This is a genomic window from Marinomonas spartinae (assembly GCF_900089775.1).
GTDB classification, from domain to species: Bacteria; Pseudomonadota; Gammaproteobacteria; order Pseudomonadales; family Marinomonadaceae; genus Marinomonas; species Marinomonas spartinae.
The window spans coordinates 1-57671 of record NZ_FLOB01000001.1; the positions used below are offsets into that span (position 1 = coordinate 1).

General features: G+C 45.0%; 46 protein-coding genes, 1 tRNA gene, 1 rRNA gene and 2 riboswitches (1 of these 50 running past the window's edge). Of the genes, 19 read left to right on the plus strand and 29 right to left on the minus strand.

Features of this window, described 5'->3' with window-relative positions; all coding sequences use genetic code 11:
- The 15 genes from MSP8886_RS00005 to tkt form a co-directional block, all read right to left on the minus strand.
- A 16S ribosomal RNA gene (locus tag MSP8886_RS00005) occupies positions 1-509 on the minus strand; the annotation flags it as partial.
- A 460-nt stretch (positions 510-969) separates the two neighbouring features.
- Complete coding sequence (locus tag MSP8886_RS00010) at positions 970-1767, minus strand: ABC transporter permease (protein WP_067011457.1); 798 nt, start codon at positions 1765-1767, stop codon at positions 970-972.
- Positions 1764-2651 carry an ABC transporter permease gene (locus MSP8886_RS00015; RefSeq protein ID WP_067011460.1) on the minus strand — a complete coding sequence of 296 codons (888 nt, stop codon included), beginning with the start codon at positions 2649-2651 and terminating at the stop codon, positions 1764-1766. Before MSP8886_RS00015 ends, MSP8886_RS00010 begins: the two co-directional genes overlap by 4 nt.
- Positions 2644-3723, minus strand: a complete 1080-nt coding sequence (locus MSP8886_RS00020) for an ABC transporter ATP-binding protein (RefSeq protein ID WP_067011462.1) — start codon at positions 3721-3723, stop codon at positions 2644-2646. Before MSP8886_RS00020 ends, MSP8886_RS00015 begins: the two co-directional genes overlap by 8 nt.
- An 86-nt stretch (positions 3724-3809) precedes the next feature.
- Positions 3810-4919, minus strand: coding sequence for an extracellular solute-binding protein (locus tag MSP8886_RS00025; protein WP_067011464.1), 1110 nt, complete (start codon positions 4917-4919; stop codon positions 3810-3812).
- A 265-nt stretch (positions 4920-5184) separates the two neighbouring features.
- Positions 5185-6414 carry a phosphoglycerate dehydrogenase gene (gene serA, locus MSP8886_RS00030; RefSeq protein WP_067011466.1) on the minus strand — a complete coding sequence of 410 codons (1230 nt, stop codon included), beginning with the start codon at positions 6412-6414 and terminating at the stop codon, positions 5185-5187.
- Positions 6415-6636: 222 nt separating this feature from the next.
- Positions 6637-7734, minus strand: a complete 1098-nt coding sequence (gene trmA / locus MSP8886_RS00035) for a tRNA (uridine(54)-C5)-methyltransferase TrmA (RefSeq protein WP_067011467.1) — start codon at positions 7732-7734, stop codon at positions 6637-6639.
- 125 nt (positions 7735-7859) lie between these two features.
- Positions 7860-8555, minus strand: coding sequence for a 5'-methylthioadenosine/S-adenosylhomocysteine nucleosidase (mtnN, locus tag MSP8886_RS00040; RefSeq protein WP_067011469.1), 696 nt, complete (start codon positions 8553-8555; stop codon positions 7860-7862).
- Positions 8548-11136 carry a LuxQ periplasmic sensor domain-containing protein gene (locus tag MSP8886_RS00045; RefSeq protein WP_067011471.1) on the minus strand — a complete coding sequence of 863 codons (2589 nt, stop codon included), beginning with the start codon at positions 11134-11136 and terminating at the stop codon, positions 8548-8550. The genes mtnN and MSP8886_RS00045 overlap by 8 nt, the downstream gene beginning before the upstream one ends.
- Positions 11130-12281: a type 1 periplasmic-binding domain-containing protein gene (locus MSP8886_RS00050; protein ID WP_067011473.1), complete on the minus strand. Its 1152-nt coding sequence runs from the start codon at positions 12279-12281 to the stop codon at positions 11130-11132. Before MSP8886_RS00050 ends, MSP8886_RS00045 begins: the two co-directional genes overlap by 7 nt.
- Before the next feature lie 224 nt (positions 12282-12505).
- Positions 12506-12590, minus strand: a tRNA-Leu gene (locus tag MSP8886_RS00055).
- Between the two features lie 160 nt (positions 12591-12750).
- Positions 12751-13818, minus strand: coding sequence for a class II fructose-bisphosphate aldolase (fba, locus tag MSP8886_RS00060; protein WP_067011475.1), 1068 nt, complete (start codon positions 13816-13818; stop codon positions 12751-12753).
- A gap of 304 nt (positions 13819-14122) precedes the next feature.
- The gene (locus MSP8886_RS00065) at positions 14123-15286 is read right to left on the minus strand and encodes a phosphoglycerate kinase (RefSeq protein ID WP_067011477.1); all 1164 of its coding nucleotides are present in this window, start codon (positions 15284-15286) and stop codon (positions 14123-14125) included.
- Positions 15287-15337: 51 nt separating this feature from the next.
- Positions 15338-16357, minus strand: coding sequence for a type I glyceraldehyde-3-phosphate dehydrogenase (locus MSP8886_RS00070; protein ID WP_067011479.1), 1020 nt, complete (start codon positions 16355-16357; stop codon positions 15338-15340).
- A gap of 115 nt (positions 16358-16472) precedes the next feature.
- Positions 16473-18464, minus strand: a complete 1992-nt coding sequence (tkt, locus tag MSP8886_RS00075) for a transketolase (protein WP_067011481.1) — start codon at positions 18462-18464, stop codon at positions 16473-16475.
- 218 nt (positions 18465-18682) lie between these two features.
- Positions 18683-18758, plus strand: a riboswitch (SAM riboswitch).
- 78 nt (positions 18759-18836) lie between these two features.
- Here tkt and metK point away from each other — a divergent pair.
- From metK to MSP8886_RS00105, 6 genes are all read left to right on the plus strand, one after another.
- Positions 18837-20000: a methionine adenosyltransferase gene (metK, locus tag MSP8886_RS00080; RefSeq protein ID WP_067011483.1), complete on the plus strand. Its 1164-nt coding sequence runs from the start codon at positions 18837-18839 to the stop codon at positions 19998-20000.
- A gap of 101 nt (positions 20001-20101) precedes the next feature.
- A complete protein-coding gene (locus tag MSP8886_RS00085) occupies positions 20102-20833 on the plus strand; it encodes a 16S rRNA (uracil(1498)-N(3))-methyltransferase (RefSeq protein WP_067011485.1) in 732 nt (243 codons plus the stop codon).
- Between the two features lie 128 nt (positions 20834-20961).
- Entirely contained in the window at positions 20962-22503 is a 1542-nt protein-coding gene (locus tag MSP8886_RS00090; protein WP_067011488.1) for a TolC family outer membrane protein, read from the plus strand.
- Positions 22494-23102, plus strand: a complete 609-nt coding sequence (locus MSP8886_RS00095) for an OmpA family protein (RefSeq protein ID WP_139063057.1) — start codon at positions 22494-22496, stop codon at positions 23100-23102. Before MSP8886_RS00090 ends, MSP8886_RS00095 begins: the two co-directional genes overlap by 10 nt.
- A gap of 305 nt (positions 23103-23407) precedes the next feature.
- The gene (gene gshB / locus MSP8886_RS00100; protein ID WP_067011491.1) at positions 23408-24361 is read left to right on the plus strand and encodes a glutathione synthase; all 954 of its coding nucleotides are present in this window, start codon (positions 23408-23410) and stop codon (positions 24359-24361) included.
- Between the two features lie 6 nt (positions 24362-24367).
- Positions 24368-25228 carry an energy transducer TonB gene (locus MSP8886_RS00105; protein ID WP_067011493.1) on the plus strand — a complete coding sequence of 287 codons (861 nt, stop codon included), beginning with the start codon at positions 24368-24370 and terminating at the stop codon, positions 25226-25228.
- Between the two features lie 83 nt (positions 25229-25311).
- On the opposite strand, the gene rpoH is transcribed toward MSP8886_RS00105, so the two are convergent.
- The 4 genes from rpoH to ftsY all read right to left on the minus strand — a co-directional run bounded on the left by rpoH (position 25312) and on the right by ftsY (position 29402).
- Positions 25312-26178 (minus strand): RNA polymerase sigma factor RpoH, encoded by an 867-nt coding sequence (gene rpoH / locus MSP8886_RS00110; protein ID WP_067011495.1) that lies wholly within the window; start codon positions 26176-26178, stop codon positions 25312-25314.
- A 131-nt stretch (positions 26179-26309) separates the two neighbouring features.
- A complete protein-coding gene (ftsX, locus tag MSP8886_RS00115; protein WP_067011498.1) occupies positions 26310-27314 on the minus strand; it encodes a permease-like cell division protein FtsX in 1005 nt (334 codons plus the stop codon).
- Entirely contained in the window at positions 27315-27986 is a 672-nt protein-coding gene (gene ftsE / locus MSP8886_RS00120; RefSeq protein ID WP_067011499.1) for a cell division ATP-binding protein FtsE, read from the minus strand.
- A 120-nt stretch (positions 27987-28106) separates the two neighbouring features.
- Positions 28107-29402, minus strand: coding sequence for a signal recognition particle-docking protein FtsY (gene ftsY / locus MSP8886_RS00125; RefSeq protein WP_067011501.1), 1296 nt, complete (start codon positions 29400-29402; stop codon positions 28107-28109).
- A gap of 172 nt (positions 29403-29574) precedes the next feature.
- On the opposite strand from ftsY, the gene MSP8886_RS00130 reads away from it, so the two are divergent.
- The 11 genes from MSP8886_RS00130 to MSP8886_RS00180 all read left to right on the plus strand — a co-directional run bounded on the left by MSP8886_RS00130 (position 29575) and on the right by MSP8886_RS00180 (position 42869).
- A complete protein-coding gene (locus MSP8886_RS00130) occupies positions 29575-30891 on the plus strand; it encodes a peptidase M16 family protein (protein WP_067011503.1) in 1317 nt (438 codons plus the stop codon).
- Positions 30888-31493, plus strand: coding sequence for a 16S rRNA (guanine(966)-N(2))-methyltransferase RsmD (gene rsmD / locus MSP8886_RS00135; protein WP_067011505.1), 606 nt, complete (start codon positions 30888-30890; stop codon positions 31491-31493). Before MSP8886_RS00130 ends, rsmD begins: the two co-directional genes overlap by 4 nt.
- A gap of 239 nt (positions 31494-31732) precedes the next feature.
- A complete protein-coding gene (locus MSP8886_RS00140) occupies positions 31733-33619 on the plus strand; it encodes a methyl-accepting chemotaxis protein (protein ID WP_067011507.1) in 1887 nt (628 codons plus the stop codon).
- A 208-nt stretch (positions 33620-33827) separates the two neighbouring features.
- Entirely contained in the window at positions 33828-34985 is a 1158-nt protein-coding gene (gene metX / locus MSP8886_RS00145; RefSeq protein ID WP_067011509.1) for a homoserine O-succinyltransferase MetX, read from the plus strand.
- A complete protein-coding gene (gene metW, locus MSP8886_RS00150) occupies positions 34986-35576 on the plus strand; it encodes a methionine biosynthesis protein MetW (RefSeq protein ID WP_067011511.1) in 591 nt (196 codons plus the stop codon). It abuts the gene before it with no gap.
- Between the two features lie 114 nt (positions 35577-35690).
- Positions 35691-36299: an RdgB/HAM1 family non-canonical purine NTP pyrophosphatase gene (rdgB, locus tag MSP8886_RS00155; protein ID WP_067011513.1), complete on the plus strand. Its 609-nt coding sequence runs from the start codon at positions 35691-35693 to the stop codon at positions 36297-36299.
- Complete coding sequence (gene hemW, locus MSP8886_RS00160) at positions 36296-37474, plus strand: radical SAM family heme chaperone HemW (protein ID WP_067011515.1); 1179 nt, start codon at positions 36296-36298, stop codon at positions 37472-37474. Before rdgB ends, hemW begins: the two co-directional genes overlap by 4 nt.
- Positions 37475-37803: 329 nt before the next feature.
- A complete protein-coding gene (locus MSP8886_RS00165; RefSeq protein WP_067011517.1) occupies positions 37804-39393 on the plus strand; it encodes a BCCT family transporter in 1590 nt (529 codons plus the stop codon).
- A 101-nt stretch (positions 39394-39494) separates the two neighbouring features.
- Positions 39495-39672: riboswitch (yybP-ykoY riboswitch) on the plus strand.
- Positions 39673-39683: 11 nt separating this feature from the next.
- The gene (locus MSP8886_RS00170) at positions 39684-40247 is read left to right on the plus strand and encodes a TMEM165/GDT1 family protein (RefSeq protein ID WP_067011518.1); all 564 of its coding nucleotides are present in this window, start codon (positions 39684-39686) and stop codon (positions 40245-40247) included.
- A gap of 27 nt (positions 40248-40274) precedes the next feature.
- Positions 40275-42131, plus strand: coding sequence for a DUF294 nucleotidyltransferase-like domain-containing protein (locus tag MSP8886_RS00175; RefSeq protein WP_067011520.1), 1857 nt, complete (start codon positions 40275-40277; stop codon positions 42129-42131).
- A gap of 24 nt (positions 42132-42155) precedes the next feature.
- The gene (locus MSP8886_RS00180) at positions 42156-42869 is read left to right on the plus strand and encodes a 3'-5' exonuclease (protein ID WP_067012908.1); all 714 of its coding nucleotides are present in this window, start codon (positions 42156-42158) and stop codon (positions 42867-42869) included.
- Between the two features lie 57 nt (positions 42870-42926).
- On the opposite strand, the gene MSP8886_RS00185 is transcribed toward MSP8886_RS00180, so the two are convergent.
- The 7 genes from MSP8886_RS00185 to MSP8886_RS00215 all read right to left on the minus strand — a co-directional run bounded on the left by MSP8886_RS00185 (position 42927) and on the right by MSP8886_RS00215 (position 52089).
- On the minus strand, positions 42927-44009 hold the full coding sequence (locus tag MSP8886_RS00185; RefSeq protein ID WP_067011521.1) for a LacI family DNA-binding transcriptional regulator: 1083 nt from the start codon (positions 44007-44009) through the stop codon (positions 42927-42929).
- A gap of 163 nt (positions 44010-44172) precedes the next feature.
- Positions 44173-45798, minus strand: a complete 1626-nt coding sequence (locus MSP8886_RS00190) for an alpha-glucosidase family protein (protein WP_067011523.1) — start codon at positions 45796-45798, stop codon at positions 44173-44175.
- 90 nt (positions 45799-45888) lie between these two features.
- Positions 45889-46989 carry an ABC transporter ATP-binding protein gene (locus MSP8886_RS00195; RefSeq protein WP_067011525.1) on the minus strand — a complete coding sequence of 367 codons (1101 nt, stop codon included), beginning with the start codon at positions 46987-46989 and terminating at the stop codon, positions 45889-45891.
- 90 nt (positions 46990-47079) lie between these two features.
- Complete coding sequence (locus tag MSP8886_RS00200; protein WP_067011527.1) at positions 47080-48222, minus strand: carbohydrate ABC transporter permease; 1143 nt, start codon at positions 48220-48222, stop codon at positions 47080-47082.
- Between the two features lies 1 nt (position 48223).
- Positions 48224-49234 (minus strand): carbohydrate ABC transporter permease, encoded by a 1011-nt coding sequence (locus tag MSP8886_RS00205; RefSeq protein WP_067011529.1) that lies wholly within the window; start codon positions 49232-49234, stop codon positions 48224-48226.
- A gap of 106 nt (positions 49235-49340) precedes the next feature.
- On the minus strand, positions 49341-50702 hold the full coding sequence (locus MSP8886_RS00210; protein ID WP_067011531.1) for an ABC transporter substrate-binding protein: 1362 nt from the start codon (positions 50700-50702) through the stop codon (positions 49341-49343).
- A 412-nt stretch (positions 50703-51114) separates the two neighbouring features.
- The gene (locus MSP8886_RS00215; RefSeq protein WP_067011533.1) at positions 51115-52089 is read right to left on the minus strand and encodes a carbohydrate kinase family protein; all 975 of its coding nucleotides are present in this window, start codon (positions 52087-52089) and stop codon (positions 51115-51117) included.
- A gap of 284 nt (positions 52090-52373) precedes the next feature.
- Between MSP8886_RS00215 and MSP8886_RS00220 the strand changes: the two genes are divergently transcribed.
- Both MSP8886_RS00220 and MSP8886_RS00225 read left to right on the plus strand, forming a co-directional pair.
- Positions 52374-53147, plus strand: a complete 774-nt coding sequence (locus MSP8886_RS00220; RefSeq protein WP_067011535.1) for a response regulator — start codon at positions 52374-52376, stop codon at positions 53145-53147.
- Positions 53140-54588 (plus strand): ATP-binding protein, encoded by a 1449-nt coding sequence (locus tag MSP8886_RS00225; protein WP_067011537.1) that lies wholly within the window; start codon positions 53140-53142, stop codon positions 54586-54588. Before MSP8886_RS00220 ends, MSP8886_RS00225 begins: the two co-directional genes overlap by 8 nt.
- On the opposite strand, the gene MSP8886_RS00230 is transcribed toward MSP8886_RS00225, so the two are convergent.
- The 3 genes in view from MSP8886_RS00230 to MSP8886_RS00240 are tightly spaced (at most 10 nt apart) and all read right to left on the minus strand, a layout consistent with a single transcriptional unit that may run on beyond the window.
- Positions 54585-56270 (minus strand): GGDEF domain-containing response regulator, encoded by a 1686-nt coding sequence (locus MSP8886_RS00230; RefSeq protein ID WP_067011539.1) that lies wholly within the window; start codon positions 56268-56270, stop codon positions 54585-54587. The two genes, MSP8886_RS00225 and MSP8886_RS00230, sit on opposite strands and share 4 nt — an antisense overlap.
- A gap of 10 nt (positions 56271-56280) precedes the next feature.
- Positions 56281-56724 carry a response regulator gene (locus MSP8886_RS00235; protein ID WP_067011541.1) on the minus strand — a complete coding sequence of 148 codons (444 nt, stop codon included), beginning with the start codon at positions 56722-56724 and terminating at the stop codon, positions 56281-56283.
- A protein-coding gene (locus MSP8886_RS00240; RefSeq protein ID WP_175365234.1) for a sensor histidine kinase crosses the window boundary here: on the minus strand, positions 56717-57671 show its 3' portion. Its footprint extends 581 nt past the window's final position; 955 of the gene's 1536 nt are visible here — the last part of the coding sequence; the start codon falls outside the window, past its right edge; its stop codon occupies positions 56717-56719. Before MSP8886_RS00240 ends, MSP8886_RS00235 begins: the two co-directional genes overlap by 8 nt.

Below are 57671 nucleotides of genomic sequence, written 5' to 3' on the forward strand. Positions count from 1 at the left end.
GTTAGCCGGTGCTTCTTCTGGAGCTAACGTCAAAATACTTGGGTATTAACCAAGCACCCTTCCTCACTCCTGAAAGTGCTTTACAACCCTAAGGCCTTCTTCACACACGCGGCATGGCTGGATCAGGGTTCCCCCCATTGTCCAATATTCCCCACTGCTGCCTCCCGTAGGAGTCTGGGCCGTGTCTCAGTCCCAGTGTGGCTGGTCATCCTCTCAGACCAGCTAAAGATCGTCGCCTTGGTAGGCCTTTACCCCACCAACTAGCTAATCTTACGCAGGCTCATCTAATAGCGGAAGGTCACAAGTGATCCCCTCCTTTCCCCCTAAAGGCGTATGCGGTATTAGCATGCGTTTCCACATGTTGTCCCCCTCTACTAGGCAGATTCCTACGCGTTACTCACCCGTCCGCCGCTCGTCAGCAGGAGCAAGCTCCCCTGTTACCGCTCGACTTGCATGTGTTAAGCCTGCCGCCAGCGTTCAATCTGAGCCATGATCAAACTCTTCAGTTTAAAAGTTTGCTCACTCAAATTCTTACACTAACAATAACTTAATCGATTCATCATCTAAAACAACAAATCAACATAAAGCGAATTGACGTGTTTGACTCTCGTAAGACTTCAATTTTTTTGATCGCTCAGTGCCCTACTCAGTAAACTAAGCAAAGCCCTGTCGATCTTCTGAAGGTCTCAGCGAGCGCCCACACAAATTATCTGATTATCTATTTTAAAGAGCGTTGCTAACGTTTTTTTCGAACCTCGTCCTCACTCAGTGTGAAGCGCTGTCCGTGTCAGCGAGGGCGTATATTAAGGATTCACAGATTTTCTGCAACCCTTTTTTGATGTTTTTTATAATTTAATTATATTCATATGTTTTAAACGCAAAAATAGATCAATTTTTAATCAAAGCAAGAAAAAAGCCTGTCTTTCGTACAAAAAATAGGCTTTTACGCATAAGTTTCTCAAGCAATGACTAAGAGCGTGTTGATTGCTCTCGGCGGCGCTTAATTTCATACACGATGGCTAAGATCACGGTAATCGAAATCATTACCAATCCCAACGCATTCACCGCAGGCGTGAGCCCTGTACGTACTTTTGAAGCGATGTACACAGTTAAAGTCGTATCGTACCCCTTAACAAACAAGGTGGTATTGTAGTTCTCAAAGGACTGCAAGAAAGCGATACCCGCTGCCGAAATAATGGCTGGCTTCAAATAAGGTAACAATATGCGACGAAACGCTTGCCACTGTGTCGCCCCTAGACTCAATGCCGCATTTTCCAAGGTTCGGTCAAATCGCTGCAATCGAGCTAGCACCATTAACATGACATAAGCCGCAATAAAGGTCGTCTGCGCGATAACGGTCAATACAATCCCACCCGTTACATGAAAACGCTGCCAGAAAATCAAAGTAGAAATACCAATAATCACCCCTGGTGTTAATAGTGGCGACATCATAATGGAATAAACGAGGGTTTTGCCTTTGCCATGCACCGTAGAAAGAAATAAGGCACAACAGATACCTATAGGCACGGCGACAAGCAACACTCCCACAGCGACAATAAGACTGATCCACAAGGCATGCCACATATTGTCGTCTTGTGCCAAGGCACTAAACCACTTCAAAGTGAACCCACTCCATGGGGAAACCGTTGGAAAGCGACTATTATTAAAGGTCGCTAAACCCATGATAATCAGTGGAGTGAATAAATATAAAAAGAAGACACCTATGTAAAAGCGCACACCCCATCGCATGATGGTTTCTGATTTCATTTTGCAATGTCCCCCAAGCCAACCTTAAAGACACGCATAACCAAAGCGATAAAACCGATGCAGATAACAAGCAACAAGAAAGCGTATGCTGCTCCCTGATTCCAATCACCTCCTTCAAAAAACCAATTATAAATAATCTGCGTGAACCAGCGACTGCCTGGAGAGCCCAATATTGAAGGCACTGCGTAACTGCCTGCGGCCAACATAAAGGTCATAATACAGCCAGTGGCAATACCGGGTTTAGCATGAGGGATGACCACTCGCCAATGGGTACGAATCCAGCCAGCCCCCAAATTACGCGCGGCTTTAATCTGATTGGTGTCCAAACTCTCAATGGCGTTATAAATTGGAAAAATCATAAACAAAATATAAGCGTACACCATACCAATCAGCACCCCACCATCACCGGATAAAAAGCGAATGGGGCGGTGGATAAAACCAAGCCAAAGAAGCAAGGCATTCAATGGTCCTTTGTAAGCTAAGATAATGTACCAAGCAAAAGTCCGTAGAATTTCATTGATCCAGAATGGAATGATCAACAAAACCAAGCATAATGCGGCTTTTTGGGGGGTAGCGACTTTTGCCAAATAAAACGCAATGGGATAACTGACGATTAATGTCAGTCCAGTCACCAACACACTCGACCAAATGGTCTTAAAGAAAATTTCCAAGTGGATCTTATTGGTGAACAAGGTCTGATAGTTGACCAAAGAGTACACATCTTTCGGCCCCCCAATGTCTGCAGGAAGCAAATTAGGACGAAAGGAATAGTCCACCATTAACAGTTGAGGTAGCACCACCATAGCAATGATCCAAATGGCGATCATGCCAATGACACCGACCGCCAACCCACTACCAAATCGGGCTTTAAGTTGGTTAAACATACTCTGCGGCTCCTAAAATGATGGCATCCTCAACTTTATAGGACAAGGATATATCCGCTCCAGCCACCAGAGACTCCGAAAACTGATGGGCACCCAGCTGAATGGCCAATTTAGTAGCGGCTGTATTCGCGTTTAGCGTTAAATAAGCGCCCTCGAAGTTCACCTCTTCAATCTTACTTGGAATAGTCAGCATATTGTCTTCCGCTTGCAGACGAAAATGCTCTGGGCGAATAAAAAGCGTTGCTTGATCTCCCGCCTTGACTGTGTTGTGTACTCGTCCTTGTAAACGCCCTAACTGACCACAGTCCATTTCCGCCATGCCGTTATTTAAACTCAGCACCTTACCTTCTATGCCATTATTCTCGCCGACAAAGGAAGCGACAAAGGAGGTGTGGGGGTCGCGGTATAAGGTAATAGGATCGGCCACTTGTTGCAGTCGCCCTGCTGACATAACACCAACACGATCCGACATGGTTAACGCTTCACCTTGATCATGGGTAATGTATATAAAGGTGATGCCTGTCTTACGCTGAATGTCTTTCAGCTCTGCACGCATATGCTGACGTAACTTTAAATCTAATGCTGATAGGGGCTCATCAAGCAGTAACACCCTAGGCTCAACGGCCAAGGCTCGCGCAATCGCAATACGTTGACGTTGTCCGCCAGACAGTTCCGTCACCTTTTTAGAACCGCTGCCATCCAAAGCCACCAGTTCCAGCAATCGGTCTGATGCTTTTTTGCGCTCTGCTTTAGAAACGCCACGCACTTCTAAGCCAAACTCAATATTTTCCGCAACCGTCATCAATGGGAACAGAGCTAGGTTCTGGAAAATCATCGAGGTAGGACGTTTATTAGCTGGCACACCACGCATACTTTGGCCGCCAATCTTCACATCACCGTGGGTTGGCTCTAAAAAGCCACTAATCATGTTTAAGATGGTGGTTTTGCCACAACCAGACGGTCCAAGAAAACTGAAAAACTCCCCTGACTCAATCTGTAAATCCGTTTTTTGAATTGCAGTAAACTCACCAAACTGCATCACGACGTTATCTAGATGAACACTGCTGTCCATACTACCTCTCTCAATTTTTAATAATAATTCGTTTCATTAAAAAATCCCTCGAAGCTGAACGCCACGAGGGATTTTTTCAATAAGGATTAGGCAGATAAGTAACGGTCTTGATACTCGTTACGCAACGCCACGTACCAAGGCTCTTGAATTGGCCACCACCAAAGGTTTGCCAAATCTTCTTTGGTATAAGAGGTATTGAAGAAATCTTTCGTTGCTTGAGGCAGCAGCGCTTCGGCTCCCTTCGCAGTGGAGTTATAGCCTGTCGCTTTGACAAACATGGCACCCGCTTCTGGTGTGTAATACCAGTTAATGAACTCATACACTGAGTCCACATTATTGGCATTTTTAGGAACAACAAAGCCTTCCATCCATGCCAGTGCTCCTTCTTTTGGTGCACGATAGACAATGGGCTCACCTTCCGATTGTAATTTGAAGGCCGTGCTGTCCCAAGTTTGCCCAATGATGGCACCATTGGTTCGAAAGGCACCTTGTGCCTCATTTTCAGTTGACCAGAACTGAGCAATGGAGCCTTTGTATTTCACTGCGGTTTTCAAAATCACATCGAAGTTAGCACGCATGGCTTTTTCTGTTTTATAAGAATCTAACAGAGGGAAAGGTAGCTTACCTTGCTTTTCCAACCACAAGCCAATGCCCACCAAAGCTGAATGGGCACGAACAGTGACACCACCCGCATTCTCAGGTAACCATAAGTCACCATAGCTCAACTCTTTACTGACCGTTGCTTCCTTCTTATTGTAAGCAATGGCTTCTGTTCCCCAGTCTGACGGAGCAAAATAGCGTTCACCTTTGACAACCCCACCGACTTTGGAGCCAGAAATGGCGCTGTCTAAACAGCCATCCCACTTTATGCGCGTTTTGTCTAGGGGCTGAACGAGATCGTAAGCAACATAGCCAGGCACACGGTCTACCGTCGGCATGATGATATCGAAGCCTGTACCATCGGTCGCTCGCAATGAATTCATCAATTCATCGTTGGTACCATAAGGAGTGAAAGTCGCATTGATTCCTGTTTTTTCTTTAAAATCTTTTAGCATTTCATCTGTGATATAACCTGCCCAAGCATAGATCCGTAATTCTTTACTGGCAGCCACAGCACGATTGATCATAAAAGGGGAGGTTGCCACAGCTCCAACAACGGAGGCACCTTTTATAAACTGACGACGAGAGAGAGTCATTCTAGAACTCCTTTAAGATGATTTATGTGGTCTCGTGGAACAGAGACACTTCAAACGCCTTTTTGACCAAGAGACGCTAATAAAACACTTTTTTTATTAAACGAGTGTTCAATAAACATACCATACTACAGAAAAATGACAAATTTATGTCAGTTTAAATTCACATTTCACCACCGCCCCACTTGAACCAGAGCATAACAACAGACAAAGGACGAAAAAAAACCAGCACGAGGCTGGTTTTTTTTCGATCGTTCTAACGCTCTGTTTAGAATAAAACACGCGCTTTAATGGTCCCTTCAACATCTTTCAGCTTCTCAAGGGCTAGCTCACCTGCATCGGAAGACACATCCATAACCATGTAACCCAATGTCTCAGTGGTACGCAAATACTGGCCTGTGATATTAATATTGTTATCAGAGAAGATCGCATTAATCTTAGACAACACACCAGGACGGTTATGGTGAACATGCAAAATGCGATGATTATCCGCTTGTGATGGCAACGCCACTTCAGGGAAGTTAACAGACGCAATCGTTGTCCCAACATCAGAGTACTGGATCAACTTCTCAGCCACTTCAACCCCAATATTCTCTTGCGCCTCCATGGTACTACCACCAATATGAGGGGTTAGAATAACGTTATCCAAACCACGTAGTGGTGACACAAACTCTTCGTTATTACTTTTTGGCTCGACTGGGAAAACATCCACCGCCGCGCCACTCAAATCACCCGCCTTAAGTGCGCCAGCAACGGCATCCAAATCCGCTACCGTACCACGAGAGGCATTGATAAATATCGCCCCTTTTTTCATCTGCGATACTTCTTTAGCACCGATCATCATCTTCGTGGAAGCAGTCTCAGGCACATGCAAGCTAATGATGTCACAACTAGACAATAACTCTTTCAAGCTCTTAACTTGTTGGGCATTACCTAAAGGCAACTTGGTCACGATGTCATAAAAACACACGTCCATACCTAAGGATTCTGCCAAGACACTTAGCTGGGTACCAATGCTACCATACCCAATAATCCCTAATCGTTTGCCACGAGTTTCGAAAGAACCTACAGCAGATTTCATCCAGCCACCACGATGACAAGCTGCATTCTTCGCAGGAATACCACGCAACAACAAAATCAACTGACCAATCACTAGTTCAGCCACACTGCGCGTATTGGAAAATGGGGCGTTAAATACAACGATACCTTTTTCACTTGCTGCGTCTAAGTTCACTTGGTTTGTACCAATACAGAAACAGCCGATTGCCACCAACTTATTGGCGTGGGACAGCACTTTTTCAGTCAACTGAGTACGCGAACGCAAACCAATAAAGTGTGCTTCGGAAATTTTATCGATCAAATCGTCTTCCGCCAGGGCAGTTTTATGGTACTCAATGTTGGTATAACCAGCGGCATGCAAGGCATCTAATGCAGATTGATGAACGCCTTCTAATAACAGGATTTTAATTTTGTCTTTGTCTAGTGAGGTGTTACTCATGGCTCGTTCGACTTCTCTATTAATGTGGGGGGAAAATTCACGCCGATATGTTAACACAGAACATTATCTGTCGTATTCAAGATACTGGAATGTCTTTCATTATGTTAGGAATGAAACTCATATAAAAGATCGTTTTTACTTAAACAGCGCATTGAGGCAATGCAAATCATGGCTTTTATTAGCAAGAGAGATCAAAAAAGGGAGCAAGTGCTCCCTTTTTTGTTACCCAATGCGCTCTAAAAACACACCTGTTTCCACATGGTGAGTATAAGGAAACTGGTCAAACATGGCATAACGCACTACCTTATGCGTTGAAGATAGCGCTTCCAAGTTGGCTTTTAGGGTTTCTGGGTTGCAAGAAATGTATAAGATACAATCCACCTTCCGTACCAGTTCCACTGTGGCATCGTCTAATCCTGCACGAGGCGGATCCACCAGCACAACAGATGGATTTAAAACCTCCATACCAGCCTGTACTAAGGCTTTTGGCAAAGCCACATCACCATTGAGGGCGGCAGAAACATCTTCACTGGCCATTTTCACGACTTGTAGGTTATTCAGTCCATTCAGCGCGATATTTAACTGAGCGGACTGAACCGAGACTTTGGAAATTTCCGTCGCCACGACACGGTCAAAATGACGCGCCAATGGAATCGAAAAGTTTCCATTACCACAGTACATTTCAAGCAGGTCACCAGAGGTATCTTTGGTGACATCCAGTGCCCAGGCAAGCATCTGCTCATTGATACCGGCATTAGGCTGAGTAAAGCTGTTTTCTACTTGCTGGTAATGGTATTTATGGCCATTCACCGTCAAGGTTTCCATGACAAAATCACGAGTTAGAATCTGCTTTTTCTTTCGGCTGCGGCCAATAAAATGACAAGATGGAAAGGCGTCACTCATTAAACGCGCCGCCGCATTCCACTCATCATCAATCGGTTTATGATACAAAAGGCTGATCAATGCTTCACCAGTGGTGGTGGTTAGAAAATCTACCTGGAATAATTTATGACGTAAAATAGGCACATCGCGCACCGCGTCAATCAGCTTGGGCATGAGCTCATTGATCAGACGCGAAGCGGCAAGAAATTGATCCGTCCGAATCGGTGTTCTGGGATCCGCCGAATCAAACATAGCATAAAATAAATCATCCCCATCATGCCAAATACGAAACTCCGCTCGCATTCGGTAATAAGCAGGTTCACTGGCAAATACTTCTAACGCTGGCAACGATAAATCAGCCATTAAACGGGTCAATTCAGCTTGCTTGTCACCTAGCTGTTGTTCATACAATTCTGGTTGGATTTGATCCGGTCTCATGACTCATACTCTTTAAACAAAGGAAACACCCCACTTTAGGGGCGGCATTATACGAGTTCCAGTGCGACAAATCTAATCCGACTCAAAGGCTAGACGCAGTATACCTCACCACGTCCACCAATCCTTTAGGCTTTTAGCATTTGCTGAATCATTAAAGAGGAGTTCTCTGCTGCCACTTTCAGGTATTCATCAAAACTTTGAGGAGACTCCTTACCTGCAATGTCCGATAAAGAGCGCACAACCACAAATGGCGTCGAAAATTTAAAGCAAACTTGTGCCACTGCAGCCGCTTCCATCTCTGCGGCGATCATCGTTGGGAACATCGCACGTACAGCTTCTACTCGAATAGGGTCGTTCATAAAGCTGTCACCCGTACCAATTAAACCAACTTTGGCTTTGACTCGGTCCACTGCTGCCACTGCTGTGCTGGCCTTTTCGATAAGAGCCGAATCAGAGGCATAGGTTGCTGGCATACTAGGCACCTGTCCCATAGCATAGCCAAATGCAGTCACATCCACATCATGATGCACAACATGATCGGAAATCACCACATCACCCACACTTAACTCAGGGTCAAAACCACCCGCTGAGCCAATATTGATCACATACTCTGGTGCGAACTGTGATAGTAATAACGTCGTAGAGACTGAGGCGTTAACCTTACCAATGCCGGACTGAAGCAACACAACACTCTGACCTTCAAACTGTCCAGTATAAAAATCACAACCCGCGATACTTTGCTTTTCCACGCCAGTCATCCACGCCTTAATAACGGAGACTTCTTCATCCATCGCACCAATTAGACCAATCACCTTACTCATTCTCTGCTCCTAAATCCGTTGTACTTTGTACATAGTCTCTCAATGCGCAAATCTGCTCCCCAGTATAAGGAAGCTGCATTTCATAAAAGTGCACATTATCCACCATATCAGGCCAATTTTGTACGGCATAAAAACGTATACTTGGAAAACGTTGCCCAACAGACGTTAATAACCCCTTGAGTTGCGGCTCCAACAACACCACAACCGCGTCAGAATGATAGGGGAAAATCGCCTCAAACTCTTCCAGTCCAGCCAACCACTGAGATGAAATAGACAAACGCTCAAGCTCGGTATACCAAATGGCCTTAGCGACACGGCTTCCTCCCACCACAATCCAGGCTCTTTTGCGCCCTCCCATATGCATGGGAATAATGCCCTCATACTGACGGGCGTTAGCAATCACCTTCTGTAAACAGTAATCGAACACACAACCAGATAACCCCAGCACACCGTATTCGAGAAGGTCATTTGACTGCGTACTTAGCCATATAATCGGCAGCTCCTCCCGATCCTGTTGCCCTTTCAAAGCTTTAATCATATGAAGAGGCGCTTGTACATCATGATCACTGCCAATGATGACCACATCAAATAAAGTCACCGAGCTTGCCTGCATAAAAAAGGCATCCGTTGAGGAATAGCTTTCTACCTGTCCACCTAACCGCTCTAAACTGTCTTTGATGCGTTCTGTCTCAAGATAATCATTCCATACCCAAGCCACCGTAAAGCTCTCTTTCTCATTCCCAGGCTCAGTGCCTTTTATCGCCAAAGGCAACTCCACTTTAAAAGCATTATTGCGTAATTGACGTTGACGACCTGCTAGTGGCTGCAATAGAGCATTGATCATCCAATGCCAAAATGGTCTTAACTCGGCCTCGCTGATAACCACCATTTCCAATTCAACATCTGATCGAAGCGATAATTGGCGCTCTGATGCATCATTTGAGGTCACCAGCACAAGCAAGACTCTCAACAAGTTTCTTAGATTTATATCGCACGAAACGACCATGGAGCCGACGCCCACTGGACAATCTATTCGCACATCATAGGGAGCCACCCCTAAGCGCGATGTCAGCCACTCACTCTCACGGGCAAGTAATTCACCAATAGGCAAGTCTTCGATTTGGGCCTCTTCTGATTTGAGATCATCAAGCAACTCCAACAAAGTGGCTAACCAGCCACGAAAATATTGGCTGGAAATATTATCAGGCCAACGAGATAATAGACTTAGCTCCTTTAACAAGACCTCAATATCTATGTGACGATGCAGTTGCAAAGTCGATGGTCTTAATTGTTCAAGTTGCCACGAAAGACGTTTTTCATTGGTCATGTCACGTCCCACAAGCAATAAACTTCTAAAGCCATTCTCATTGGTGAAGGAATAAGCACACCAATGATAAATCACATTCAAATGGGGCAATGTTAATTCAAAACTCACACCAACCTCTCCCTTCAAAGCATCTTGAATCGCCTGATGAACAGAAATTGGCGTAAAATCAAACACACTGCGAGAGTGATGGTTATTGGGGAAAAGTCGCTTTGCTTCTTTATTCATCGCATCGACGCATGCCACCTCATTACAGAAAATCACTGCATTGTTAGTCGAATCGAGCAATAATTGAAAGCGCCGCTCTTTGGCCTGCAAAAATTGACGATACTGGTCGCCTTGTGCCTGTAATGGCTGCAACTCAGAAAATGGCAAAAACTCCTCACTCGTTCGCCCTACTACAAACGCCAGAGGCGAAAACACTAAACGACGAACTAACATCGCCAATAAAGCAAAAAGAATGGTCAAGCCAATAAAGAGCCAAAAAACAAATTGCCCCCAGTGATAAAGGGAACGGAAAGATATAACGGACTTGCTCACAACCTCTAATTCGAAATGACTATCGTAAACAGAAGAAGAAAACGCGCTAGTGAATTGCACACTATTATCTGAGACGTCCAACGAATTGCGCTTTTCTTTGAGAAGAATAGCGCCAGTAGAGGCATCTTTTATCAATACCATATCGACTTTCGCCGCGTCTAGTAGCTTACTGGCTAACGTCAAATTTTCATTTAATGACACAAAACCGTACAAATAACCGACATTAACTCCCCCTTTACCCACCAATTTTTTCTTATAAAGCAAAAAGATGGCGCCATCTTTAGAGGTCACTTTTACCCAACGGTTGATTTTCCCCTGACGCAGCAAGGGGGCGATATCATCCTTGGTGTACAAGCGTGCCCTGGGATCAACCGCAGGCGGACGATTTTCCCAATCAATATAGAAAAAATCCAGCCCACCAAAAAATAATAAATCATGATGCCCAAACAACATATCAAGAGCTTTTGAAGGAACATAATTTCCAAGTAACAGATCTTGGCTGATAAAATTCATCTCATGTTCAGCACGACTTAAATACGACTCAAAGGTTTCTTCAACTATCTGTTTTTTTAGTACTAGGCTGGATTGAAGCTCATTTTTTTCTCGTGCGTCAAAAGCAATAAACGAGGCAGCAGATGCCACTGCGAAGGCGAATAAAAATAGCGCCAGTATGCGATAAAAAGCACGACGCTCAAGGCTCATTGTCGCGTTTACCATATCACCGCCGAGTACCGATAGGCCTGTTGAAGCATCAGATGCAAACTAGTGGAGTCTTGCTCTGGCGACATGATCATTGTTCTACCAACATACAACATGGGTTCTGCTTTTCCTTCCATACTCCCCTTTATCCCTTCGGCAACCGCAATAGCAAGGTCATCCCACATAAACAAACTGCTCACCATTACTGGCCCATTGATCAGATGATCCACTTCATGCACAGACAAGCCCCAGCTATTGGTCTGTGCCGAAGGCAATCCACCTTCCTCTGACACTCTCTCTGCCTTGCTCTTAACTTGATGGGGATGGCTGTTATGGTACGTCTTGATCGCTCTTACTACCCCATTAGAAATAGACTGGGTGCAACTAAAAATAAACGCATTTGGGGTCTTTCTCAATATTCGCCTGGCCGCCACATAAGCAGCCTCCTCATTATTCGCCACCGCTTGCACATCACCAATATGACGATTACGACTTGCCATCGCATCCAAAAATCCATTGCAGCGTAAATCATTCAAATAGCCGGACGGCAACACCAAAGCGGCCAGTTTCGTATTCTTCGGTAACTGTCGATCTAAATAGCTCGCCAGTGTTTGCACGGTTTTCAACTGGTTAAAACCCACATACATAAATGGTGGCTGATATTTCCAGTTTTTCAGTGGCGTCGATAAGTTAAAAAAGATCACCTTTATCTTACCTTGTTGCAACACTCTCTCAACCACATGACTTTGCATCACATTCAAATCGGTAGCGACCAAATAATTAGGTTTTTCTTTTTTAATCAATTCAAAGGGATTCGCTACCTTAAGACTCTGAAGGTGATCATAAATAGTAATTTGATAGGCGATACCCAGTTCTTTCATACGCCGTTTAAAACTGAGCAATAAGGATTTGTTTTCAATGGATGAGGCCTTTCCAGACAGCAAAAATGAGACTCGTACTGGAGAAACCTGTCTCATATTAATTGGATCTGCAGGGGAGTTAACAACAGCAGAAAGCTGCTCGCTTAAAGGACGCTGATCTGGCCAAGCACGATAAAAATCCTGGCTACTCATAACATAGGGCAGCACATTCATCGCCTGAGCGGACGAACATACGCCTAAAAGCAAAAGGGCGAAAAGCTTAATACAAAACAGTCGTCGCATGATGATATCCGCTGGCACTTCGGACAGAAGCAATCTATAGACGTCGTTGCACGATGATGAGAAATAAAGTTAACACGTACAAACGTCTTTTTATTAAACAAACCAAAAAGATAAGCTGTATCACACAGCAACACAAGTAAATGAAAGAGAAAACCGAAGGACAATACTCGATGAGTAAATTTTAGACATAAAAAAAGCTGACATAAAGTCAGCTTTTTTAAATTTGGTGCGGAAGGAGAGACTCGAACTCTCACGCCGTGAAGCACTGGAACCTAAATCCAGCGTGTCTACCAATTCCACCACTCCCGCAAGGAATGGCGAGCATTATAGGGAACTCATTTTTTTGGTCAACACTTTTTTTTCAATTTTTGCAAAAAAACGAAAAAATAAAACGTTTTCTCTTCTATTGCACCATAAAACACAAAAGCGTCCATGCTTTTAACACTTAACCACAGGATAGGGGCAAGGATTAAAAGGTACGGCCATTCAAGTATTCACCACGCTCATAACGAATCGCCATTTCCTCAAGATCAATTGTATGAATACGTGATGCTTGACCTGCACTGCCAAACGCTTCATAACGATCAATACAAACCGCCTTCATTGCTTTAATGCTTTCGGTTAAGTATTTACGCGGATCGAAATTCCCCTTGTGTTCAGCAAGGCTGCGGCGAATGGCCCCAGTCGCGGCCAAACGCAAGTCGGTATCAATGTTCACTTTGCGCACACCATAACGAATGGCTTTGACAATTTCTTCAACAGGCACACCATACGTTTCTGGAATGTCACCACCAAATTCATTAATAATCGATAGCCAATCCTGTGGCACCGATGAAGAGCCGTGCAATACAATATGAGTGTTAGGTAAACGCTCCACAATGGTAGCGATTCGCTCAATGTCTAAGATATCGCCAGTGGGTGGGCGAGTAAATTTGTATGCGCCATGGCTGGTGCCGATCGCAACAGCAAGGGCGTCAATGCCTGTTGCTTCCACAAATTCAAGCGCTTCATCTGGGTCTGTCAACATCTGAGAGTGATCTAGGGTGCCTTCCGCTCCCACACCATCCTCTTCACCTGCTTGGCCCGTCTCCAAAGAGCCTAAACAGCCCAGTTCCCCTTCCACTGACACACCACAGGCGTGAGCAAACTCCACTGTACGACGCGTGACATCCACATTGTAATCGTAATTGGCTGGTGTTTTACCATCGGCCATTAGAGAGCCATCCATCATCACAGATGAAAAGCCAAGCTGAATGGAACGCTGGCAAATCGCGGGGGACGTACCGTGGTCCTGGTGCATAACAACAGGAATGTGTGGGTAGTCTTCTATAGCAGCCGCGATTAGATGACGTAAAAAATGGGATCCTGCATACTTACGCGCCCCCGCAGAAGCTTGCATAATAACAGGAGAATTGACTTCGTCCGCTGCTTCCATGATGGCTTTCACTTGCTCCATGTTGTTCACATTAAAAGCAGGTAAGCCGTAGCTGTGCTCGGCAGCATGATCTAACAGTTGACGCATACTAATTAAAGGCATAAAAGTTTCCTCTGACAATGAAGTCTTCTATGATTTTCATAGAAGACGGAGCTATGGTATTTCACTCAAGTTTATTAATTCATAAGTGCTAAACACTCATGTGGCTTACGCCTTATCATTTATTGTCATTCCTAGTGTACGGTCTAATAGAGCTAACACCAAGAGGTCACTCTCTAGTTTTATATCCGCTGACTCATTATTGACACACTGCAATGACAAACAATTCATCAATACAAGTCAACACGGTCAGCGTGATTGGCTTAAGCCATTATAATATGGGGTAATCTTCCGTCACCCTCTTAACTCAATTTTGCGCACGAGTCTCTAACATAGCAACCGCTGGCAGTACTTTTCCTTCAACAAACTCTAGAAAAGCACCACCGCCAGTTGAAATATAAGACACATGGTCTGTGATATCATATTTATCGACCGCCGCTAGTGTGTCACCGCCGCCAGCGATAGAGAACCCCTTACTCTTAGCAATAGCCATCGCTAGCGCTTTGGTGCCGCTACCAAACTGGTCAAATTCGAAGACACCGACAGGCCCATTCCAAATAATGGTTTGTGAGTCCTCAAGTAAGGCTGCAAAAGCGGCAGAGGCTTTGGGGCCGATATCCAAAATCATATCATCAGGTCCCACATCTTTGGCATCTTTGATGGTCGCTTCCGCATTCGCAGAAAACTCAGTGGCCACCACAACATCCTCTGGCAATGGAATATTAGTCTTTGCCATTAACGCTTTCGCTTGTGGGATCAAATCTTCTTCATATAATGACTTACCTACAGGTAAGCCCGCAGCGGCTAGGAAGGTATTTGCAATACCACCACCGACGATTAATTGATCTACTTTTTCAGACAAGGATTCCAGTACCGTTAATTTCGTCGATACTTTAGAGCCACCAACAATCGCAGCCATTGGGTGAGCAGGCGTTGCCAAGGCTTTTTCTAAGGCTTCCAACTCTGCTGATAGTAAAGGTCCCGCACAGGCAATGGGAGCAAATTTCGCCACCCCATGAGTCGAGGCTTGGGCGCGGTGAGCCGTACCAAATGCGTCCATAACAAACACATCACACAAAGCCGCCATATTTTGGGCTAGCGTTTCATCATCGCTGCTTTCGCCTTTATTAAAACGCACGTTTTCAAGTAAAACCAGTTGGCCTGCTTCCACCTCGACACCACCCAACCAGTCTTTCACTAAGGGAACGTTCTTTCCTAGTAAAACCGATAAGTGACTCGCCACAGGTTGCAAAGAATAGTCCGCTTCGTATTCCCCTTCGGTTGGTCTACCCAAATGCGACATTACCATCACCTTTGCCCCAGCTTCCAGCGCTAGTTTAAGAGTTGGCAAGGCAGCACGAATACGAGCATCACTCGTTACTTTTCCACCTTTAACAGGTACATTTAGATCTTCACGAATCAGCACACGTTTATCTGCCAGATCCAGCTCTTTCATCTTAATTACGGTCATGCACACTATCCTCGTCTTATAACGGTCCGATGTATGTATCAATACAATCGTCTAGTGACTGATTAAATCAGCCCAATGCTTAGCTACATCCAACATCCGGTTGGCATAGCCCCATTCATTATCAAACCAACAAAGTAACTTCACCATCCGGCCATCAATCACCTGGGTCTGTGTTCCATCGATAATGACAGAGCGCGGATCGTGATTAAAGTCGACAGACGCATGGGGTTCTTGGGTAAAGCCCATCAAACCCAAGTATTTTAAGGTCGCAGCCTCTTGTAAAGCTTGGTTAATTTCATTTTTTGTGACATTTCTTTGCGTACGAATAACTAAATCAATCACAGATACGTTCAACGTCGGAACGCGTACTGCGTTGCAGCCAATTTTGCCTTCTAACTCAGGCATTAGGCGAGAAATACCACGCGACAACCCTGTGTCCACAGGAATTATAGAACTCAGTGCGGCGCGAGTAAGACGCAAATCTTTTGTATGATAGCTATCGATCACTGGCTGGTCATTCATGGCGGAATGGATCGTTTGTGTAACACCATGCTCCACACCGGCAAACGTCGACAGCGTATCCAAAATAGGAATCAAGCAATTCGTTGTACAAGACGCCGCGGAAACAATTGTGTGATCCGTGCGAATGTCGGCTTGATTAAATCCATAAACAATGGTCGCATCCATATCTGCTGCTGCCGGTTGCGACATCAACAATCTTGGGATACCTGCATCCAGATACGCTTGCGCCCGCTCACGCTCGGAAAAGCTGCCGGAACACTCCAACACCATATCCACATTTAACTCGGCCCAATTCAAATCATTCGGTTCTACACAGGAAAAACACTGAATGCTGTCATCGCCTATTATCAAACAATTCCCTTCAACATTAACAGGCCTAGGGAAGCGGCCATGGGTCGTATCATAACGAGTCAGATAACTCATCGTGTCGATATCAGACAATTCATTGATTGCTACGACGTGAAAATGATCACGATGACCATTTTCATACAAAGCACGTAACACAGAACGTCCAATTCTGCCGTAACCATTAATTGCGATTCGCAACATAGCCTTACTTCATCACCACGAAGAACGCAAAGCGCATTCTTTTATAAAAAAGAAGAGAAACTAAAAAGACAGGCAAATCATTTGCCTGTCTTTTTAGACGGATTACTTTAGTCAGTTACAGTTTATCCGCCGTAGCAACGACATTCTCAACCGTAAACCCAAAGTAGTTCAAGACATCCGCTCCCGGAGCAGACTCACCAAAAGTGGTCATCGCCACCATGTCGCCCTCAAAACCAACATATTTGAACCAGAAGTCTTTGTGGGCCGCTTCAATGGCAATACGTTTGGTCACAGCCCGAGGCAATACAGACTCTTTGTAAGCGGCATCTTGCTCATCAAATACCGTTGTCGATGGCATAGAGACCACTCGAACGTTTTTGCCTTTTTCGGTCAACACTTTCGCCGCATCCATCGCCAATCCCACTTCTGAACCGGTTGCGATTAGGATCAAGTCTGGTGTGCCAGTGCAATCTAGTAGTACGTAACCGCCTTTCGCCACATTAGCTAATTGCTCATCGTTACGAGCTTGTGCAGGCAAACCTTGACGAGAGAAAACAAGAGACGTTGGGCCATCACGACGTTCAATCGCCGCTTTCCAAGCAACGGCCGTTTCGGCTGCATCCGCTGGACGCCATACAGACATGTTTGGCGTGGTACGCAGATTCGCCAATTGCTCAACCGCTTGGTGAGTTGGGCCATCTTCCCCTTGTCCAATCGAATCATGGGTATAAACAAAGATATTCTGAATGCCCATCAAGGCCGACATGCGCACCGCATTACGGGCGTATTCCATAAACATCAGGAAGGTCGCACCATAGTTGATAAAACCACCGTGCAAAGACGCACCGTTCATGATGCCACTCATACCGAATTCACGAACACCGTAGTATATGTAGTTACCCGCTGGGTCATCTTGGATGCCCTTTGAGCCAGACCAAAGCGTCAAGTTAGAACCCGCCAAGTCTGCAGATCCACCAAGCAATTCAGGCAAAATTGCACCGAAGGCGCCAATCGCATTTTGTGAAGCTTTACGGCTCGCAATGTTTTCGCCTTTTTCCTGAGACGCCTTGATAAAAGCATCCGCTTTTTCGCTAAAGTCCGCCGGTAGTTCGCCTTTAATTACACGACGCTCAAATTCTGCAGCCAGTTCTGGGTAAGCCGCTTTGTATGCGTCAAACTGTTTTGCCCACGCTTCTTCACGTGCTGCACCGGCTTCTTTGGCATCCCAACCTTTGTAGACATCTGCTGGAATCTCAAACGGGGCGTATTTCCAACCAAGGAATTCACGTGCCGCCGCAATTTCATCATCACCCAATGGGGCGCCATGACAATCGTGGCTACCCGATTTGTTTGGAGAGCCAAAACCAATGATGGTTTTGCAACAAATCAATGTTGGTTTGCTTGTTTCCGCTTTGGCGGCTTCAATGGCCGCTTTGATGGCCTCAGGATTATGACCATCCACATCGGCGATAACATGCCAACCATAAGCTTCAAAGCGTTTTGGCGTATCATCAGAAAACCAGCCTTCGACTTCACCATCAATAGAAATACCATTGTTGTCCCAGAAAGCTACTAATTTACCAAGACCCAAAGTACCAGCTAGAGAGCATGCTTCGTGAGAAATACCTTCCATCATGCAGCCATCGCCCATAAAGCAATACGTATTATGATCAACAACAGTGTGCCCTTCTCGGTTAAACTGAGCCGCAAGCGTTTTTTCCGCAATAGCCATGCCGACAGCATTACTAATACCTGCACCTAATGGGCCTGTTGTTGTTTCAACACCATCTGTGTAGCCATACTCTGGGTGACCAGGGGTTTTAGAGTGCAGTTGGCGAAATTGCTTCAGCTCTTCCATTGGCAGTTTATAGCCAGACAAATGGAGGAGAGAATAAATCAACATAGAGCCATGGCCATTAGAGAGAATAAAACGGTCACGATCTACCCATTTAGAATTATTCGGATTGTGCTTTAGAAAGTCGTTCCATAGCACCTCCGCAATATCTGCCATACCCATTGGCGCTCCAGGATGACCTGATTTGGCTTTCTGTACAGCATCCATACTCAAAGCGCGTATGGCGTTAGCAAGTTCTTTACGAGACGGCATTATTATTCCACTCCTGATCACTGAACGAACGATAAAAATCTATTTTCCATGCTATGACTCAGCCTTGCAATCTTCTCACTGACATTGCGCACTAAGATTGAGCAAAGAAGATGAAACAGCACTAAGTTAAGACCATCCTAGCAAAAAAGAATGCTATTTACCCCTAAAACTGACCGCTGTGACTTGATATTTCACCAAAGATGGTCGATCATTTAACGCACTTAATAAGCGTCGATTTGTTTCGGCTTGCGGACGCTATATAAAATCAGCTAAACAGAAGCAATATCACCTGTTTAGCTACCTTACTTTGCTAAGCGGGTTTTTTTATGCCTGTTTGGCGCTTATCCATCATTATTGATAGAGGCACTGAACATGTCAGAATATTCTTTATTTACTTCCGAGTCCGTTTCGGAAGGCCATCCAGACAAAATTGCAGACCAAGTCTCCGACGCTATTCTAGATGCCATTCTAGAAAAGGACACCGAAGCACGTGTTGCTTGCGAAACCCTAGTCAAAACAGGCATGGTCTTAGTGGCGGGTGAAATTCGCACTAACGCGTGGGTCGATATCGAAGAAATCGCCCGAGGAGTTATCCGCGAAATCGGCTATAACAGCTCCGATATGGGATTCGACTGGGAATCTTGTGCTGTCATGAATGCCATTGGCAAACAATCCGTCGACATCGCTGTCGGTGTAGATGAAGCCAGCGAAAAAGAGCAAGGAGCAGGTGATCAGGGCTTGATGTTCGGCTTTGCTACCAACGAGACCGACGTACTCATGCCTGCCCCCATAACTTATGCACACCGTTTAGTACAACGCCAAGCAGACGTTCGTAAAAACGGCACATTAGACTTCTTACGTCCAGATGCCAAAAGCCAAGTCACCTTCCGTTATGATGAAAATGGCAAACCATGTGCTATTGATGCCGTAGTACTTTCCACACAACACAGCGCAGCTATTAAACAAGCCGACTTGCGTGAAGCGGTCATGGAAGAAATCATCAAACCAGTTCTTCCTGAAGAATGGCTCTCCAAAGACACCAAGTACTTCATCAACCCAACAGGTCAATTCATCATTGGCGGTCCAGTGGGTGACTGCGGCCTAACGGGTCGTAAGATCATCGTTGATACCTACGGCGGTATGGCCCGCCACGGTGGTGGTGCTTTTTCTGGTAAAGACCCATCCAAAGTGGACCGTTCTGCTGCCTACGCAGGTCGCTATGTAGCGAAAAACATCGTGGCAGCAGGTCTTGCAGATAAGTGTGAAATTCAAATCTCGTATGCCATTGGTGTCGCGGAACCGACTTCGATTAGTATCAATACTTTTGGTACAGGTAAGGTGAGCGACGAGATGATCTCTCAACTTGTTCGCGAACATTTTGAATTACGCCCAGCAGGCTTGATCAAGATGCTTGACCTAAAACGCCCTATTTATTTACCAACAGCGGCTTACGGTCACTTTGGCCGCGAAGGTGAGAACTTTACTTGGGAAAAAACCGATAAAGCTGACGCACTACGCCGTTCAGCAGGTTTATAATCTAAAGGGTTGCCTTTATAAAAGCCCTTTTCGACTTTATATAGGTTGAAAAGGGCTTTTTTGATTTCTACCACTCTCCTGTATTTTGCATAGGACAAGAGATGCGCATTCCACGAATATTTGTCGATATTGAACTAACTGAAAACACCCTCATCACTTTACCTGATGCTTCTTTTCAACATGTCTGCAAAGTACTGCGTTTGAAAAATGGCCATCCAATGCGCCTTTTTAATGGCAAAGGAGGCCAATATCATGGCACCTTATGCGATGTGGAAAAACGTTCTGCCAATGTGGCCATTGGCGAATTTGAACCACTAAACAACGAATCCCCAATAAAAGTCACACTAGGACAAACTCTCTCTCGTGGTGAACGCATGGACTATGCAATTCAAAAAGCCGTCGAGTCTGGTGTATATGAGATTCAACCTTTGTTTAGTGAGCGTTGTGAAGTGAAGCTGGATGATAGCAGAGCTGAAAAGCGCCAAAACCACTGGCAACAAGTCGCCATAAGCGCTGCAGAGCAATGCGGCCGAGGGGTCGTTCCAACCATCCATCCTCCTGTAAAACTCACAGAATGGATTGCAAATTGTAACGAAATGTTAAAATTAACATTGCATCACTACAGCGCAAAGCCCATAACAGAGTTCAAAAAGCCCGATAATAACGCCGTCGCCCTTCTCATTGGCCCTGAGGGAGGCCTCACTGAGGATGAGGTAAAAAATTCTAAAAATCAGGGCTTTAGTGCGATATCCTTGGGGCCTCGAGTCCTACGAACCGAAACCGCTCCGATTGTTGCACTCACTGCCATCAATCTACTTTGGGGCGATATCTAGGCTTAACGCTAAATAACAAAAAAAAGCCAAATGTAATCATGCATGAATTGTTCATTGCTGTACACAGTGTCAACATACTCTAGCGAAATTAATGCGTAGGATAATATAAGTCTTAAAGGAACACATTCATGTTTGTTCGTAACCTCATGCTCAAAGTCACGTACCTTAGTGCTTTTTTATTTTCAATGCAGGTATCTGCTATTACCTTGGAAGAGGCAACCTACCAAGCCATTGAAAATAGCCCCACTGTACGTCAGGCACTGGCTAAATATCGAGAAGATATACAAAACGCAGAGCAGGCTGATCGAACGGGGTTTTATCCCAGCATTGATCTAGACGCAGGCATTGGACGCCAAACATCCTATGCAGACAATACGCGTAATAGCGACATCAGTCTGACTCGTCGAGAAACTGCCCTCACACTCACTCAACCAATCTTTGATGGCTTTTCTACTACCTACGACGTAAAACGCCTAAGTAGCGAAGCGCAATCAGACCGCTGGCAGGCTCTCATCAAAGTGGAAGACACCGCACTGAAAGTGTCAAAAGCCTACACTGATGTCCTACGCTATCGCGAGCTGTTAAAGCTGGCCGACCAAAACTTAGCCACGCACAAACGCATTTACAAGCAAATCAAATTAAAAACCGACTCAGGAATTGGTCGTGAATCGGATTTAAGCCAAATTACTGCCCGCTTAGCAAAAGCCAGAGCCAATCGATCCGCAGCGTTAAATAACCTCTCTGACGCCGAAACGAATTATCTAAAGGTGGTGGGAAAACTTCCACCTAAAAACCTGATCTACCCGATTCCTGATCGCACCCTATTACCAAAGACCTTACAACAAGCCATTAGCCAATCACTAAAGCAAAATCCGGCAATCATCGGCTCTAAATGGGATGTCGATGCCACGGAAAGCTATATTAAGTCCGTTAACGGGGCCAATTACCCAAGCATCAATTTTACGCTAGAACGTAAATGGAACAACAACATAGATGGCACCCCTGGCCCTGACGCAGACCTTCAAGCTATGATACGCTTGAAGTACAATCTATATAATGGCGGCAGTAACCAGCGCAAAAAAGAAGCGGCCGTACAACAAAATGTCCAAGCGTCTGAAATTCGTCGCAATACAATTCGCGAGACAGAGCAAACCGTACGCTTAGCTTGGTCGTCGTTTCAATCCACCAAGGAACAAAAGGGCTACCTCAGAGAATATGTTATCGCAACTAAACAGTCTCAAGTGGCATATGCAAAGCAGTTTCGCTTGGGACGACGGACCTTGCTTGATGTGTTAGATAGTGAAAATGAGTTATTTCAAGCACGTCAGGACTATGTGAATACAGATTACGATGAACTGTATTCAGAGTTCCGTCTCTTTAATGCGAAAGGCGAATTACTAAAAGCCTTCAGGATTTATCGCCCCGATGTACTGGGCTTCTCGGATAATTTTAAGAAGGACCAGAAAGAGCGAACTGGCGCCACACCAATACAGCAGCTACAACAGGCTGAAAAGACAGCAACCCAGACAAAAGCAGGACTTACTTCTACAACCCAAAGTGACAATAATACACAGGTAGATGACCAAAACACGTCATCCACCCCAAAGAAAAAGAGTTCCGATGACTCACTATTCATAGACTCTGGCGGAGAAAGTGACGCTTGGCAGTAATTTTTTTAAGGTTAATATGTATTATCGCCATAGGCATAGGATCCATTGCCTATGGCGATCCTTTGTATGGAAATCGCTTTAACCCTCAGACACTCAACGATGATGATCATGATGGTGTCATCAACCAACGCGACCTGTGCCCTAATACTCCCGTTGGCGCCAAGGTCGATAATAATGGTTGCCCTATTGTCACTACCTCCCTATTAAAGCTGGATCTAAAGGTCTTATTTGCTTCTGGTAAATACGATGTTGAACCTCGTTTTTATCAACAAATTAAACGCCTTGCTGATTTTCTTAATAAACACCCCAAAAGCCACGTGTTAATCAAAGGTTACACAGATAGCAATGGGCAAGCACAAAACAATCTAACCCTCTCTGAGGAACGCGCCTCCGCCATTGCCAATGTCCTGATTAATGTCTTTAAAATTAGTAAGGACAGAGTCACTGCCAAAGGCTATGGTGAAGCCGACCCTATTGCGCCAAATGATACCCCTGAAGGAAGAGCTAAAAACCGCCGAGTCATCGCCGATGTCACTGCGGATAAAACGGAAACCGAATCCAGATGGAATATTTATAGTGTTGATAAAAGTATACAGTAAGGGACTCTACAAAACTTCGTTTTAAAGGCTCTACAGGTAACACCTTAATAATATCGATCAAAAAGCTTTTTCTGGAGCGCAAGCCAATGCGACTAGGCAACATAGAGACAAAGGCAGGCACCGGCTCCAATATATCGTTTCGAGCGATATAGTAAGCCAAGTGTTTATAAGGACGAATCATGTATTCCGATTTATCTTCTTATTTAAGGGTGTTTTTTCTTCTCAGTGCCCTTATATTCTATAGCATCATCTTTATATTGATTCACACACGCTTTACCTTCGCGAGATCGCACTAGGAAAACAATATGACCATCAAACTTGGCATTGTAATGGATCCCATCTCATCCATTAACTACAAAAAAGATACGTCCTTGGCCATGCTCTGGGCCGCAGCAGATAAAGGCTGGGACCTAATTTACATGGAGCAAAAAGACTTATTTCTAGAAAATGGCAAAGCCTTTGCCATGATCCGACCATTACAAATATATAAAGACCCTCAGCATTTTTATGAGCTAGGGGAAGAAACCAAAATGGCTCTTGGTGAGCTGGATGTCATCTTAATGCGCAAAGACCCACCATTCGATAGCGAGTTCGTTTATAGTACGATGGTTTTAGAACAAGCTGAACGTGACGGCGCAATGGTGGTCAATGACCCTAAAAGCCTCCGTGACTGCAACGAAAAGTTGTTTGCGACCCAATTTCCACAATGCTGCCCAGAAGTCCTCGTCACCCGTCGTAGCGATTTACTCAAAGCTTTCCATAAACAACATGGTGATGTCATTTTCAAACCGTTAGATGGCATGGGCGGCTCCTCTATCTTCCGCCTCAAGCCTGATGAATCTAATGTTAGTGTGATTATTGAAACGCTTACCAATATGGGCACTGAGCAGATCATGGCACAAAAATTTATCCCTGAGATCAAACAAGGTGATAAGCGCATTCTTGTGGTCAACGGTGAGCCTATTCCCTTTGCTCTTGCTCGTATTCCCGCCGCAGGCGAAACCCGTGGTAATTTAGCGGCAGGCGGTCGTGGTGAAGGACGTCCCTTGACCGATCGTGATCGTTGGATATGTGACCAAGTCATTCCCTCCTTGAAAGAAAAAAATCTCCTATTTGTCGGTTTGGATGTTATCGGGGATTACCTCACTGAAATCAACGTCACCAGCCCAACCTGCGTCCGTGAATTAGACACGCAGTTTGACCTTAATATCGCCATGGTATTAATGGATGCAATCGAAGCACGACTAGCCAATAACTGATTCATTGTGCGGGTTACTGATCGATTTCTAATCGCCTTATTCATCGCCATTAGCATTCATGTGCTTTTGGTGGTGGCTATTGGCTTTAATTTTTCATTACCCAGTATTAAACCTAAAACGTTAGAAGTGACCTTAGTTCGCCATTCCTCAAAAGCCCCCAAAGAGGCTGACTTTATAGCCCAAGCGAACCAACAAGCCAGCGGCACCGAACTGCGCAAGCATAAGTTAACCACCACGGAAACCGCTCAGTTTTTATCGGATAACATTCAAGATGTGACGCCCCCTGTACAACCTCGGATTGCCTCCCACAAACCATCCAACAAGCAGCAACTGATCGCAACACAAGACAAAAACTCTGTTTTTAAAATCAAACCTCGGCCCGAAAAAAGACAAAAAACACTTGAAGAACGCTTCCGAGGAGAAACACAAATCCCTGATCATCTATCAAGCGATATTTCGACCCTAGAAGCCTTGTTAGATAGGCAACGCCAAGCCTATGCCAAGCGACCTCACATTCGCCGCCTGACATCTGTCTCAGCGAAATCTGCCGTCGATGCCAAATATCTAGATGATTGGCGTCGAAAAATTGAACGGGTGGGGAACACTCATTACCCAGTGGAAGCCAAACGCAATCACCTCTATGGGCAATTACGTTTGGCCGTGATGATCAAGCCCAATGGCTATGTAGATAGTATAGAAGTGCTGCATTCCTCAGGCATTCGCATCTTAGATGATGCCGCCATGCGCATTGTACGCCTCGCCGAGCCATTTGAACCTTTTCCAAAAGCCCTGAAAAAAGAGGTCGATAAACTAGAAATCATTCGTACTTGGCAGTTCTTACCAGGCGGTGAACTACAAAGTCGCTAGTTTACGCAGTCATATTATTCTTCAGGCACAAAAAAACCTCCGAAGAGGTTTTAAGATGCGAATGAAGGATTAAAAGTTAACAATCAGTCAAACTGACCATCACCCATCGCCTGACGGATCTTTTTCATCGCATTTTTTTCCAACTGACGAATACGTTCTGCCGATACACCATATTCGTCGGCTAATTCGTGTAATGTCGACTTACCATCAGATAGCCAACGTTGTACTAAAATATTACGGCTGCGCTCATCCAAGTCAGACATAGCCAATTCCAGACGGTGATTAGAATCCGCCTCCCAATTACCATTTTCAAGCATGGTAGCTGGATCATAACGATGATCTTCTAAGTACTGGGATGGTGCTTGGTAAGCCGCTTCATCATCGTCATCTGCTGACGCATCAAAGGCCATATCAGATGAGCTCAGGCGACCTTCCATTTGACGAACTACATCTGGAGTTACCCCCAAATCGCTAGCAACAGACTCCACCTCCGAGTTACTAAACCAAGATAAACTCTTCTTAGCACTACGAAGATTAAAGAACATCTTACGCTGAGCCTTGGTCGTCGCCACTTTGACGATACGCCAGTTTTTCAAAATAAATTCATGGATCTCAGCTTTGATCCAATGTACGGCAAAAGAAACCAAACGCACACCGACTTCTGGATTAAAGCGTTTTACCGCTTTCATCAAGCCAACGTTGCCTTCTTGGATTAAATCACCTTGCGCTAATCCGTAGCCTGAATAACTTTTTGCGATATGAACAACAAATCGTAAATGAGACATGACCAGCGTACGGGCTGCTTCTAAATCCTCTTTATAATAAAGACGTTCCGCCAGCGCCTTTTCTTCATCGGCTGACAAAATTGGAATTGTGCTAACTGCCTGTATGTACGACTCAAGGTTCTGACCTGGAATCATCATATCTATAGGCTGCAGAGCTTTACCCATCTCTATTTCCACCTCTGTAGATTCATGCTTAATGTAGATTGATACTAGCAAGTTAATCTTGCTTATGTGTGACAAAAATGTGGATAAATATACTTTTATGTATAAATTTAAGCCGACATTTCCGCAACTTTCTACAGCTCGATGTTGGCGATATGACGGTTAACGGCTATCCATGCACCGCTTATGCCAACGAATGCACTAATAGTTAAACACAAAACGATCTCATCTGCATTAAATGTCTGCAGTTTAAAATGCGAGCCATACAGTTCGATCAAACGCTCAGCGGGAGCACTTACCCACCAGCTTAATATGAGAATACACAAACTGGCAAAAAAGCCGCCTAATATTCCAAACCACAACCCCATGTATAAAAAGGGTCGGCGGATATAGCTGTCTGTGGCCCCAACCAACTTCATCACCAGCACTTCATCGCGCCGGCTTTCTACCGCCATACGAATAGTATTACCAACAATCAACAATACCGCCACAATCAACAGTATTGATAACGCATAAGCCAAACGTTGCCCAAAACTCAAGATATTGGCAAGACGCTCCAGCCATTGGGCGTCTAACACGGCATTTTGCACCTCTCCCTGCGCGGCTAATTGCTTACGTAATGTTTCTAATACCGGTAGCGTTTGCTCAGACACCACCATTTTCGGAATGACTTTCAGCACAATCGGCAAAGGGTTACCCTGTAAGGAGGACAGCAACTGTGTATAACCACTCCAACGCTCAAAATCCCTCAAGCCTTCTTCTTTCGAAATATAATCTACCGACGCCACATCCGGTCGTGCCGACAGTCGATGTGACAAAGCCAGTGCTTGGGTATCGTCTACCTGCGGAAATAAATACAGAGTAATAGCCGATTGCTTATCCCAATTACTGGTAATCGATTGCACGTTCTTGAGGAGTACATACAAACTACCAGGTAATGTCAGAGCGATAGCAATCACCATCACCGTCATCACGCTTGCTAACGGGTAGTTCAACAAGCGCATAAAGCTTTCAGTCAAAGTGCTTTGATGCTGACGCAAATACAGTTTTAAACTAAACGAAGACCGTTTAGACCAGCGGTGTTTAGTGGCCTTAACCGACTGACGAGTGGCGCCACGACGAGAGTTCTTTTGTGGCATTTAAGCAAACCCTCCATCATTCACCATGCGCCCTTGGTTTAAGGTCAGCACTCGATGACGCATTCGTGCCACCAGCGCCAAATCATGGCTAGCCACTAATACCGTCACACCAACGTTATTAAACTCTTGGAAAAGATTCATGATTTCCGCCGATAATTTAGGGTCAAGGTTCCCCGTTGGCTCATCTGCAAGCAGTAATTGAGGTTTATTGACGACCGCACGGGCAATGCCAATTCGTTGCTGTTCACCACCAGATAAAGCCATCGGATTGTATTTTTCTTTTCCTAACAACCCTACCTTATCCAATGCCGCACGTACCCGTTTGGCGGTTTGCTCAGGATCCACGCCACTCACCTGTAAAGGCAGCGCCACATTGTGAAACACGCTACGATCAAACAACAACTGGTGATTTTGAAAGACGACACCGACACGGCGACGATGGTAAGGAATGGCTCGACGACTCAAGATACGAAGATCCACCCCATCCACAAGAATCTGGCCCGATGTTTGACGCTCAATCATCATCATGAGTTTCATTAAGGTACTTTTCCCTGCACCAGAATGGCCAGTAAGAAACGCCATTTCACCCTGTCTTAAATGAAAACTCACTTGCGACAATGCTTCTTGACCGCTGTCATACTTTTTACCAACTCGCTGAAATTCGATTTCCACGCTGTCAATGTTTCCTTTTTCGCCGTTACACTATGGACGCATACGCTACACGATGATCACATAAAAGAGCCGCTGCGACATAGTAAAGAAGTTATTCATTCTTGCTATCGGTTTCTTCTATTACTCACTATCAAACAAAGCGTCAACAAACTCTTGAGCAACAAAGGGGCGCAAATCATCCACTTGCTCCCCAACACCGATATAGCGAATCGGTAGACCAAACTGTTTGGCAATAGCAAAGATAATCCCTCCCTTCGCCGTACCATCAAGCTTAGTCAAAGTAATACCCGAGACACCGACCGCTTCAGTAAAGAGCTTAGCTTGACTAAGCGCATTTTGCCCTGTGCCCGCATCCAATACCAACATCACTTCATGGGGCGCATCAACATCCAATTTTTTCATCACACGAACCACTTTTGATAATTCATTCATCAAATTGGCTTTGTTCTGCAAACGGCCCGCAGTATCGGCAATAACAACATCTACCCCTTTGGCTTTTGCCGATTCAATGGCATCGTAAATAACCGACGCCGAGTCCGCGCCAGTATGTTGAGCCACGACAGGCACATTATTGCGTTCTCCCCAAACTTGCAACTGTTCTACCGCCGCAGCGCGGAACGTATCACCAGCAGCCAGCATCACGCTTTTACCCTCTGCTTGATATTTTTTCGTCAACTTACCGATGGTGGTGGTTTTACCAACCCCGTTCACACCCACCATTAGAATAACAAAGGGGCCATCCTTTTTGGTTGGATCAAGTGCCTTTTGTGAACCACTGAGGATGTCGGTCATTTCGCCTTTTAAACTGTTTAATAGAGCATTCGAATCTTTTAACTCTTTACGACTGTGTTTTTCTGTTAGGCCATCAATCAGAGACCTCGTCGCATCAATCCCCACATCCGCTACTAATAGCTGTGTTTCTAGCTCTTCTAACAGATCATCATCAACTTTTTTACTGCCCACCAAAATGGAAGATAAACCACCGCCTAACCCTTGTCGGGTACGAGATAACCCAGACTTGATTCGTTGTGACCAAGAAAGCGTGGAGACTTTTTCCTCTTTTTCTGCTTGAAGGGGGGGCTGCTCTATTGCTTGCTCTGCTTCAACCGAAGCCACCACACTCGTCTGTTCATTTGAAGAGGACAAGGCAGACTCTATACGGGCTTCGCTTATCTGCTCGTCACTAGCTGTTGTAGGTGTCTGTGTTTCTGAGCTTGGTTCGGATACGGCTTCTGATTGTGTATCTGTACCCTTTTTTTGCTCAGATCGTTTTCTTGCTCTCATTTGTTTTAGAACACGGCGACGAATGACCACCGCAATAATCGCCAATATGGCACCAATTGCCATCGGAGCATAGCGAGCATACTCCCCAAAATACGGCGTTAAAAAAGCAATGAACTGATTAACAAATTCCATCAAATTAATCTCTTATATGTAGACTGGTGCGGTTTGCACCAGTGAAGTGCTATTATTCATATAGAAGCCAGATAAGTTGGCCCTAGAAGCGGTGATTTTATCATCATTCCGATTAGCAAGCAGTTCTAGTTTATGGAAAATTATCCAATGTCTGTCTTTACTATGGATCCTTATGTTTAACAGTCAAAAGCCTCTTTTCAGTAAGCCTGTACTGGCCGGTATTATGATTTTTTCCACCTTGGCTATTTGGGCTCTCAATTCTACTGCTCCTAAGCCCATATCTTATCCCAAAATGGCCATCGAAACGTGGCAGACGGATTCAGGCATTCCTGTTGTGTGGCTCACTCAAGACGATTGGAAAGGCAGCAATAAACTCAACATAGCCTTGTCCTTCAATGCACCAGATCATAACCCAGCGTTAACCGATGCCACCTTATCCATGATGCTTGATGACCCCTTGCCCCTAATAAGCTCAACCATCAACCAACGTTTATCCCCTCTGACCGCCAGTGTCAGCAGTGGTTATAACCATGAAGGGCAGACGCTGTATATCACGGCCAATAGCACCACCTCTTTTCTCAAACCGACCTTAAATATACTGACTCAATGGCTAACACACCCCATGTTTAAGGCCCTTTCTTTTTATCGCTGGCAACGTATTAATGACCCAGATCTGTCCGCTTTGTTCACAATGCAACAAGCGCTGTTTCTTCCGGTCAGCCGCTCAACTGAAACACCCGCAGAGAAAAGCTATGCTCAATTAAAAAAGCAGGTAACCAGAGAGCAAGTCACTGATTATTATCACCAACTCACCCAGCATGTTAGCCGTATTACCCTTGTTGGTAATATGGACAAAGCAACAAAGCAAGCCGTTATCGCAAGTTTGAATCGAATTACCCAACATTTTCGGCGTACGCCTTCTCTGCCTCCTCTGTCATTCAAGGTCAACCCCCATAGCCATGTCTTAGGCAAAGAAGAAGCGCAGCAAGGGCTGACTCAACAAGGCATCGCCCTCAGGCCGCTTCGCTCAGTCCAAGATTGGATTAGCTTACAATTATGGGGAGCGAATATAATCGATACTCTTAACAAACAAAACACCACACAATACGCCCAACTCAATTTCATCCTATCACCACGACTCCCTTGGGCTTGGTGGCGAGTACAACATAGTCAAGAGACTAAGACACTTCCTCTTGCCCATATGAAGGATGCCATTAACACGGAAACACTCCCCTCTGTTACCGAGAACAAACATTTTAACCCCCTGTTCACGTCTTTTCAGCAACAGCTTAACAAACGGTCTCACTCACCTGACTGGTGGATCAAAATGGCAACCGAAGTGACGCCACCTAACAGTGCATTGACACCATCAGACTTTGCGAAACACTACCAAAATGCCATTGATACCTTCACGCAAAAAAACTATCAAGCAGCACTGAAATACCTATTTATTACCTCCTCTTATCAAGAAAATCAGGTTACACCATGAACAAAAAGCCCGGTAAAACAACCACTAAGACCAGCCAAAAATCCACGGCAAAATTGCGCATTATTGCCGGTGAGTGGCGCTCTCGACAGCTGCCTATTCCTGATATCGAAGGCTTGCGCCCTACGCCAGATCGCGTGCGTGAAACCTTATTTAATTGGATCAGTCATTTCGTCCCTGGCGCGCAATGCGCGGACCTATTTTGTGGATCTGGTGCCCTAGGTCTAGAAGCCCTGTCACGGGGCGCTAAAAGCACGCTGTTTGTGGACAATTCAAAGGTGGTGACACGGCAAATGCAAGTCAACCTAGACACCTTGAAAGCTCAGAACGCAAAGGTTATTCAGCAGAACACTAAAGACTTTTTAATGGAAGCGACTCCCATACCGATGGACCTGATCTTTTTAGACCCTCCTTTCCGGAAAGACTGGATGTCGCAGATTGTGCCTCTATTGGACAAGGGCTGGCTGGCAGATCACGCGATGGTGTACATTGAAATGGAAAAAGAAGCCACACTTCCACCCTTACCCGATCACTGGACGCTATTGAAAGAAAAAGCCGCTGGGCAATTAGTTTACCGTTTATTCGACATCAATAAGCACCATTAACCAGTACAATGGATCAACGATAACACACCGCATTCTTAATGATTTTATCGAGCCTCAGGACATCATGCAGCAGATCATGAAGAACTGAGGCCATAACCAAGGCAAAAGGGAGTATTCGCCCTTCCATCGACACAGCGTGCACAAAACTTGCATAAACAAAGCATCGTTTCTTAACTAAACCGACGGCACTGCTCAATCAAAGAGCGATCCGTCGATTCATTGCTATATGGAAGGACACTATGCTTAGCAACCTCACGTTTCGCACCAAATTACTTTTGTTGCTCATCACTGTTATTTTCGGTTTTGCCATTGTGACCTTTGTGGCTATGCAGGGCTCAGCGTCCCAAAAAGCTGCTAACAACCATTTAAGGATCTTGTCAAAAATCCAAAACTCAAACGATGCTCTGAGCATCAATATGTTGGAAATCGCTGACCAACTTCGTGACTTAGACGATAAACGCTACCCAGATTACCTCGCGACGCTGAATCAACAGATCGACAAAAATAATAAGGCCATCCAAACCAATATTGAACGCAGTCAATCTTCTGAGCTGAAAACCATTTTAAAAAGTACGCAGAAAGACATCAATCACTACAGCAACGCCCTGCTCAACCTTGTTAAAAAACGTCATATCATTGGCTTTGATGCGAACTCAGGCCTACGCGGTAAAATTGATCAAATGGGTAGCAAAATCGCGCAAGACATTCAATCTTTGAGCTTATTACGCCGCGAGTTCACCAATGTGCGTAGAGCCGAAGCCAGCTACTTATTCGGCCCCTCCCAAGAATATCTCGACCAGTTCAACACAAGTTATGAGCGACTCAATACCCGTTTTAACAACTTTGGTTTTGAAGACACTTATGGCAAAGAGGCTCAGGTCTATCATGATGCCGTTATTCAATACGGTAAAGAATACGTTGCTCTAGATGCCGCCGATAGCGCCTTTTCTAAACAAAAAGCCCAATTTAATAAGAGCCAACTGGCAACCGCCAAGCTCATTAAGAACATTGTTCTTAATGCAGAAGAAAATGCCAAGCGACATTCGCAGCAAGCCAACATCAGCTTATGGGTAGTCAGCATAGTGGTTCCACTCATCGTGGCATTATTGATCATGAGCATAGGCCGCAACGTTCGTAACACATTAAAACGCATTATGAACGATTTAGTTAAAGTAAAAGCGGGTGACATGACGGCCAAGTCAGTTGTCAACGAGCGTCGTAATGATGAGTTTGATTCACTCAGCCTCTCTTTAAATGAAATGACGCAGGGCCTTGATCATGTATTGAAAGAAGTGGTCAACACCACTGATACCGTCAACGACATGGCAACAGACATCAGTGGCACAATCGGGGAAATAGCCAACAGCAATCGTACCATTAATGGCAGAACCCAATCTCTCGCCAGCGCCACAGACGATATTTCCAAGCGCATTACCCAACTTTCTACCACCACAGATACACTACGCACTCATTCCAGTGAAACTTATGAATCAGCAAAAATGGGCTCGCAAACCATACGAATGGTACTCGACAACCTGAAGAGCACCATCAACGTGGTCAATTCCACAGGCGACCAACTAAACGAATTAGGACGTTTATCGAACAATATCGATCATGTTATCAGCATGATTAACGATCTTGCGAGCCAAACCAACTTATTAGCCTTAAATGCGGCGATAGAAGCGGCTCGTGCTGGTGAAGCAGGAAGAGGTTTTGCAGTGGTGTCGGATGAAGTTCGTTCCCTAGCGGAAAAAACCGTGGATGCAACCGCCAAGATCACCGATATTGTTAATATTATCCAGACCTCTACCCAAGGAGCCATTGCCACCATGGCAAGCGGTCAAGACAGCTTAAAAGTCATTGAGGAAAACGGTAGCAAAGCGGAAACGGCCATTCATACCATCGAATCCAAAGCCCTAACCAGCTCCCAATCTGCCGACTCAATGGCCTCAGACATTCAAGATGTCGCCAGCACAGCGATTCAAATGAGCACCGAGATGGATACCATTGCTCAGCAACTCAGCCATGATACAGGCTCCATTGAGACCCTCGCAGACAAAACGCAAAGCGTTAAAACGTCTGCAGTGGAATTATCCAACAAAACCAAGGTCTTTACTTTGAGTTAAACACGTACTTTAAGCAAAGCCAGCAGGCACCTAAAAACTCCGCTTCGATGACAAATGTCCAGCACCACTTATCATAGAAACGGTTTTTCATCACACTCTCTTGATGGGGCTGGCGTCAAACGCTAGACTGTTGCTCCATTATTCATAAGATGAATCCCCCTATTTTCACGGGACGTCGATTTATTTCACTAGGACAAATATAAAGCCTATGCCGGACACTCTTCCAGCCAACTCCGTTGGCGTAGTTGTGCCACAAATCGCGCAATTTGATACTCCGCTGACGCTTTCTTGCGGCCAAACCTTATCCAGCTATCAATTAGTTTATGAAACGTATGGCGAACTAAACCAACAGGCATCTAATGCCATTTTGATCTGTCATGCATTAAGTGGCGATCACCATGCTGCTGGCTACCATACTATGTCAGACAAAAAACCTGGTTGGTGGGATTCTGCCATTGGCCCAGGCAAAGCCATCGATACTAACCAATTTTTTGTTGTGAGCTTAAACAACCTTGGAGGCTGTTGTGGCAGTACAGGCCCCACCTCAATTAACCCTGAGACCAATCAGATATGGGGTGCGCATTTCCCCATTGTCACGGTGGAAGATTGGGTGGAAAGCCAAGCCCGCTTAGCTGATCGGTTGGGAATACGCACCTTCGCTGCTATCGTGGGTGGCAGTTTAGGTGGAATGCAGGTATTAGAATGGAGCATCCGTTTTCCAGATCGGTTAAAAGCCGCCGCCATCATCGCGTCCGCCCCTAAACTCTCTACACAAAACATTGCGTTTAACGAAGTCGCGCGTCAATCCATTCGCCGAGATCCCGAATTCCATGACGGCAACTACCTTGATCAAGAGACGGTTCCGACCAATGGGCTTGGGCTGGCTCGCATGCTGGGACACATTACCTATTTGTCCGATGATGCCATGGGAGCTAAGTTTGGTCGACAAATGCGCCATGATGCTTACCAGTATAACTACGGCATTGAATTTGAAGTAGAAAGCTATCTGCGCTACCAAGGTGAAGCCTTTACCAAGCGTTTCGATGCCAATACCTACATGTTAATGACAAAAGCGCTCGACTATTTTGACCCAGCCGCCCAAGCCAATGGCGATTTAGCCGCTGTATTGAGTCGAGCTCAGTGCGAATTTTTACTCGTATCCTTCACCACGGATTGGCGTTTTGCTCCAGAACGTAGCGAAGAAATTGTCAATGCCTTAGTCAAAGCAGGTAAACATGTTTCCTATACTAAGATCGAAGCCGCTGAGGGGCACGACGCATTTTTATTCCCCATTCCTCGATACATGAATGCACTCAGTAGTTTTTTGACGCGAGTCGCCAAGCGCTTAACCACGGAGGTCAAATAGATGCGTTCTGATTTAGAAATGATCGATGAATGGATTCAGCCTAATACACGAGTACTGGACTTAGGCTGTGGCCCTGGTGAATTATTACAACACCTGATCGGCAATAAACAGGTACACGGCTATGGCCTAGAAATTGACCCAGAAAACCTGAATATCTGTATTGAAAAAGGGATTCCCGTATTGGAGCAAAATATCGACGAAGGCCTACACAACTTTGAGGATCAAAGTTTTGATCTCGTCGTTATGACCCATGCCTTGCAACAATTTCGTCGCCCTGATTTACTCCTTGACGAAATGCTACGCATTGGCAAAGAATGTATTATTACCTTTCCAAATTTTGGTCACTGGCGCAACCGTATCCATCTTGGCCTTAAGGGACGAATGCCAGTGTCTGATTTCTTACCCTATAATTGGTACGATACACCCAACATCCACTTTTGTACGTTTCATGATTTTGAACGTCTTTGCCTAGAGAAAAGCATCAAAATTCTTCGTTGGGCAGCAGTGGACGGGCAACTAAAAGATCATTGGTGGATTCGCACCATGCCCAATATCTTTAGCGAAACCGCCGTTTTTCATGTAAGCCGCTAACGACCCAATACATTAGGTGGAAGGCGGCCTTAGGTCGCCTTTTTTATCCAAGACACATCGACAAACATACTAGTCAAGAAACGTAAACTGTCACTCTACCTGAGGAGCACCATGATGAGTCAAGTCATCGTATTAGCCAGCAACAACACAGGCAAGATAAAAGAGTTCAATGCCCTGCTTAGCCCTGTCGGTTTCGACATAAAACCACAGAGCGAATTTAACGTACAAGATGCCGATGAAACGGGCTTAAGCTTTATCGAAAATGCTATTTTAAAAGCACGTCATGCGTGTGTTCATACCGGGCTACCCGCCTTAGCAGACGATTCTGGCATTGAAGTAGATTATCTAAAGGGGGCGCCAGGCATTTATTCTGCGCGCTTTGCAGGGGATCATGGCAATAGCGAAGCCAATAATGCGTTATTACTCAAAAAGCTTGAGGGGGTGCCCGACATTGAACGAACAGCACGCTTTCACTGCGTATTAGCCTATTTAAGACATAAGGATGACCCAACACCTTTAGTGTTCCACGGTACATGGGAAGGACGTATTGTCACCACTCCAGAAGGCCAAGAAGGTTTTGGCTACGATCCTTTATTCTATGTACCTGAATGTGGTTGCAGTGCCGCAAGTCTTCCGAAAGAAATTAAAAACCAAATTAGCCACCGAGCCAAAGCATTGAAGCAGCTACTCACGGCTTTTCAAGAGATGCCAACTCACTTATGAGCCAACTCACGACCCCCTTGCCGCCACTTAGTCTCTACATTCACTTACCTTGGTGTGTACGCAAATGCCCATATTGCGATTTTAACTCACATCAGGCAGATCGTTTTGGGCAAGATGGTAAGCTGCCGGAAAAAGCCTACCTTAAGCAATTGTTGGCCGATTTAGATGCCGATTTACCCTATGTAGCAGGACGCACCATTCAAACGGCCTTTATTGGCGGCGGTACCCCCAGTTTGATGAGTGAAGATTTTTACTACCACTTAATGGATGCCTTAAAAGAAAAACTCTCTTGGGCAGACAACGCCGAAATCACCATGGAAGCGAACCCCGGCACCTTTGAGCAAGAAAAGTTTCGCCACTTTCGCCAAGCCGGCATCAATCGACTATCGATTGGCATACAAAGTTTTCAACCAAACCTGTTGAAAACCCTAGGAAGAATCCACAACCGAGAAGAAGCCATCCTAGCTGTGGATAAGTCTCGACTAGCTGGGTTCGATAATATCAACCTAGATTTGATGCACGGTTTGCCTGACCAAAGTCTGGAAATGGCCATGGATGACCTTTCGTTAGCCATACAATTAGATCCCGAGCATCTTTCTTGGTATCAGCTCACCATCGAACCTAATACAGAATTTTATCGTCGTCCGCCCACTCTCCCTGAAGACAATACCCTTTGGGGTATTCAGGATGCAGGGCAAGCCAAATTAGATAAGCATGGTTATAGCCAATATGAAGTCTCGGCAAACGCCAAGGCTAACCAACAAGCGCGGCACAATGTCAATTATTGGCGTTTTGGGGATTATTTGGGCATCGGAGCGGGTGCTCATGGCAAGCTAACATTAAGTAACGGTGAAATATTTCGTACACGAAAGACTCGACACCCAAATCACTACCTGAACACCTTGCCAGAGGCCTTAGTGATTAAGGAAGCCATTGAGCAAGAAGACCGGCCTCTTGAATTTATGATGAACCGCCTACGCTTATTTGAAGCCTTCGATTTACAGGATTATCAGCGCTATTGCGATCAATCTATCCCTGAAAGCCTGATCAAAGCCTGCGAAACTGCCATAAAAAAAGGCTTTTTGCATGAAAAAGATTGGCAGCAACGTCGTATTCAGACCACCGAAAAAGGCAAACTTTTTCTCAACGAGCTCCTCGAACTCTTCTTACCTTAAAACTCCTTTTTCTTACATTGATTTGACATCTAAACAAATCCATGTAAGTCTTAGTAACGATAGCTAAGTAGGTAGGTAAACAATTGATCTATCTACATACATTGGATAAAAGAGAACTTACCGACTCTTTTATCCTTAAAATATCGCGTTAATCGAAAAACAAACTGCTATAGATATCCCTGCTATAAAAAGGGGGAAATAGAACCGTTCTTGTCGCATAAAGAACAAATCATTCCGACTATTTGTCTAACATGACAATGTTAAACAGTAAAAAGCTAGTATGTTCGTTTAAGCAAGTTCGACGTGTCAATTTAATTCGGGAGAATTTTATGAGTAAGAATGTGCCGGACAATGGCCGGCTGGAATACAATACGTCCTATAAAGTAGGGCAAGATAATATTCGCTTTTTAGGGATGGATATCCTTAATCCGGTCTTTAGTACCAGTGCACTGATCATCCTCGCCTTTATCATCGGAACTATCATATTCCCTGAGGAAGCAAAATCTGTTTTGCTGGGCGCAAAAGGTTGGTCTATTGCTAACTTTGACTGGTTTTTCATGATTGCAGGCAATATTTTCGTCCTATTCTGTATTGGCCTAATCTTATCCCCCATGGGTAAAATACGCTTAGGTGGCATAAACGCCAAACCTGAGCACTCCACCATTACTTGGTTTTCTATGCTATTCGCTGCTGGTATGGGGATTGGTTTGATGTTTTGGAGTGTGGCAGAGCCTGTTGGCTATTATACCGATTGGTATGGCACACCTCTAAACGTCGCGCCGAATACACCAGCTGCTGCTAAGCTCGCTCTTGGGGCAACCATGTTCCATTGGGGCCTTCACCCATGGGCCATTTACGCCGTTGTTGCTTTATCACTTGCTTTCTTTGCCTACAATAAAGGCTTGCCTCTTACTATTCGTTCTGCTTTTTATCCTCTTTTAGGCGAACGCGTCTGGGGATCACTTGGCCACGGTATTGATGTTCTTGCGGTTATTGCCACCATATTTGGTTTAGCCACCTCCCTAGGTTTAGGTGCCCAGCAAGCCTCCAGTGGTTTGAACTTTCTCTTTAATATCCCAGATACACTGACCACCCAAATTGTTGTTATCTGTGGTGTTACCAGTGTCGCAATCTTCTCTGTGGCAAGGGGTCTTGAGGGTGGTGTGAAGCTACTCAGTAACATCAATATGTTACTTGCTGCCGTCTTTGCCATATTCATTATCGTGGTAGGTAACACTGGTGCAATCTTTGGCTCTATCGGAACCATTTTCGTCAGCTACGTAGAAAACATCATTCCACTAAGTAACTGGATTGATCGTACAGACCAAACTTTCTACCATGGTTGGACTGTGTTCTACTGGGCTTGGTGGATTTCTTGGTCTCCATTTGTTGGTATGTTTATCGCGCGTGTTTCCCGTGGACGCACCGTTCGTCAATTCCTAACGGCTGTACTACTGGTTCCTACTCTTGTTTCCATGGTGTGGATGGCAACCTTCGGTGGTTCCGCTATCGCACAAATCGAAAATGGCGTAGGTGCCTTAGCGGGCGGTTTGACAAGTGTCTCACTAGCCATGTTCCAGATGCTACAAAACTTACCTTTGACTTCTATTACGTCTTTCATTGGTATCGTTCTTGTCTTGGTTTTCTTCGTGACGTCTTCCGACTCAGGATCATTGGTTATCGATGGTATTACCGCTGGAGGTAAAACCGATGCACCATTGATACAACGCGTCTTCTGGGCAGTATTAGAAGGTGTCATTGCGATTGCCTTGCTAGTCGGTGGTGGTAAAGATGCCCTCTCTGCCATTCAAGCCGCAGCGATTACCACAGGCCTTCCCTTTACCTTGCTCTTACTCATTATGTGTGTAGGCTTGTTTAAAGGGCTAAGAGGCGACCTTGTGTTGTACAAACAGACCTAGGAAAAGTAACAACATCCTAGTTCACCATATATTAATAGGAGTGGCTCGAGCCGCTCCTATTTTTTTGTGAATTGTATTTCTCGCCTGAGTCTTTTAGAATACCAGTCCTCTTAGGGGAGTAATCAGCTTTGCAAGTATGCAAAGATTCTTTGTCAACATAATTGAGCCTCATGCTCATGGCAAAGAAATTTGAACAACGTTGTTCGGATTGATGAGACTTAAGACAGTAACTTGGCTCAGGTGGGCACAGGTTGTTGTCTTTCGTTTGTCGCCCACCTAGGACCTGCATAATGGAAGCCATACTGACTTCAATATCAACCGTTGCCCTTGCTGAAATGGGCGACAAAACGCAATTGCTTGCCTTATTTCTTGCTGCTCGATTTCCATCTAAAACTGCGATCATTCTTGGTATGTTACTCTCAACCATCGTCAACCACGCCCTATCGGCTTGGTTTGGAGTGGAAGTCGCAAACTGGATCCCTGGCGAATGGGTCAATTGGGTGATAGGGTTAAGTTTTATCGCAGTAGGTCTCTGGCTGTTAGTACCAGATAAAGACGACAGTGAAGAAGGCGGACTACTGAAATACGGTGCTTTTGTGGCCACCTTTGCGCTCTTCTTCCTTGCAGAGATTGGTGATAAAACTCAAATTGCGACCGTTATATTGGCCGCTCACTATGGCTCTGTGCTTCCGGTATTAATCGGTTCAACCATTGGTATGATGCTCGCCAATGTACCAGTTGTATTTGCTGGTAACTGGATTATGGAACGCATCAATCCCGTTTTAACGCGTCGCTTGGCCTGTTTATTATTTCTTATTATGGGCTTGTTCACCATAATATCGCCTATGCTTTAACTCTTAACCAAATAAAAGGAACCACTTATGGACGTCGAATTAACGGAAATAGTCGAAGCACTTTGCCAACATGCTCCGTTTAATGAAATTGCCGATGATCCTAGCCTCAATGACATGGTCAAAGAGGTCGAAATACAGTACGTACGTACGGGCGAATGGGTTATTGAAAGAGGCACTTTAAACAACACGCTCTTCTTTATTCGAAGTGGCGCGGTAGAAGTACTCAACAAAAACGGTAAATTAATTCGACGTATGAATGAGGGCGAGCTGTTCGGTTATGGTTCTCTGCTTCGGGGTGGGAAATCATCCCAGTCTATGCGCGCCATAGAAGACAGCCTTTTTTATCGCATCCCAGCTCGCTGGTTCCTAAAACTGTACGAAGAAAGCGATACCTTCTCCGACTTTTTCGAGCTCGATAGAGAAACCCGACTAAAAGCAGCGATGGACTCCCAGACGTCTGACGTATCTTTAATGACTTGTCCAATTAAAAGCTTATTACGCCGGGATCCAATTGGCATCGATGTGGGTGAAAGTATACGTCAAGCCGCGCAAATGATGACGGAACATCGCGTCTCTAGTTTATTGATCATGGAAAACGAGCAACTAGTGGGCATTGTCACCGACCGAGATTTACGCACCCGTGCCGTTGCTGAAGGGTTAGCCTATGACACCCCGATCAAAGCCATCATGACCAAAAATCCGACCGTTATGGACAGTGGTGACTATGCGGCGGAGGCCGTTTTGAAAATGATGGAGTTAAACATTCACCACATTCCCATCGTCAAAGATCACAAAACCATTGGCGTACTCAGTACAGGGGATATTATCCAAAAAGAAAGCCACGGCAGTATCTATTTAATCAGTGACATTTTAAAACAAACCGACGTTGATGGACTAAAAGCCATTAGTCGCAAAATGACACATACCTTTACTCAGCTGGTCGTGGCCGACGCCAATACCCAGATGATAGGTAATGCGATGTCCCACATTGGTACGGCGTTTGTTAAACGCTTACTGCAACTGGGCGAAGAACAGTTTGGTAAACCACCTGTCCCCTATTGCTTTATTGCCCTAGGGTCCCAGGCGCGAGAAGAGCAAACCATTAAGACAGACCAAGACAACGCCATCATTTTAAGTAATCGCTACGACCCTGAAAAACACGGCGAGTATTTTGAACAATTAAGCCACTGGGTCTGCCAGGGCTTGGATCAATGTGGCTACCCTCTGTGTACAGGCGATGTCATGGCATCTAATACGCTCTGGCGGCAACCATTAAGTGTCTGGAAAAACTATTTTAGTGAGTGGATTCAAGAGCCCAAGGCCGAGGCCTTATTACACTTGTCCATTTTTTTCGACCTACGCGGTATCTATGGCGATAAATTATTAGCCAACGAACTCAACAAACATATTCGTCAAGAAGCGAAGAATCACTCAGGCTTCCTGTCTTATATGGCACGTAACGCGAACCAACGTAAACCCCCTCTAGGCTTTTTCCGCCAATTCGTCCTCGATGGTGAAGGTAAGCAGTCGCGCACCTTTAACCTAAAGGAACGTGGCATTGCGCCGATTATCGACATTGTTCGGGTACATGCCCTCGCCTGTGGCAGCGACAAGCTCAATACCATTGAGCGTATCGCTGACATAGAAGCCGCAAAACTCTTGCCCGACGGGCGTGCAAGAGACCTAGCCTTAGCCCTCGAAATGATCGGTATGGTGCGGATTAGTAGCCAAAAAGACCAAATCGAAAATGGTGAAGAGCCCACCAATCATGTCAACCCAGAGCTTTTGTCTTCCTTTGAAAAGCGTCACTTACGGGACGCTTTTCACATCGTCTCTCGCCAACAAGAGTTCATTAAATTCCGTTATGCAGGGAAACGCAGTTAAATGCCGAATCGAGTCATACCATTCATGAAAACGAAGTCGGACACGACTCCCACTAAAGATTGGCAAGCCATGTTTCGGGATTGGGCACAAGAGGCACCAGAAGGGCCTCTTAAACGCTACTATGAAGCAGGCACCATCGCCATGGATACCCCATTAAAAGATGTCCCCATGTTGGCTTTGGACCTAGAAACAACGGGCTTAGACTCGCGTACAGATGAGATTATTAGTGTGGGCAGCGTACCGATGGATCATCGTATTATTCGCTGCAATGGCTCAGGTTACTGGATGGCGAAACCGGAATGCTCACTTAACCCAGAGTCAGTCACCATCCACGAAATTACGCATACGGAGTTGGAAGAAGCGCCTCGGCTTCATCATATTTTCGAGAACATACTCGAGGCCCTCAGTAATAAAGTCGTAGTCGTCCACTGTGTCGCTATAGAACGACAGTTTTTACTGGAGGCCTCTCTCAAAATATACGGCTTTCCTCTGTATTTCCCTGTCCTTGATACCATGGATATTGAGCGCAAGTATCATACGAAGCTCCCTTGGTGGAAGCGAATAATAGGGAAAAAGCCATCGTTACGTTTAGATGCTTGTCGTCAATACTACCATTTACCTCGCTACAAAGCGCACCACGCATTAACGGATGCTTTATCCTCTGCAGAGCTATTACAAGCACAGATCGCCTATCACATGGACGCAACGAACGATCCTATCTCTAAATATTGGCTTTAATCACCGTACATCCTTGTCAAGACAGACTCTAGACAAGGGCACGAAGGGGGATAAAAACTAAGCCGATAGCGAGCGGACCAAGGTTTTGGGACAGCTTTCACGGATGATTAGCTCCGTCTCTAACACCACGTCTTTGGTTTCTCTTAGTCCCAAAAAGACTTGCGCGGCTATCCGGCCTTTCTCCACGGTTTGCTGGTGCACAGTGGTAATGGAAGGGTGAAAGTTTTCACTCTCAGAAATACCATCGAAGCCGACTACTTGAAGGTCTTCTGGCACTCTCAAGCCCATTTGCAACGCCGCCTGTACCGCCGCAATGGCAATACGGTCACTCATGCATAAGAGCAACTGCGGACGATCTGCCATTGTCAATGCCTCACGCGCCGCTTGGTAAGCGACCTTGTGTGTATTTTGCGGAATATTCCAAATACGTTCATAAGGTACGTTTAAACCATGCTCATCAAGGGCAGCAAAATACCCACGCAAACGTTGAATCGAAATGGAGGCGGACGCATCAAACAACTCATCCTCTTGTACTCGGCAGACACGGTCAGTATCCAACAAACTCAACCCAAGAATCGCGACACTTTTAGGACGATGGGAAAGAGCATGAACGGCAATCTCATAAGCCCCTTTGTAGTTTTCAACGTTCACCGAGGTGGTGCCAGGAATAAAACTATCCACGGTAATAATGTTTTTATTCGGCATTAACCAAGGCGCATTGCTGCATTGCTGAGGTTTATGTCCATACACAACAAAGCCGTCTACCATAGACGATTGCATACGACTTTGTGCATCTTGAGGTTCATGGTCATACACAGATAATAACAGCATATTGTAGTCATTATCTTGGAACACTTCGGCCATGCCTTGCAAAAATTGACTCGCCACAGGATCCGTTAGGCTATAACTTAAATAATCTGATAGCACGATACCAACAATCCCTGTGCGTCCCGTTCGTAGGCTACGCGCTGCGGCATTAGGGCCGAAATAGCCCATTTTCTCACAGGCTTCGAGAATACTGTCACGAAGCTTGGCAGACAACTGATCAGGGCGATTAAAGGCGTTGGAAATCGTGGCGGTAGAAACATTTAGTGCCTTTGCCACATCCTTTAGCGTTAATTTTTTTAATTGTTTTTTCATACAACACTCTCAAGACACGGGCCTATCGTAATGCACGGCTGTTTAACAGCTTGGCTCCTCTCCTCCCTCGCACCGTCTTTTCTAACAAAAAGACAGTGCCACACAACTAAGAGGTAAGGCACGCAAAGGCCTTATTTTATTATTGTTATTTAACATGAACCTTTTATCTTTGGGACACCACAGCGTAGTACGCCTGATAGGCAGGCAAGGTTAATGTATTTCCCTCTAACGAGGAAGCAAAACCATGGCCTTCCAAGGCATGATCAACTGCCATAGACAATTCACCCACCTGCACCTGTCCTGTCATATTCAATACCACCAAAACACGTTGTCCCTCGTATTCACGAATCAAGGCAATCAAATGATCATTTTTCACATCTGCCTGCTCCAATTCGCCATTGATCAACGCGGGTTGCTTTTGACGCCAATGAATCAACTGACGCACCTTATGTAACAAGGAATCGGGGGCCGCTTCTTGCTCCGCCACACTTAACGGAAGATGACGAGCTTCCACTGGCAACCAAGGCTCAACGGTCGAAAAACCAGCTTGGTTAGTATTCTCCCACACCATTGGTGTACGACAACCGTCACGACCTTTAAAAACAGGCCATAGTGGAATACCGTAAGGATCCTGAATGCGTTCAAAAGGCACTTCCGCTTCCGGTAAGCCAAGCTCTTCCCCTTGATACAAACAGACACTCCCACGCAAAGATAAAATCAATGCCATGGCGATTAAAGGATAGGCTTTTTGATCTTCATTCGCGCCCCAACGTGTACAAGAGCGCACCACATCGTGATTGGATAGAGCCCAACATGGCCAACCATCCCCAACAATGTTTTGCATATTCTCCAATACATCTCGAATATAATCCGGTGAATGGGGTTTGTTCAATAAGTCAAACGTATACGCCATATGCAACTTATCACCGTCAGACGTATATTCAGCCATCCGTTTTAGAGGGAAGTCATCACCGATTTCCCCAACCGTTGTCGAGCCAGGAAACTCATCCATCAAGGCGCGTAAGTCTTTTAAGAAGTCCAGATTCTCAGGACGACTTAAATCATAAACATGGCGCTGATAAGTGTATGGGTTATCTTCTGGTGCCCCCAAGGTTTTTGGTTCACCCGCTGGTACAGGCGGATTATCTTCTAACCCTTGGCTGTGGAAATAGAAATTAACCGTATCCAAGCGGAAACCATCGACCCCGAGCTCCAACCAAAAACGCATGCAATCCAAATGCGCTTTACGTACCTCAGGGTTATGGAAGTTCATGTCGGGCTGAGATTCCAAAAAGTTATGCAAATAATATTGCAAACGTCGGCTGTCCCATTTCCACGCACTCCCTCCAAAAATCGATAGCCAATTATTTGGTGGGGAACCATCGGGCTTTGGATCAGCCCAGACATACCAATCCGCTTTCGGGTTAGTCTTATCTTGGCGACTTTCCTCAAACCAAGGGTGCTGATCCGATGAATGACTGATCACCTGATCTATCATCACTTTCAGGTTTAATTGATGTGCACGATCCACCAAGGCTTTAAAATCAGACAACGAACCGAACATCGGATCAATATCGCAATAATCAGACACATCGTAACCAAAATCTTTCATTGGCGACGTGAAAATAGGCGATAGCCAAATCGCATCTACACCAAGAGATGCTACATAATCCAATTTGCTGGTGATACCAACCAAATCGCCAATACCATCACCATTGGCATCCATAAAGCTACGTGGATAAATTTGGTAAATAATGCCGCCTTTCCACCAGTTCAAATTCTGAGTCATGTCCCCTCTCCGTACAATATAAGGTTGTCTGTCATGCTTATCCCTCTCCAGTCCTAAAAAATAGGTTTCGCTGAATCAACAAATCTAGAACTAGCCTAAACGTGCGTAGGATTGCTCTTTATCATTGAATAGATGCATTTTTTCAGGCTCGGCAGCCAGATGAATAAAATCGCCACGCTGGGAACTTAAAGTACCAGGCTGCTTAGCAATAACCATGTCCTGACAACCTTTTACTTTCAAGTGCAGTAGAGTGGCCTCACCCAGCGATTCAACAAAGGCGACCTCTCCAGAAATAAAGCCCTGTTCTTTGCTATCGACCACGCTCAAATCTTCTGGCCGAATGCCAAAGAAAGCTTCTTTGGCCTGTTCACTCGCTTCAGTGACAATAGGAACTTCTACGACTTCAGAGGAAGACAAGGACACACGGGTGGATTCACCGGTTTTTTCAATTCGACATGGCACAATATTCATGGCAGGAGAACCAATAAACCTCGCAACAAACACATTAGCAGGGTGTTCATACAGCTCAAGCGGTGAACCAACTTGTTCAATATTTCCACCTGATAATAAAACAATACGATCAGCCAAGGTCATCGCCTCAACCTGATCATGGGTAACATAAATCATGGTTGAGTCAGGCATACTGTCTTTCAGATTGGCGATTTCCATACGTGTCGCCACACGCAGTGCCGCGTCTAGGTTCGACAGAGGCTCATCAAACAAAAACACCTGTGGGCTACGAACAATGGCGCGCCCAATCGCCACACGCTGCCTTTGCCCACCAGACAAGGCTTTTGGCAAACGATCTAAATAGGGAGTCAATTGCAACATCTCTGCGGCTTTTCGCACTTGCTTATCGATATCCGCTTTACTTGTTTTGGCAATCTGTAAACTGAACGCCATATTGTCATAGACAGACATATGTGGGTACAAAGCATAACTCTGGAAGACCATCGCAATCCCCCGTAGCGCAGGTGGAACGTCATTCATCACCTTACCGTCAATTTCCAGCGTGCCACCTGAAATATCCTCTAAGCCTGAAATCATCCTCAATAAAGTGGATTTACCACAGCCTGATGGTCCAACAAAGACGATAAACTCGCCTTGCTTTATGTCCAGATTAATATCGTGAAGCACTTCAACCTTGTTAGAGTAGATCTTTTTCACATGGGTTAACTTTACATCAGCCATGAATACTTGCCTCAATTAGAATTCGAATCTTGGGTGAGGAGCATGCTCAACTCACCCGCTCGCTTATTGTTATTGTGTTACTCGTCTTTATTATTTCACCGACCCTGCGAGCAGCCCTCGTACTAAGAAGCGCTGCAGACCAAAGAACACACATAATGGAATAATAATGGTAATAAAAGCTGAAGCGGTGAGAATGCCCCAGTTCCCCCCTAGGGAGCCCATTAACTGCCGTAATTGTCCAGTTAGCACCATGTGGTCAGGACTGGTTCCAAGGAAAACCATCGCTACCAATAAGTCATTCCATACCCATAAAAATTGGAAAATGGCAAAAGACGCAAGAGCAGGAAAGGACAATGGCAAAATGATCTTTCTAAAAATATCAAAGTCTGATGCGCCGTCCACTCGAGCGGATTCGATGATTTCACTAGGCAACCCCACAATGTAGTTGCGCAGTAAATAAATCGCCAAAGGTAAACCAAAGCCCGTATGGGCCAGCCATATCCCCACATAAGTCTTAGAGCTAACCCCGAACAGGTCCCCAATCCAGTTATAGCTTTTTAGCAAAGGAATCAACGACATTTGCAACGGTACAACCAATAAGCCAACCACACTGGCGACTAAAATAGCGCGCCCAGGAAAACGCATCCAAGCCAAAGCATAAGCCGCAAACGCTGCGATCAAAATAGGAATCACAGTAGCAGGAATAGTGACGGTCAAAGAGTTAATAAACGATTGCCCTAACCCATCAGCCCCCAACACCACTTTATAATTATTCAAAGTAAAATGTGGCGGTATTTCTGCCGTATAAAAAATACGTTTGCCATTTCTTCCGCGCCACTGAGTCGGTGACGACAGCACATAATCCCCATTGGGCATAACTTGCAAGGTTTGACCATTACGTATCTGCGCCACCTCACCCGCTTTATAAGCTTGAGGATGCAAAGAGCTATAGCCAAATTTTGATATTTTGCCTGACTTCCCATGCAAAATATTACCTTTAATGACGAAGTGATCGCTCTCTTGCACTTGGTTTGATGGTGGCTCAGCACGATCGACCTCCATATGAGTAGAAGTTGATAATGCAGTCCACCAGCCAGACACCGCTAATTGATCTTTATCTCGCAATGAAGAGATAAATAACCCAGCCGTCGGGATGGTCCAAATAATCACCAGAAACAGCACAGTGGCATGCGTCAAGTAAACAAGAGGTGAACGTTTTGATGAACGGATCATATTAACGACCCTCCATTTCTTGATTGGCGCGACGAATGTTCCAAATCATGATGGGAGTCACCAACACCATAATAACTAAGGCAATTACCGCACCGCGGCCAAAGTCCCCCCCCCCTCGGAACATCCAAGTAAACATTTGGTTCGCAAGTACTTGCGTGTTCCATTGGCCATTGGTCATGGCCAGAACGATATCAAATACCTTGAGTACTAAAATCGTGATGGTTGTCCAGACAACAGCGATGGTTCCCCAAATTTGCGGCACCATAATTTTAAAGAAAATCTGTATCCCATTCGCCCCATCTAACACGGCGGCTTCGATCGTCTCATCGGGGATGCCACGCAGGGCCGCCGATAGAATCACCATAGCAAAGCCCGTTTGTATCCAGATCAAAATAACCATCAAAAAGAAGTTGTTCCAGAATGGCATGGAAATCCAGTTTTGCGGTTCACCACCAAAAAACACCACAATGGCATTAAGCAAACCAATTTGGGTGTTGCCAGCACTTTGATAATCGTAGATAAACTTCCAAATCACCGACGCTCCCACAAACGAAATGGCCATTGGCATGAAAATCAATGTCTTAGCAATGTTCCCCCACCAAATTCGATCCGTCATCGATGCAATCACCAACCCCAAAAAGGTGGCCGATGTTGGCACAACAACGAGCCACATCATATTGTTACGAAACGACTCTAAAAATTCGTCGTTGCTAAACAACCAAGAATAATTCGATAACCCCACAAACTCTTTACCCGCACGGCCATAGAAGGACAAAATGATCGAGTCAACAACGGGATAAAACAGATAAAACGTTAAAAATATAATCGCAGGGCCTAAAAACAACCAAGGCCGAATGCGAGTCGTGATTCGCAGATTACGTGCAACAATGGTAACGGCACGATTTTTTGTCGGAAATAGTTTATCCAACAAGAAATTAGAACCGTAAAAATAAAAGGCACATACCGATACACCTATTACCATGTACACTAATGCGGAAGCGAGCTGTTCCATAAAGTCTCCAACAATCACAGCAAATTCGAAGCAAGCCTTTCGACATTATGATTAAGCCATGCCACCTCATAAAGAGGCGACACGACTCATGTCAATCATCGAGAGATCAGTTCTTTTTCAGTGCATCCCAAGTTTTCTGTATATCATTGGCAACGTCTTTAGCGGGTTCACCATTGATGTAATTGACCATACCGGTCCAGAAAGCCCCTGCCCCAATACGGCCAGGCATTAGGTCTGATGCATCAAAGCGGAAGGTGGTTGCATCCAGCAAAATTTTGCCTTCACGACGCTCTATATCATTGGAATAGACAGCAGGATTTGCCTTCAAGTCGGGTGATAAGAAGCCACCTTGAGCCATCCAAATTTCATGAGCAATCGGCGAACGTAAGAAGTTCACGAAATCGTGAGCACCTTTGGAATCCTTAGTAATGGTGGCCAAGGTGCCAGCCCCTTCAACAGGTCGACCGAGGTCTTTTTTAGAAGCAAATGGAGGGAAGTAGAAGAAATCGGCATCCACTCCAACTTCCACATCCTTTGGAAAAAAGGCGGTGACAAACGAGGCTTGTTTCACCATGTAGCACTGTGGTGGAGAGGTAAATAAACCTTTGGGACTATCACGGAAATCGGTTGTCCCAACCGCTGAGGTGCCCCCATAGACAAATTTATTATTTCGGGCAAACCAGCCAAACTCTTTAATCGCATCAACGATACGTGGATCATTAAATTTCACTTTATTGGTTACCCAGCCATCATAAACAGACGGTGGTTGCATTCTCAATAATAAATCTTCCACCCAATCGGTTGCTGGCCAGCCCGTTGCCGCGCCGGAGCCCAAACCGATACACCAAGGCGTACCACCGTCGGCAACAATTTGTTTAGTGAGGGCTTTTAGCTGTTCCATGGTTTTAGGCACCTGATAACCCGCATCGGCAAAATTATCAGGGGAATACCAAACCAGAGACTTCAAATCTGCACGATAAAATACACCATAAAAGTGATCTTTATGATGTGGGCCTTTGAAGGTGGCTAATTTCACCCAAGACTTACCTGCCGCATAATCCTTTAACACCCCTTCTTTGGCTTTTTCGCTAAGCGGCGTCAAATAGCCCTTGGCCGCTAAATCGGAGGCAAGACCAGGCTGAGGAAAGATAGATACATTTGGCGCACTACCCCCTTGCGTGTCAATCACAATCTGCTGCTCAAACGAGTCAGAGCCGTCGTATACAACATCAGCCCCTGTGGCCGCTTCAAAATAGGCAATGACGTTCTCAAATCTGGTTTTTTCATCCCCTGTCCAAGGGCCAAATACGGTAATTTTCTTACCTTGTAAGTGTTCTGATTTCAAAGCATCGTAGCTAGACCAGTTAAAACGGGTATCTTTTCCAGGTGGGAAAATGAGGTCTTGAGCAAAAACAGAATGAGCAGAGAAGGACAACGCAAGCGCTGCAGCTAAAAGCGATTTTTTCATGTGGACTCCTTACAGGCATGCTCGGACGCTTCCTAGGCAGGCCTTTGTTTTTATTATCGTAAGTCGATGCTGTATTAAAAATGATCTTCTATAAGCATTAAGAAGATATTTGATTATTCACAATAAAGAAGCCAGATTCAAGCGATTCACTTGCTTAATATTGTCTTAATCACAACACTTTCTCGCAAAAAGTCCGTTCGTCTATTTTGATAAATTTATATGAATTTGGGCTGAAAAATCTGTATTTCATTAATAAAGAATCGTTTTTTGTATAAAAATCAAACAAATAAAACGATAAGCACAATCATAAGTTTGCACATTTAATGTCAAATAGGCATAAAAAAACGCGGCACGCCGCGCTTTTCTAAATCGTTTAACCACATGACTTTTAAACGTCGATGTTTTCTTATTGTTAAGAGAACATTGCCAAACGAGCTTGCGCCTCTTCAAAAGAGGGCAATGAGGGATAAGCTCCAAGCTTGGTAACAGAATCCGCTCCACACGCTGCGGCAAAACGAATAATATCCAATAGAGTATCTTGGCTTAATCCTGTCAGGCTGGCACGATCTGCACATTGTTGGGACAGCTGATACAACAACCCTCCAACAAACGCATCGCCTGCGGCGGTCGTGTCTTTTACATTCATTTTCGGTGTGATGATCTCCCCTTGACCATAAGCTTTCGTGAAATAACGAATGGGATTACCGCCATCGGTCAACACAAACAGTGACACACCTGCGGCAAGGGATTCATCAATCAGGGCAAAAGGATCTGACACCAAGACCGCTAGCTCTTCAAGGCTGGCTTTCACTACATCACCACTTTGCATCCAGTCGATAACACGTTGAGTGTTCACCTTATGATCTTGCCATAAGTTAATGCGCAGGTTCACATCAATACTCACGATCCAATTTGCTGCTCGGGCCATACTGACGCCAGCAAGCGTTGCCTGTGTAATTGCGTCTTCAGTTAGAGTATTAGAGCAAGTATGGAACACCCCTTGCCCAGCAAACCATGCGGCATCAAAATTGTCTTCACGAAATAAAATATCCGCAGAAGGATGACGATAAAACTCAAAACTGCGTTCACCAGACGGATCCAAACTTACAAATGCCAATGCCGTTTTAGCCTCTTTCGTCATTAACATACTAGAGGTATTCACACCATAACTGTCTAAAGAGTCTTTTAAAAAATGACCAAAAGCATCATCGCCCACTTGACCGGCAAAATGACTATTCCCTCCTAAACGGGCAACGGCTACCGCGACATTCGCTGGTGCGCCACCTGGGTATTTGGTAAAAGATTCCAACTCACCCGCTTGCGTCGCGCCGTTGGAAAGGAAATCGATAAGGGCTTCGCCGAAGGCCATTACTTTTGTTGTGGTCATCTTATTATTCTCTCTCGTTAATCAAGAATTTTTTCTGTCTGTTACAGGCAGAACGTTTGCAACAATCATCATGAAACTCACGACGATAACGAACAGTGACTCAGTTCCATCTCTAGGACATACCATGATGCCAGCGAGAAAGTATGACGTCGCCCCTTCATTAAATCAATTTAATTTATTTAATTCTCTATACAAAATCCGCTAATTTCGCTAATTGGTTCCCTCTGCCTTTCTTGCTAGACTGAAACATTGCTATTTATTTTTCACTATCTTTGAGAGTCACCATGACAAACGCCAAATCCATCTATGTTGTTGATGACGATGATGCCATTCGTACCTTGTTAAAAACGTATCTGGAAAAACAGCAGTTTCAAGTGTTTACCGCTGAATCAGGTGAAACCTTCTTGGCAGACTTTCCTCAGCATAGCCATGTAGATCTAGTCGTATTGGACATTATGCTACCAGGACAAGATGGCTTTTCCGTCTGTCGCTCACTCAGAGCACTGTCTCATGTTCCAGTCATTATGCTCACCGCGAACTCAGACGAAATGGATCGCATTATTGGCCTTGAAATGGGGGCTGACGATTACCTCGCCAAACCATTCAACCCGCGTGAACTACTGGCCCGCATCAAGGCCATTTTACGTCGTATGGAACACGTTGACGTGATTGAACAAGACCACATCGCCCAGCGTTATTTTCATTTTGCTTCCTTTAGCTTAGACACTCTTTCCAGAGAATTGTCTTTTCAAGGCGAAAAAGAGTCTCTATCCGGAGCAGATTACAATTTATTAATGCTCTTTTTAGCCCATCCAGGTGAAGTACTCAGCCGCGAGCAAATCGCCGAAAATACCCGAGGTAGAGAAAGCGCCCCACTGGATCGCTTTATCGATGTTCATATTAGTCGTTTGCGCCAACGCTTAAGAGAAGACGCACGTCATCCGCAGTTAATTAAAACAGTCCGTGGTCAGGGATACATTCTTACGGCAAACGTCCTCAGTACGGACAGCGAGTCCAATCACTTCTCTAGTATGGCATTGTCGGATAACAATGATTAAAGCTCATCTGAAGCGCTGGTCCCAATCGCTCACAGGACAAATATTAATCATCATGGCACTAGGAGTTGCCAGCGCACAGTTTATTAGCTCAACCATTTGGCTAAAACAAGTAGAATCAGATACCCAAAAGAATGTAACGGAAGTCTCCAAACACATGGCTTTTCGTATTGCCGCCACCGTGAGTTACTTTACTTCCTTACCACAGGCTTATCGCCATATCGTCATAGATCAGTTGCAGTCCATGGGCGGCACACGCTTTTTCGTCACACTCAACCATGAAGAAATTCGCATCAACCCTTTGCCCGACACCACCCTAAAAAACATTGTCAAAAACCAAATACGAGAAACACTTATTAAACAACTGGGTATTCATAATGCTAAGATTGCCTTTTCCAACCCAACTGACCTCCACGTTATTAATAACCATACCCTGTTAACCGACTTACCTGATCACTGGGGAGCACACAGTTTATTAATAAAGCCGCTAACACCACCGATTATCGTCATCCAGATTCCAATCAATAACGGGAAAAACTGGCTTTATCTCGCCACCCTCATGCCCGCTCCCTACTTTTTAAAAGGCGGCTCCGCCCTCAGCCCGGAACGCTTATTTTCCATGGCTATTTCTGTCATCACGGTCTTACTCTTAAGCTTAATAATCCTCAGACGGCTGACACGCCCTTTAGCCATACTGGCGCGGGCAGCAGAACGCTTTGGACAAGGGGATGCTAAACCAATAGACGAAGTGGGCAGTATCGAAGTTCGCAATACCGCCCATGCCTTTAACGACATGCAAGCACGTATCCAGCGCTATTTAAATGATAGAGAGCGCTTATTTGCTTCCATTTCTCATGACTTAAAAACCCCGATTACACGTTTACGTTTACGAGCAGAAATGCTGGATGAAGACGATACCCGTGATGCCATGATCCGTGATCTTGAAGATTTAGATATGCTGGTCAAAGGTGCCTTGCAAAGTGTTAAAGAAACCGACATTCATGAGAACCGTGTAGACGTCAACATTCCTAGGATACTGAAAGACATACAAAGTTCAGCCAATACTAGAGACACCAAGGTCACCATCAGCGGAGAGCTGGCGTCACCTTACATAGGGAAACCACTAGCCATCAAACGCTGCTTAGGGAATTTGATCGATAATGCGTTGTATTATGGCAAGGTGGCACAAATTATCCTCGAAGACAGCGAAGAAGGTTTAACCATTCGTATTTGCGACCAAGGCCCAGGCATCCCTATTGAAAAAATTGATAAAGTTTTTCAACCCTATACACGCCTTATCTCTGATCATGTCAGCCACCCGGGCGGCATGGGGCTAGGCTTAAGTATCGCTCGCAATATTGCCCGTGCCCACGGTGGCGAGGTGACATTAAGCAATAGAGAAACACAAGGTTTGGAAGCAACAGTATGGCTGCCGAGGCACTAAAAAAACAAGCGACTCAAGTCTTGAGCAGGCATAGGACGATGCAAGAAAAAGCCTTGGCCGATCGTGCAGCCATAGTCCACCAGCTCATCCCATTGTTCCTGAGTCTCTATCCCTTCGGCTATCACCTCTAACGATAATCCTTTAGACAGAAAAATAATCGCTTGCGTAATGGTTGGATCCGACAAATGCTCTCCGTGACCGCCAGAAACAAATCCCCGATCAATTTTAATGCTGTTAATGGGCATGGCTTTCAGATATCGCATAGAAGAATAACCGGTACCAAAGTCATCAATCGAAATACGGATCCCCTCTTGACGAATGTCTTCTAGCAAACTCATATTAACGGCACTGGTGTCAATAAACGCGTCTTCTGTGAGCTCTATTTCCAACCTATCTGGCGGTATGTTGTAGCGTTTCACTGCCTCCAAAAGAGAGCTTTTGAACCCCGGCGATTTAAGCTGTTTTGGAGAAACATTAAACGCAATCACGGGGCAAGCCTCATGGCCCAACCAAAAATGTAATTGCTGACAAACACGATCAATAACCCACTCGCCAAGCGGTACAATCAACCCCATTTTATTGGCCGCTGGAATAAACTCATTTGGCATACGCATGGAGCCATCCGCTTGTGGCCAACGAATCAACGCCTCGGCCCCTACTAACTTCCCCGTCCTAAGGTCTAATTTGGGTTGATAGTAAAGTTCAAATTCGTTGTTTTGAAGGCCGAGACGAATCTCCTTCTCTAGCGTAATCGCCCGTTTTAATTTCTGTTGCAGCTCATCAGTATAAAAAGCACATCTCTCGAAGGTTTTTTTCTTACATTCATACAAGGCCATATCGGCTTTTTGCATCAGTGTGGTGCCATCCGTACCGTGTTTTGGATACATGGCGACCCCCACACTGGCTGACACATCCAAAGTCACTGTGCCTAACATCGCCGGTTGCATCACCTCACTCAACACTTTTTCCACGGCGATTATAACACTGTCATCATCTTGGACATTTTCGAGTAACAGTGTGAATTCGTCACCACCAATACGTGCCACGACATCGTTGTTATCTACTACGTTTAATAATCGGTAACCAATTAGTGTCAGTAATAAATCCCCTATGTGATGACCAAGTGTATTATTTACCCCATTAAAACGATCTAAGTCGATGAAAATCACCGCAAACTGACTCTTGTTTCTTTCCGCTTTGGCAATCGCCAGTTTAATATGTTCTTCGAACAGAATCCGATTCCCCAACCCTGTTAAAGGGTCTCTTTTAAGCATCTCTGCAATCTGTCGCTCTACCTGTTTACGCTCTACGGCATGACGAATGCCTCGTTCTAATAAGCCCGCACTCATTTCGTCTTTAGGAATAAAGTCCGCTGCACCTTGGCGCATCAACGCATCATCTAGCTCAATATTCGAATGTCCTGTCAACACAATCACCGGCGTATCTAGACCAACTTTTTTAGTATGTTTCAATAAATCGATACCAGTATGCCCGCCTAAAAAATAATCCAGTAGAACAAGGTCATACTGTTGAGAGAGTAATAAATCGAGGGCTTCATCAAAATGCTGAGTATGAGTAATCTCATAGAAAGATCGTTGACTTTTATTTAAGCACTCTTTTAACAAAATAAAATCTTGTGGATCGTCTTCAATTACCAATAACTTCAAAACCTGTCGTTTCATGAGACTATTCCTAAATTTGAAGCCATCTATGCTTTTTAAAAAGCCAAAAGTGATATATGGAATTCATTATTTTCTCCAGCTCTTTTATATTATCTGGCTTATAAACATATGAATTCGCACCCATTTCATAACTTCTCTCCACGTCTTCATGGGCATCGGATGTCGAGAAAATCACCACAGGTAACTGATTAAACGACTGAGCTTTCCTAAGCTTTGACAAACACAATGCCCCCCCCATTTTGGGCATATTCAGATCAAGCAGCACCAAATAATCCACCCTATTCTCAACCGCTTCGCGATGAGAGTGCGACATTTGGGACGCTATAAAGTCTAGCAACAATTCACCACTTGGAAAGGATAAAAACGAAACCGGTAAACCAATACGCTTTAACGCTGTTTTCACTAAAATAATGTCTTCGGGGTCATCGTCGACCATAATAATGCAATCATTCATTGAGTCGCTCTTCCTGCCTTATGAGAGGCAATTCGATATAAAATATACTCCCTTCACCTTTTAGCGAATCGGCCCAAATTCGTCCTTGATGACGAAGAATAATCTTACGGCAGATAGCCAAGCCCATCCCAGTACCTGGATATTGATCTCGCCCATGTAATCGCTTAAATACTTCGAATATCTGTTCTGCGTATTCGCTCTCAAAACCAATGCCATTGTCTTGAATCGTCAACAGATACTTGCTTTCTTGCTGCTCCCCGCTAATCACAATCTTAGGGACCTGATCAGGTTGACGATATTTAATAGCGTTTCCTATCAGGTTTTGCATCACTTGGCGCATCTGGCTGGCATCCACTTCAATACTCATCAAAGGCGATACAGTAATCTCAGCCTGACTTTCTTCCAGAGTCAATTGCAAATCCGCACAGACCTCCTCTATCAAAGCGTTTAAATCCGTTTTCTCAAACGAGTTCGCCATTGACGTCACTCGGCTATATGATAATAAGCTGTCTAACAAGGTTCGCATGCGTTCCGCCGCATCCACCACATACCCCGAATATTCTTTTCCCTCTGCAGTGAAGGTCCCATAATCTTCTCCTTGCAATAATCGGGAGAAAGCAATGATTTTGCGCAGCGGCTCCCTTAAATCATGGGAAGCAATAAAGGCAAATTCTTGTAACTCTCGGTTCGAATTTTCTAGTTCATTATTACGGCTTTCGATAAAACGTTGATATTGTTTGCGTTCACTAATATCCACAATTGTGGCCACAATTTCTTGGTCAAAACTACCTTCAATCGGGTTTAAACCAATTTCCACAGGTACCTTATGACCATCCAAACAAACACCATAAAGGTCCTTACGATCCCCCATCATTCTCTTGGTGGGGGCTTTCACATAATTATTTCGATCTACATGATGTTGAGGACGATGCTCCTTTGGAACCAAC

Excerpts from the sequence above, each read along its gene's own strand:
- MSP8886_RS00175 (WP_067011520.1), top strand. The coding sequence starts at position 40,275 with ATGGACGTCGAATTAACGGAAATAGTCGAAGCACTTTGCCAACATGCT.
- MSP8886_RS00010 (WP_067011457.1), bottom strand. The coding sequence starts at position 1,767 with ATGAAATCAGAAACCATCATGCGATGGGGTGTGCGCTTTTACATAGGT.
- ftsY (WP_067011501.1), bottom strand. The coding sequence starts at position 29,402 with ATGGAATTTGTTAATCAGTTCATTGCTTTTTTAACGCCGTATTTTGGG.
- tkt (WP_067011481.1), bottom strand. The coding sequence starts at position 18,464 with ATGCCGTCTCGTAAAGAACTTGCTAACGCCATACGCGCTTTGAGTATG.
- MSP8886_RS00190 (WP_067011523.1), bottom strand. The coding sequence starts at position 45,798 with ATGACTCAGAATTTGAACTGGTGGAAAGGCGGCATTATTTACCAAATT.
- MSP8886_RS00195 (WP_067011525.1), bottom strand. The coding sequence starts at position 46,989 with ATGGCTGATGTAAAGTTAACCCATGTGAAAAAGATCTACTCTAACAAG.
- MSP8886_RS00020 (WP_067011462.1), bottom strand. The coding sequence starts at position 3,723 with ATGGACAGCAGTGTTCATCTAGATAACGTCGTGATGCAGTTTGGTGAG.
- MSP8886_RS00070 (WP_067011479.1), bottom strand. The coding sequence starts at position 16,357 with ATGTTGCGAATCGCAATTAATGGTTACGGCAGAATTGGACGTTCTGTG.
- MSP8886_RS00140 (WP_067011507.1), top strand. The coding sequence starts at position 31,733 with ATGCTTAGCAACCTCACGTTTCGCACCAAATTACTTTTGTTGCTCATC.
- MSP8886_RS00050 (WP_067011473.1), bottom strand. The coding sequence starts at position 12,281 with ATGCGACGACTGTTTTGTATTAAGCTTTTCGCCCTTTTGCTTTTAGGC.
- MSP8886_RS00220 (WP_067011535.1), top strand. The coding sequence starts at position 52,374 with ATGACAAACGCCAAATCCATCTATGTTGTTGATGACGATGATGCCATT.
- MSP8886_RS00200 (WP_067011527.1), bottom strand. The coding sequence starts at position 48,222 with ATGATCCGTTCATCAAAACGTTCACCTCTTGTTTACTTGACGCATGCC.
- hemW (WP_067011515.1), top strand. The coding sequence starts at position 36,296 with ATGAGCCAACTCACGACCCCCTTGCCGCCACTTAGTCTCTACATTCAC.
- trmA (WP_067011467.1), bottom strand. The coding sequence starts at position 7,734 with ATGAGACCGGATCAAATCCAACCAGAATTGTATGAACAACAGCTAGGT.
- MSP8886_RS00225 (WP_067011537.1), top strand. The coding sequence starts at position 53,140 with ATGATTAAAGCTCATCTGAAGCGCTGGTCCCAATCGCTCACAGGACAA.
- rdgB (WP_067011513.1), top strand. The coding sequence starts at position 35,691 with ATGAGTCAAGTCATCGTATTAGCCAGCAACAACACAGGCAAGATAAAA.
- MSP8886_RS00165 (WP_067011517.1), top strand. The coding sequence starts at position 37,804 with ATGAGTAAGAATGTGCCGGACAATGGCCGGCTGGAATACAATACGTCC.
- fba (WP_067011475.1), bottom strand. The coding sequence starts at position 13,818 with ATGCCTTTAATTAGTATGCGTCAACTGTTAGATCATGCTGCCGAGCAC.
- mtnN (WP_067011469.1), bottom strand. The coding sequence starts at position 8,555 with ATGAGTAAGGTGATTGGTCTAATTGGTGCGATGGATGAAGAAGTCTCC.
- MSP8886_RS00170 (WP_067011518.1), top strand. The coding sequence starts at position 39,684 with ATGGAAGCCATACTGACTTCAATATCAACCGTTGCCCTTGCTGAAATG.
- metK (WP_067011483.1), top strand. The coding sequence starts at position 18,837 with ATGTCAGAATATTCTTTATTTACTTCCGAGTCCGTTTCGGAAGGCCAT.
- gshB (WP_067011491.1), top strand. The coding sequence starts at position 23,408 with ATGACCATCAAACTTGGCATTGTAATGGATCCCATCTCATCCATTAAC.
- metX (WP_067011509.1), top strand. The coding sequence starts at position 33,828 with ATGCCGGACACTCTTCCAGCCAACTCCGTTGGCGTAGTTGTGCCACAA.
- MSP8886_RS00230 (WP_067011539.1), bottom strand. The coding sequence starts at position 56,270 with ATGAAACGACAGGTTTTGAAGTTATTGGTAATTGAAGACGATCCACAA.
- MSP8886_RS00085 (WP_067011485.1), top strand. The coding sequence starts at position 20,102 with ATGCGCATTCCACGAATATTTGTCGATATTGAACTAACTGAAAACACC.
- MSP8886_RS00215 (WP_067011533.1), bottom strand. The coding sequence starts at position 52,089 with ATGACCACAACAAAAGTAATGGCCTTCGGCGAAGCCCTTATCGATTTC.
- MSP8886_RS00180 (WP_067012908.1), top strand. The coding sequence starts at position 42,156 with ATGAAAACGAAGTCGGACACGACTCCCACTAAAGATTGGCAAGCCATG.
- MSP8886_RS00015 (WP_067011460.1), bottom strand. The coding sequence starts at position 2,651 with ATGTTTAACCAACTTAAAGCCCGATTTGGTAGTGGGTTGGCGGTCGGT.
- MSP8886_RS00210 (WP_067011531.1), bottom strand. The coding sequence starts at position 50,702 with ATGAAAAAATCGCTTTTAGCTGCAGCGCTTGCGTTGTCCTTCTCTGCT.
- MSP8886_RS00090 (WP_067011488.1), top strand. The coding sequence starts at position 20,962 with ATGTTTGTTCGTAACCTCATGCTCAAAGTCACGTACCTTAGTGCTTTT.
- MSP8886_RS00025 (WP_067011464.1), bottom strand. The coding sequence starts at position 4,919 with ATGACTCTCTCTCGTCGTCAGTTTATAAAAGGTGCCTCCGTTGTTGGA.
- MSP8886_RS00130 (WP_067011503.1), top strand. The coding sequence starts at position 29,575 with ATGTTTAACAGTCAAAAGCCTCTTTTCAGTAAGCCTGTACTGGCCGGT.
- MSP8886_RS00205 (WP_067011529.1), bottom strand. The coding sequence starts at position 49,234 with ATGGAACAGCTCGCTTCCGCATTAGTGTACATGGTAATAGGTGTATCG.
- MSP8886_RS00235 (WP_067011541.1), bottom strand. The coding sequence starts at position 56,724 with ATGAATGATTGCATTATTATGGTCGACGATGACCCCGAAGACATTATT.
- rpoH (WP_067011495.1), bottom strand. The coding sequence starts at position 26,178 with ATGGGTAAAGCTCTGCAGCCTATAGATATGATGATTCCAGGTCAGAAC.
- MSP8886_RS00065 (WP_067011477.1), bottom strand. The coding sequence starts at position 15,286 with ATGACCGTAATTAAGATGAAAGAGCTGGATCTGGCAGATAAACGTGTG.
- MSP8886_RS00045 (WP_067011471.1), bottom strand. The coding sequence starts at position 11,136 with ATGGTAAACGCGACAATGAGCCTTGAGCGTCGTGCTTTTTATCGCATA.
- ftsX (WP_067011498.1), bottom strand. The coding sequence starts at position 27,314 with ATGCCACAAAAGAACTCTCGTCGTGGCGCCACTCGTCAGTCGGTTAAG.
- rsmD (WP_067011505.1), top strand. The coding sequence starts at position 30,888 with ATGAACAAAAAGCCCGGTAAAACAACCACTAAGACCAGCCAAAAATCC.
- MSP8886_RS00185 (WP_067011521.1), bottom strand. The coding sequence starts at position 44,009 with ATGAAAAAACAATTAAAAAAATTAACGCTAAAGGATGTGGCAAAGGCA.
- serA (WP_067011466.1), bottom strand. The coding sequence starts at position 6,414 with ATGAGTAACACCTCACTAGACAAAGACAAAATTAAAATCCTGTTATTA.
- metW (WP_067011511.1), top strand. The coding sequence starts at position 34,986 with ATGCGTTCTGATTTAGAAATGATCGATGAATGGATTCAGCCTAATACA.